The 56,447-nt window shown below is 58.1% G+C and carries 58 protein-coding genes and 1 pseudogene (1 of these 59 only partly in view); 54 read left to right on the forward strand and 5 right to left on the reverse strand.

From position 1 onward, the window contains the following. The 3 genes from WMO20_RS00490 to WMO20_RS00500 all read left to right on the forward strand — a co-directional run. A protein-coding gene (locus tag WMO20_RS00490) for a sodium-dependent transporter (protein WP_349185497.1) crosses the window boundary here: on the forward strand, positions 1-369 show its end. It extends 1,002 nt beyond the left edge of the window; 369 of the gene's 1,371 nt are visible here — the last part of the coding sequence; the start codon falls outside the window, past its left edge; its stop codon occupies positions 367-369. Positions 370-495: 126 nt separating this feature from the next. Then, complete coding sequence (locus WMO20_RS00495) at positions 496-1,218, forward strand: LytR/AlgR family response regulator transcription factor (RefSeq protein ID WP_349185498.1); 723 nt, start codon at positions 496-498, stop codon at positions 1,216-1,218. After that, on the forward strand, positions 1,211-2,503 hold the full coding sequence (locus WMO20_RS00500) for a sensor histidine kinase (protein ID WP_349185499.1): 1,293 nt from the start codon (positions 1,211-1,213) through the stop codon (positions 2,501-2,503). The genes WMO20_RS00495 and WMO20_RS00500 overlap by 8 nt, the downstream gene beginning before the upstream one ends. A gap of 701 nt (positions 2,504-3,204) precedes the next feature. Here WMO20_RS00500 and WMO20_RS00505 read toward each other — a convergent pair. From WMO20_RS00505 to WMO20_RS00515, 3 genes are read right to left on the reverse strand one after another with little or no spacing between them, the layout of a single operon-like run. Beyond that, the gene (locus WMO20_RS00505; protein ID WP_005926098.1) at positions 3,205-3,642 is read right to left on the reverse strand and encodes an aspartate carbamoyltransferase regulatory subunit; all 438 of its coding nucleotides are present in this window, start codon (positions 3,640-3,642) and stop codon (positions 3,205-3,207) included. A gap of 1 nt (position 3,643) precedes the next feature. Further along, positions 3,644-4,585 carry an aspartate carbamoyltransferase gene (pyrB, locus tag WMO20_RS00510; protein ID WP_349185500.1) on the reverse strand — a complete coding sequence of 314 codons (942 nt, stop codon included), beginning with the start codon at positions 4,583-4,585 and terminating at the stop codon, positions 3,644-3,646. A 17-nt stretch (positions 4,586-4,602) separates the two neighbouring features. Beyond that, a complete protein-coding gene (locus tag WMO20_RS00515; protein WP_112089835.1) occupies positions 4,603-5,358 on the reverse strand; it encodes a GntR family transcriptional regulator in 756 nt (251 codons plus the stop codon). Positions 5,359-5,533: 175 nt separating this feature from the next. Between WMO20_RS00515 and WMO20_RS00520 the strand changes: the two genes are divergently transcribed. From WMO20_RS00520 to WMO20_RS00570, 11 genes and pseudogenes are all read left to right on the forward strand, one after another. Continuing rightward, positions 5,534-6,076: a GNAT family N-acetyltransferase gene (locus tag WMO20_RS00520; RefSeq protein WP_349185501.1), complete on the forward strand. Its 543-nt coding sequence runs from the start codon at positions 5,534-5,536 to the stop codon at positions 6,074-6,076. 83 nt (positions 6,077-6,159) lie between these two features. Beyond that, complete coding sequence (locus WMO20_RS00525; protein ID WP_349185502.1) at positions 6,160-8,838, forward strand: ATP-dependent helicase; 2,679 nt, start codon at positions 6,160-6,162, stop codon at positions 8,836-8,838. A gap of 4 nt (positions 8,839-8,842) precedes the next feature. After that, the gene (thyX, locus tag WMO20_RS00530) at positions 8,843-9,622 is read left to right on the forward strand and encodes an FAD-dependent thymidylate synthase (protein ID WP_349185503.1); all 780 of its coding nucleotides are present in this window, start codon (positions 8,843-8,845) and stop codon (positions 9,620-9,622) included. Beyond that, positions 9,619-10,290: a dTMP kinase gene (locus WMO20_RS00535; protein ID WP_349185504.1), complete on the forward strand. Its 672-nt coding sequence runs from the start codon at positions 9,619-9,621 to the stop codon at positions 10,288-10,290. Before thyX ends, WMO20_RS00535 begins: the two co-directional genes overlap by 4 nt. A 35-nt stretch (positions 10,291-10,325) precedes the next feature. Beyond that, positions 10,326-11,138 (forward strand): hypothetical protein, encoded by an 813-nt coding sequence (locus WMO20_RS00540; RefSeq protein WP_349185505.1) that lies wholly within the window; start codon positions 10,326-10,328, stop codon positions 11,136-11,138. A 16-nt stretch (positions 11,139-11,154) separates the two neighbouring features. Next, positions 11,155-12,291: an endolytic transglycosylase MltG gene (gene mltG, locus WMO20_RS00545; RefSeq protein WP_349185506.1), complete on the forward strand. Its 1,137-nt coding sequence runs from the start codon at positions 11,155-11,157 to the stop codon at positions 12,289-12,291. Between the two features lie 82 nt (positions 12,292-12,373). Next, a complete protein-coding gene (locus WMO20_RS00550) occupies positions 12,374-13,597 on the forward strand; it encodes a peptidase U32 family protein (RefSeq protein ID WP_112120753.1) in 1,224 nt (407 codons plus the stop codon). Between the two features lie 111 nt (positions 13,598-13,708). Then, positions 13,709-14,392 (forward strand): annotated as a pseudogene (locus WMO20_RS00555) (heparan-alpha-glucosaminide N-acetyltransferase domain-containing protein). 206 nt (positions 14,393-14,598) lie between these two features. Further along, on the forward strand, positions 14,599-15,021 hold the full coding sequence (locus WMO20_RS00560; RefSeq protein ID WP_055184474.1) for a flavodoxin: 423 nt from the start codon (positions 14,599-14,601) through the stop codon (positions 15,019-15,021). 345 nt (positions 15,022-15,366) lie between these two features. After that, positions 15,367-15,726 carry a nitrous oxide-stimulated promoter family protein gene (locus WMO20_RS00565; protein WP_112089845.1) on the forward strand — a complete coding sequence of 120 codons (360 nt, stop codon included), beginning with the start codon at positions 15,367-15,369 and terminating at the stop codon, positions 15,724-15,726. A gap of 57 nt (positions 15,727-15,783) precedes the next feature. Next, positions 15,784-15,942: a hypothetical protein gene (locus tag WMO20_RS00570; protein WP_015538470.1), complete on the forward strand. Its 159-nt coding sequence runs from the start codon at positions 15,784-15,786 to the stop codon at positions 15,940-15,942. Between the two features lie 77 nt (positions 15,943-16,019). On the opposite strand, the gene WMO20_RS00575 is transcribed toward WMO20_RS00570, so the two are convergent. Continuing rightward, positions 16,020-16,634 carry an HAD family hydrolase gene (locus WMO20_RS00575; RefSeq protein WP_349185507.1) on the reverse strand — a complete coding sequence of 205 codons (615 nt, stop codon included), beginning with the start codon at positions 16,632-16,634 and terminating at the stop codon, positions 16,020-16,022. Positions 16,635-16,770: 136 nt separating this feature from the next. Here WMO20_RS00575 and WMO20_RS00580 point away from each other — a divergent pair, with 136 nt between their 5' ends. The 4 genes from WMO20_RS00580 (at position 16,771) to tsf (ending at position 21,053) form a co-directional block, all read left to right on the forward strand. Continuing rightward, the gene (locus tag WMO20_RS00580) at positions 16,771-17,064 is read left to right on the forward strand and encodes a PRC-barrel domain-containing protein (RefSeq protein ID WP_349185508.1); all 294 of its coding nucleotides are present in this window, start codon (positions 16,771-16,773) and stop codon (positions 17,062-17,064) included. Positions 17,065-17,219: 155 nt separating this feature from the next. Continuing rightward, entirely contained in the window at positions 17,220-19,157 is a 1,938-nt protein-coding gene (locus tag WMO20_RS00585; protein ID WP_349185509.1) for an LTA synthase family protein, read from the forward strand. Between the two features lie 201 nt (positions 19,158-19,358). Beyond that, entirely contained in the window at positions 19,359-20,081 is a 723-nt protein-coding gene (rpsB, locus tag WMO20_RS00590; RefSeq protein ID WP_015538473.1) for a 30S ribosomal protein S2, read from the forward strand. 48 nt (positions 20,082-20,129) lie between these two features. Next, complete coding sequence (gene tsf, locus WMO20_RS00595) at positions 20,130-21,053, forward strand: translation elongation factor Ts (RefSeq protein ID WP_349185510.1); 924 nt, start codon at positions 20,130-20,132, stop codon at positions 21,051-21,053. Between the two features lie 131 nt (positions 21,054-21,184). Here tsf and WMO20_RS00600 read toward each other — a convergent pair whose 3' ends face one another. Further along, entirely contained in the window at positions 21,185-23,137 is a 1,953-nt protein-coding gene (locus WMO20_RS00600; RefSeq protein WP_349185511.1) for a glycerophosphodiester phosphodiesterase family protein, read from the reverse strand. 472 nt (positions 23,138-23,609) lie between these two features. Here WMO20_RS00600 and WMO20_RS00605 point away from each other — a divergent pair, with 472 nt between their 5' ends. From WMO20_RS00605 to WMO20_RS00775, 36 genes are all read left to right on the forward strand, one after another. Further along, positions 23,610-24,929 (forward strand): carboxyl transferase domain-containing protein, encoded by a 1,320-nt coding sequence (locus WMO20_RS00605; protein ID WP_349185512.1) that lies wholly within the window; start codon positions 23,610-23,612, stop codon positions 24,927-24,929. 51 nt (positions 24,930-24,980) lie between these two features. Beyond that, positions 24,981-25,361: a biotin/lipoyl-containing protein gene (locus tag WMO20_RS00610; RefSeq protein ID WP_112089852.1), complete on the forward strand. Its 381-nt coding sequence runs from the start codon at positions 24,981-24,983 to the stop codon at positions 25,359-25,361. A 16-nt stretch (positions 25,362-25,377) separates the two neighbouring features. After that, entirely contained in the window at positions 25,378-26,781 is a 1,404-nt protein-coding gene (locus WMO20_RS00615) for an oxaloacetate decarboxylase subunit alpha (protein ID WP_270563681.1), read from the forward strand. Positions 26,782-26,977: 196 nt separating this feature from the next. After that, the gene (locus WMO20_RS00620) at positions 26,978-27,319 is read left to right on the forward strand and encodes a helix-turn-helix domain-containing protein (RefSeq protein ID WP_112089854.1); all 342 of its coding nucleotides are present in this window, start codon (positions 26,978-26,980) and stop codon (positions 27,317-27,319) included. Between the two features lie 278 nt (positions 27,320-27,597). Beyond that, entirely contained in the window at positions 27,598-28,476 is an 879-nt protein-coding gene (locus tag WMO20_RS00625) for a YicC/YloC family endoribonuclease (RefSeq protein WP_349185513.1), read from the forward strand. Positions 28,477-28,494: 18 nt separating this feature from the next. Continuing rightward, positions 28,495-28,773 (forward strand): DUF370 domain-containing protein, encoded by a 279-nt coding sequence (locus WMO20_RS00630; protein WP_112089856.1) that lies wholly within the window; start codon positions 28,495-28,497, stop codon positions 28,771-28,773. After that, entirely contained in the window at positions 28,763-29,335 is a 573-nt protein-coding gene (gene gmk, locus WMO20_RS00635; protein WP_055184458.1) for a guanylate kinase, read from the forward strand. Before WMO20_RS00630 ends, gmk begins: the two co-directional genes overlap by 11 nt. A 28-nt stretch (positions 29,336-29,363) precedes the next feature. Continuing rightward, positions 29,364-31,625, forward strand: coding sequence for a replication restart helicase PriA (priA, locus tag WMO20_RS00640; RefSeq protein ID WP_349185514.1), 2,262 nt, complete (start codon positions 29,364-29,366; stop codon positions 31,623-31,625). Positions 31,626-31,644: 19 nt separating this feature from the next. Continuing rightward, positions 31,645-32,181 carry a peptide deformylase gene (gene def, locus WMO20_RS00645; RefSeq protein ID WP_005926004.1) on the forward strand — a complete coding sequence of 179 codons (537 nt, stop codon included), beginning with the start codon at positions 31,645-31,647 and terminating at the stop codon, positions 32,179-32,181. Then, positions 32,181-33,101 carry a methionyl-tRNA formyltransferase gene (gene fmt, locus WMO20_RS00650; protein WP_349185515.1) on the forward strand — a complete coding sequence of 307 codons (921 nt, stop codon included), beginning with the start codon at positions 32,181-32,183 and terminating at the stop codon, positions 33,099-33,101. The genes def and fmt overlap by 1 nt, the downstream gene beginning before the upstream one ends. Further along, positions 33,101-34,432, forward strand: coding sequence for a 16S rRNA (cytosine(967)-C(5))-methyltransferase RsmB (rsmB, locus tag WMO20_RS00655; protein ID WP_349185516.1), 1,332 nt, complete (start codon positions 33,101-33,103; stop codon positions 34,430-34,432). Before fmt ends, rsmB begins: the two co-directional genes overlap by 1 nt. Positions 34,433-34,473: 41 nt before the next feature. Further along, positions 34,474-35,514 carry a dual-specificity RNA methyltransferase RlmN gene (gene rlmN / locus WMO20_RS00660; RefSeq protein WP_112089861.1) on the forward strand — a complete coding sequence of 347 codons (1,041 nt, stop codon included), beginning with the start codon at positions 34,474-34,476 and terminating at the stop codon, positions 35,512-35,514. A gap of 16 nt (positions 35,515-35,530) precedes the next feature. Next, positions 35,531-36,280 (forward strand): Stp1/IreP family PP2C-type Ser/Thr phosphatase, encoded by a 750-nt coding sequence (locus tag WMO20_RS00665; RefSeq protein ID WP_112089862.1) that lies wholly within the window; start codon positions 35,531-35,533, stop codon positions 36,278-36,280. After that, the gene (gene pknB, locus WMO20_RS00670; protein WP_349185517.1) at positions 36,273-38,156 is read left to right on the forward strand and encodes a Stk1 family PASTA domain-containing Ser/Thr kinase; all 1,884 of its coding nucleotides are present in this window, start codon (positions 36,273-36,275) and stop codon (positions 38,154-38,156) included. Before WMO20_RS00665 ends, pknB begins: the two co-directional genes overlap by 8 nt. Before the next feature lie 12 nt (positions 38,157-38,168). Beyond that, entirely contained in the window at positions 38,169-39,047 is an 879-nt protein-coding gene (gene rsgA / locus WMO20_RS00675; RefSeq protein ID WP_349185518.1) for a ribosome small subunit-dependent GTPase A, read from the forward strand. A gap of 18 nt (positions 39,048-39,065) precedes the next feature. Next, the gene (locus WMO20_RS00680) at positions 39,066-39,701 is read left to right on the forward strand and encodes a thiamine diphosphokinase (protein ID WP_349185519.1); all 636 of its coding nucleotides are present in this window, start codon (positions 39,066-39,068) and stop codon (positions 39,699-39,701) included. A 70-nt stretch (positions 39,702-39,771) separates the two neighbouring features. After that, positions 39,772-39,852, forward strand: a complete 81-nt coding sequence (gene spoVM, locus WMO20_RS14465; RefSeq protein ID WP_015538484.1) for a stage V sporulation protein SpoVM — start codon at positions 39,772-39,774, stop codon at positions 39,850-39,852. Between the two features lie 118 nt (positions 39,853-39,970). Further along, on the forward strand, positions 39,971-41,488 hold the full coding sequence (locus tag WMO20_RS00685; RefSeq protein WP_349185520.1) for a DUF3794 domain-containing protein: 1,518 nt from the start codon (positions 39,971-39,973) through the stop codon (positions 41,486-41,488). Positions 41,489-41,907: 419 nt separating this feature from the next. After that, entirely contained in the window at positions 41,908-43,923 is a 2,016-nt protein-coding gene (gene ligA, locus WMO20_RS00690; protein WP_349185521.1) for an NAD-dependent DNA ligase LigA, read from the forward strand. Positions 43,924-44,072: 149 nt separating this feature from the next. Next, positions 44,073-44,963, forward strand: coding sequence for an ATPase, T2SS/T4P/T4SS family (locus WMO20_RS00695; protein WP_349185522.1), 891 nt, complete (start codon positions 44,073-44,075; stop codon positions 44,961-44,963). Further along, positions 44,960-45,424, forward strand: a complete 465-nt coding sequence (gene spoIIIAB, locus WMO20_RS00700; protein WP_349185523.1) for a stage III sporulation protein SpoIIIAB — start codon at positions 44,960-44,962, stop codon at positions 45,422-45,424. The genes WMO20_RS00695 and spoIIIAB overlap by 4 nt, the downstream gene beginning before the upstream one ends. A 27-nt stretch (positions 45,425-45,451) precedes the next feature. Beyond that, a complete protein-coding gene (gene spoIIIAC, locus WMO20_RS00705; protein WP_005925971.1) occupies positions 45,452-45,646 on the forward strand; it encodes a stage III sporulation protein AC in 195 nt (64 codons plus the stop codon). Then, positions 45,643-46,026, forward strand: coding sequence for a stage III sporulation AC/AD family protein (locus WMO20_RS00710; protein WP_349185524.1), 384 nt, complete (start codon positions 45,643-45,645; stop codon positions 46,024-46,026). The genes spoIIIAC and WMO20_RS00710 overlap by 4 nt, the downstream gene beginning before the upstream one ends. Next, positions 46,023-47,081 carry a stage III sporulation protein AE gene (locus WMO20_RS00715; RefSeq protein ID WP_349185525.1) on the forward strand — a complete coding sequence of 353 codons (1,059 nt, stop codon included), beginning with the start codon at positions 46,023-46,025 and terminating at the stop codon, positions 47,079-47,081. The genes WMO20_RS00710 and WMO20_RS00715 overlap by 4 nt, the downstream gene beginning before the upstream one ends. 246 nt (positions 47,082-47,327) lie before the next feature. After that, positions 47,328-47,561, forward strand: a complete 234-nt coding sequence (locus WMO20_RS00720; RefSeq protein WP_349185526.1) for a hypothetical protein — start codon at positions 47,328-47,330, stop codon at positions 47,559-47,561. After that, complete coding sequence (locus WMO20_RS00725; protein ID WP_308562642.1) at positions 47,558-48,070, forward strand: SpoIIIAG-related protein; 513 nt, start codon at positions 47,558-47,560, stop codon at positions 48,068-48,070. The genes WMO20_RS00720 and WMO20_RS00725 overlap by 4 nt, the downstream gene beginning before the upstream one ends. A 61-nt stretch (positions 48,071-48,131) precedes the next feature. Further along, positions 48,132-48,755: a SpoIIIAH-like family protein gene (locus WMO20_RS00730; RefSeq protein WP_349185527.1), complete on the forward strand. Its 624-nt coding sequence runs from the start codon at positions 48,132-48,134 to the stop codon at positions 48,753-48,755. A 274-nt stretch (positions 48,756-49,029) separates the two neighbouring features. Next, positions 49,030-49,404, forward strand: a complete 375-nt coding sequence (locus WMO20_RS00735; protein ID WP_112089875.1) for an Asp23/Gls24 family envelope stress response protein — start codon at positions 49,030-49,032, stop codon at positions 49,402-49,404. An 83-nt stretch (positions 49,405-49,487) separates the two neighbouring features. After that, positions 49,488-49,934 carry a transcription antitermination factor NusB gene (nusB, locus tag WMO20_RS00740; RefSeq protein WP_055184420.1) on the forward strand — a complete coding sequence of 149 codons (447 nt, stop codon included), beginning with the start codon at positions 49,488-49,490 and terminating at the stop codon, positions 49,932-49,934. Further along, a complete protein-coding gene (locus tag WMO20_RS00745) occupies positions 49,931-50,872 on the forward strand; it encodes a glycoprotease (RefSeq protein WP_349185528.1) in 942 nt (313 codons plus the stop codon). Before nusB ends, WMO20_RS00745 begins: the two co-directional genes overlap by 4 nt. Then, complete coding sequence (gene xseA / locus WMO20_RS00750) at positions 50,860-52,083, forward strand: exodeoxyribonuclease VII large subunit (protein ID WP_349185529.1); 1,224 nt, start codon at positions 50,860-50,862, stop codon at positions 52,081-52,083. The genes WMO20_RS00745 and xseA overlap by 13 nt, the downstream gene beginning before the upstream one ends. Further along, positions 52,061-52,291, forward strand: a complete 231-nt coding sequence (gene xseB / locus WMO20_RS00755) for an exodeoxyribonuclease VII small subunit (protein WP_242983146.1) — start codon at positions 52,061-52,063, stop codon at positions 52,289-52,291. Before xseA ends, xseB begins: the two co-directional genes overlap by 23 nt. Next, positions 52,291-53,172: a polyprenyl synthetase family protein gene (locus tag WMO20_RS00760; RefSeq protein ID WP_112089880.1), complete on the forward strand. Its 882-nt coding sequence runs from the start codon at positions 52,291-52,293 to the stop codon at positions 53,170-53,172. The genes xseB and WMO20_RS00760 overlap by 1 nt, the downstream gene beginning before the upstream one ends. Before the next feature lie 18 nt (positions 53,173-53,190). Beyond that, positions 53,191-53,658, forward strand: coding sequence for a divergent PAP2 family protein (locus tag WMO20_RS00765; RefSeq protein WP_308562632.1), 468 nt, complete (start codon positions 53,191-53,193; stop codon positions 53,656-53,658). A gap of 105 nt (positions 53,659-53,763) precedes the next feature. Beyond that, complete coding sequence (gene dxs / locus WMO20_RS00770; RefSeq protein WP_308562629.1) at positions 53,764-55,644, forward strand: 1-deoxy-D-xylulose-5-phosphate synthase; 1,881 nt, start codon at positions 53,764-53,766, stop codon at positions 55,642-55,644. Next, positions 55,641-56,444 (forward strand): TlyA family RNA methyltransferase, encoded by an 804-nt coding sequence (locus tag WMO20_RS00775; RefSeq protein WP_112089883.1) that lies wholly within the window; start codon positions 55,641-55,643, stop codon positions 56,442-56,444. The genes dxs and WMO20_RS00775 overlap by 4 nt, the downstream gene beginning before the upstream one ends. The last annotated feature ends 3 nt before the right edge of the window (positions 56,445-56,447 follow it).

The following is a 56,447-nucleotide window of genomic DNA, read 5'->3' on the forward strand; positions in this document are numbered from 1 at the left end:
ATGGAACTGACCGGTTGCAGCCGCAAAAAGTCCAGTCTGGTGAACCTTGTGCTCATCATCCTGCTGTCCATGCCCTGTGTGCTGGGCTATAACCTGTGGGCATGGGATGGCTTTGCGGTGTTCGGCGGCGCTGTGCTGGATGTGGAGGATTTTCTGGTCAGCAACCTGTTCCTGCCGCTGGGCAGCTTGGTATATCTGCTGTTCTGCGTCACCCGCTACGGCTGGGGCTGGCAGAACTACAAAAAAGAGGTCAACACCGGCGAGGGTCTCAAGGTGCAGGACTGGATGCGCGGCTACCTGACCTATGTGCTGCCGCTTATCGTAGTGTTCATCTTTGCGTTTGGACTCTACGACAAATTCCTAGCATAAGACGTCTGCTCTGTCTTTGATTGACGAACGGGCGGAACAAGTGTAATATAAAAGCATATAGGGTGCTTCTCCCGGCGGGGGACACTGCTATATGCTTTTTTGTATTCAGAAGGAGGAAATACCCCCATGCACATTCTGGTCTGTGACGATGATGCGGTCTTTGCTGCGCAGATGGACGAGTATATCTCGGAATGGTTCCGCGCACGGGAGATCCAGGTGCAGAGCACTGTCTGCACCAGCGGCGAGCAGCTGCTGGCTACCCCGGAGCTGGAACGCTACCAGCTGGCGTTTCTGGATGTAGACCTGAAAACCACCGACGGTATTGCACTGGGGCGCCAATTGCGGCAGGTCGCGCCGGATATCGTGCTGGTGTACATCTCGGCTTATCTGGAATTTGCCCCGCAGGGCTACACGGTCAATGCCTACCGTTACCTACTCAAGCGGGATATTGCCGCTCAGCTGCCCAGCTGTCTGGAGGATATCTTTGCCGGCATGACCGACCCTAAAAAGACGCTGGAGGTACGCCACAACCGCACTACCAGCGAGATACCTCTCGACCAGATCTATTATCTGGAAAGTGATCTGCGGCAGATCAATGTCTACGGCGATATCCCGCACCAGCCCATCTGCACCTTTTACGGCAAAATTGCAGACCTGCCCGCCATGCTGTACGAAAACGGCTTTTTGCAGGTGGGGCGCAGTGATGTGGTCAACCTGCAATATGTGCGCTCCATCCGCAACTATAAGGTGGAGCTGCGCAGCGGGGTAGAACTGAACGCAAGCCGACAGGATTTTGCAGCTATCCGCAGCGCATGGCTGGAATGGAAGGGGCAGTTCGGCGATGAATGAAGAATTCTGGCGCTGGTATATGTACGGCCACTGGGTCTGCCTGACCCAATGGCTCGGCTTTATCATGGTGGAATATGCTTACCTTGGCAAGGGCAAGGTAAAGCACCCTCTGGTGTGGTCCGGTGTTATAACCATGCTTACGATGACCCTTTCGGTCGTGCACAACTATGGTTTTTTTACGCCGATGGCAGTGGCTCTCACACTTCTTTTTCTGTTCATCACCGTCATGCTATTTGGCGGCACGCCGGGGCAAAAGTTTACTGCCTGCCTGATCAACGGTACCATGTGCCTGTTGGTCGAAAACAGTATGCGGTATGTCATATCGTGGATCCTGAAGTGTGAACTGCAGCAGGTCATCCAACGCGCAGACTGTCTGATTATCATAGCGGTGGCAAATATGGTGGTGGGCGCAGCTGTGGCCTTTTTGGTAGGCAAGTGGCGCAGGCGCAATGCGCTGGAGCCCTTGCAGGCGCTGACCATGAGCTTTTTTCCGGGTGTGGTCGTGGTGCTGAACATCCTGCTCATGCTCACAGATAACAACAAAAGGGCCACCATGGCCACAATGGGGATGACAGTGGGGCTTACGGTGGCTGTCATGGTGCATCTGTGCATCGTGGCGATGTTCAATGATCAGGTCATGCAGCGGCGCAGCCTGTATTTTCAGGCCGAGCTGGAGCAGCAGCGGGCCTCGGCTCTGCTGGATTCCTACACCGCCCAGCGCCGTCTGACCCATGAGTTCACCAACCACATCAGTGCGCTGCGTGCCTTGCTGGAGCAGGGAGATGTGGCTGGTGCACAGAACTATATTGCCGGCGTAGATAAGGCTGTGGCGGCCAGCACCACCATTATGGATACCCACAACCCGCTGCTGGATTCCATCCTGACCCGCAAATACGAGGAAGCCACCCGGCAGGGCGTAAGCGTGTATTTTGACCTTTGTGATTTGCGGAATTTTCCCTTAAGCGGGGTGGATATGGTCACCGTGCTGGCAAATCTGCTGGATAACGCCATCTGTGCCGCAGCGCAGGCGTACCCACCGGAGGTGTATGTGCGGGTGCGCAAAACGGGGGAGGAATACCTTCTCTCGGTGCGCAACCGGGTGCAGCGGGACGTGGAGCTGCCGCCGGATGGGCAGCTGCCCCGCACCACCCGCAAAGAGCCCGGCCACGGCATGGGGCTTTCCAACGTGCGGGATGTTCTGCTGCGTCACGGTGCGGAGTATACCCTGAGCTGCCGGGACAATTGGTTCCGCTTTACCTGTGCGGTGCCCACCGACAATTCATGACATCTGCACCGTCAGAATATGACAGTTTTTGTGCAACACAAGCGTAACTCTGCTATACTAAAGCCAGTAAAGGAAGCCTTCCGTGCGGACATTGTCACGTTGCGGTGGGAGGGAAATACCCTTCTTTTTAAGAGCTTTGTTGCTGGATGGAAAAACAGTCTGCGGTGCGTGTAAGCGGGCTGTCTACCTTTGCTTTTTGGGTTGCGCATAGATGCGCAGACCTCTGCTGACGGGACTTTCTGCGGCGGGCCTTTTGGGGGTTGCAGTCGATAAAGTTACTCGATGCGTCGCAATTCCGGCTCTGCTTGCTGTATGGGAATGGCGTAGGCAGGTCGGGGTATCGTGCGCTGCAAAGAGTTCCGTCAGCTCTCTTTTGTGCAAAAAAGGACTGCTCTACATGGGTTTTGCCCAGTATAGCAGTCCTTTTTGTATACTCGACCCTCTCAGTCATCACAGCGCTCTGCCGATTTCCTCAAAGAAAAACTTTGACTCTATAAGCCAACGAATGAAAAAGCTTTCGATGATGGAATGCTTTTTTGGCGCGGCAGCTGCCGTTTTCCTTTGCGTCCCTCCTGTGAAAAAGCAGCTCAGCCAAGCCCGCAGGCTTGGCTGAGCTGCAAAATTAAAATGCAATTCCTTGAACTATGCGCAGAGCGAAGCGGAGCGCATTTGAAATCGTTTTGCTTCGGGCAAAAATGCAGTTACTCCGGCTTTACCTGCAGCTCCTGCTCGCAGTAGATACAGCGGTACTTGCCGTTGGAACTCAGCTCAAAGATCTGGTCGCACTCCTCTTCAATGCTGGAGATGCAGCGGGGGTTCTTGCACCGCACGATGTTCACCAGACGCTTGGGCGGCTTGGGCTGCTCCTTGCGGACAGCCTTGCCGTTCTCAATAATGGTCACGCTGATGTTCGGGTCCAGATAAGCCAGCACATCCAGGTTCAGCCACGAAGCGTCGCCCTCCACCTTGATGATATCCTTGCGGCCGCTGGCCGTTTTTTTGCTGCGTGCGTTCTGGATCAGCGCCACACTGGCAGTGCGGTTGCCCGCAATGCCCAGCAGATCCATCAGACCAACGGCAGTGCCTGCCTTGATGTGGTCGATGACAATACCGTTCTGAATCTCGTCAATATTCAACATATCAGTTCTCCTCCTTCGGTGCTTTGGGGTCTGCAAGCCCCAGCAGGGTCATGATCAGTGCCATGCGGACGTAAACGCCGTTCTGCACCTGCTCAAAATAAGCGGCGCGCGGGTCGTCGTCCACGTCCAGCGCGATCTCGTTCACACGGGGCAGGGGGTGCAGCACCGCCATGGTGGGCTTGGCCTGTGCCATCTTTTCGCGGGTCAGCACATAGCTGTTCTTCAGGCGGATATAGTCCTCCTCGTTGAAGAAGCGCTCCTTCTGCACGCGGGTCATATACAGGATATCCAGCTCCGGCATGGATTCCTCCAGACTGCGGGTCTCCTTGTAGGGGATGCCGTTGGCCTCCAGCACGTCGTTGATGATATAATCCGGCACCCGCAGTTCCTCCGGGCTGATCAGCACAAAGCGGACGTTCTTGCAGCGTGCCATGGTCTTGAGCAGGGAGTGGACGGTGCGGCCGAACTTCAGATCGCCGCACAGACCAATGGTCAGATCATCCAGCCTGCCCATGCGGCGGCGAATGGTCATCAGGTCGGTCAGGGTCTGGGTGGGGTGCTGGTGGCCGCCGTCACCGGCGTTGATCACCGGAATGCGGGAGTAGCGGGAAGCACGCAGCGGTGCGCCCTCCTTTGGGTGGCGCATGGCAACGATATCGGCATAGCAGGACACCACCCGGATGGTGTCGGCCACGCTCTCGCCCTTGGTGGCGCTGGACACGTTCTCGCTGGGAAAGCCCAGTACATGGCCGCCTAAGTTCAGCATGGCCGCTTCAAAGGACAGCCGGGTGCGGGTGGAGGGCTCGTAGAACAAGGTAGCCAGCTTTTTGTGGTTGGCCACCTCCTGATAGGCGGCGGGGTCGGCGCAGATATGGTCGGCAAGATCAAGCAGCTGTGTGATCTCCTGCTGGGTAAGATCCAAGGGGTCGATCAGATGACGCATAGATAGGATACCTCCGTTTAAAGCAGTTTGCGTAAAATGGAAAAATCAAAAAAGTTCGTGTAGTAGCTCAGCGAGCGCATCACCGGCTTACACAAACGATTGAAACATACTTCGTCCAGCAGCAGCATGGCCTCGCCCGGGGCAAGCCGCATGGCTGCGCGGATGGCTTCATCGCCGCAGCTGGCCTTCAGGTGCGCCACGTTGGAAGAGATCTGCTGGTGGCACTCCTGCTCTAAGATCTCAAAGATGTCGCCGGTCAGGTCGATGCGGGTGTAGTCCCGGTTGCCGAACAGGCTGCGGGGCAGGTAGTCGATGGAATAGATCACCGGGGTCGTATCGGCAAGGATACGCTTTTTGATGCAGATCACCTCGTCACCGACTTCCAGCGCCAGCGCGTGCGCCATCTCCTCGCCTGCACGAAGAAGCATCACCTGAATGCCGTCGGCATGGGGGTAGCTGCCAAAGCTGCGGATCAAAGGGTAGTACTCCAGCTTCTGGTCCAAGCGGCTGCGCAGTCCCAGCACAGCGCGGTTCACCACCGTGCCAATGCCGCGCACCCGTTCCACATAACCGGCGCGCTCCATCTCGCTCAGCGCGTCACGGATCACGGTGCGGCTCACCCCCAGCTCGGTGGCAAGGTCTACCTCGGCGGGCAGGCGGTCGGCTTGGGCATAGCGCCCGTTGGACAGCTCCTCCAGCAGGCTTGCAACAACGCGGTCGCTGATCACAGCGCCGCCCAAGCGGCTGGACGATGCCAGTGCGGGATCTTTCATGGATGGTTCCTCCGTTTCCGGGCGGCAAGCCGCCCCGAACTTCATACAAACGGGCAGGGAGGATCCCTCCACAGCCCCTTCTCTCCTATTATAGCATAATTTGACATTTAGAAAAGCGTCATTTATACTGGAATCTGCTGAAAAGTACGATTTTATTTTGGAGGGCATAGTACAGATGGACTATTTTCTGCAAAAAGTATGCGGCAAGCCCGCCCGGCAGGCTGTTACCCTGCGGCGCTGCACCCCCGCCGAGGCATCGGCGGTGTTCGCGCTGCAAAACGAAGTGCGCGCCGCCATGCCGCACCCGGAGCAGTTCGTGCCGGACACACTGGAAAACATCACCGGCTATCTGCGCACCGGGATATGTATCGGCGCATGGCAGCAACGGCGGCTGGGCGCGTACCTCATCCTGCGCCTGTGCGGGCAGAGCAGTGAAAACTACGCCGCCTTTCTGGGCGTGCCGCAAAGCCAGTGGCAGCACTGGGCGAACGCAGACAGCGCGGTAGTGCACCCGGACTGGCGGGGCAACGGCCTGCAGCGCGCCATGCTGGAAGCAGCCCTGCCGCTGCTGCCGCCGCAGATCACCCATCTGGGCGCTACCGTCAGCCCGGATAACAGCTACAGCCTGCGCAACGCACAGGCCGGCGGCTTCGTCATCCGCTGCCGCCGGGAGATGTACGGCGGCTACGACCGCTATCTGCTGGAAAAGCAGCTGTAACTCCATGCAGTTTTGGTGTACAACCTTTTCGAAATGTGTTATACTATACGGTATGAATAACAGCGAAGGAAACAGGTGAAACCATGGCAGCATCTCTCGGGCAGGAATTCTGCACCCTGCGTGATACTTACATTGAAAAGCAATTCGGCCGCCTGAACGATATGCAGCGGCAGGCTGTGTTTACCACGGATGGCCCGCTGCTCATCCTTGCCGGTGCCGGCAGCGGCAAGACCACCGTGCTGGTCAACCGCATTGCAAACCTCATCCGGTTCGGTTCGGCGCACGGCTCCAAAGAAACACCCCGCCCGGTGACCGAGGAGGACGTCAAAGCCCTGCGCACCGCCATCATGACCGGTACCGATGCCCCCAGCTGGCTGGACGGGATGCTGCGCCGCAACGCGGTGCGCAGCTGGAACGTGATGGCCATTACCTTTACCAACAAGGCGGCAGGGGAGTTGAAGGAGCGTCTGCGCCGGATGCTGGGCAGCGAGGAAGGGGACGAGGTGTTTGCCTCCACCTTCCACTCGGCCTGTGTGCGCATCCTGCGCCGCTGGGCAGAGGAGATCGGCTACCCCCGCAGCTTTACCATCTACGACACCGACGATGCCCAGCGCGTGATGAAAACGGTGTATAAAGAACTGAGCATCGATGATAAATTCCTGCCCATCAAGGCCGCCATCAACCAGATGAGCCGCTGGAAGGATCAGCTGGTCAGCCCGGAACAGGCCCTTGCAGACCACGCCAGAGACGTGAAGAGCACCCAGACCGCCCGCATCTACGCAGCCTACGAGAAAAAGCTGAAAGAGGCCGGTGCGTTCGATTTTGACGACCTCATCTACCAGACCGTGCAGCTGCTGGCCGACCACCCGGACGTGCGGGAGTTCTACCAGAACAAGTACCGCTACCTGCTGGTGGACGAGTATCAGGACACCAGCGTGGCGCAGTTCCGTCTGGTCAGTCTGCTCACCGGGCCGGAGCGCAACATCTGCGTGGTGGGCGATGACGACCAGAGCATCTACCGTTTCCGCGGCGCTACCATTGAAAATATCCTCAACTTTGAAAAGCTCTACCCCGGCACCAAGACCATCCGTCTGGAGCAGAACTACCGCTCCACCTCCAACATCCTCAACGCAGCCAACTGCGTCATCCAGCACAACACCGAGCGCAAGGGCAAGACCCTGTGGACGGACAACGGCGAGGGCGATAAGGTGCAGGTGTATACCGCCGAGAACGAGCAGGACGAGGCCAGCCATATCGCGGACGTTATCGGTCAGCACCTGAAGGCGGGCGGGAATCTGGCAGACCATGCCATCCTCTACCGCATGAACGCCCAGTCTGCCCCTATTGAAAGCTATTTCACCCGCGCGGGCATCCCGCATAAGATCGTGGGCGGGCAGCGCTTCAACGACCGCAAGGAGGTCAAGGACATCCACTCCTATATGTCCATCGTGGCCAACCCCCGGGACGATGTGCGGCTGCGCCGCATCATCAACGAGCCCGCCCGCAAGATCGGTGCCACCACCGTTGACGTCATTGCAGACCTTGCCGGGCAGCAGGGGGTCAGTATGCTGGATGTTATCAGCCATGCCGACCAGTACGCCAAGCTCTCCCGCGCGGTCATGCCGCTGCTCAAGTTCTGGCAGATCTATCAGCGCCTGCAGGATTCCCTTGCCACCCGCACGCTGGATGAGTTCGCTTCCGATGTCATTGAACTGACCGGCTACAAGGCCATGCTGGAAGCAGACGCCGCCAAGGGGCACGAGGATGCCGCCGACCGTCTGCAGAACCTTGGCCAGCTGGTAAACAACGTCAAAAACTACTGCGATCAGCACGGCGAGGAAGCCACACTGGAAGGCTATCTGGAGGATATCGCCCTCATCAGTGATATCGACAGCTACAACGAAAGCAGCGATCAGGTGGTGCTGATGACCATCCACTCTGCCAAGGGTCTGGAGTTCCCTTATGTGTTCCTCATCGGCATGGAGGAGGGCGTTTTCCCCAGCGAGATGAGCAAGTACTCCGAAGCAGATCTGGAAGAAGAGCGCCGTCTTGCTTACGTCGGTATCACCCGCGCCAAAAAGGAACTGTACATCTCCAACAGCGTTACGCGGATGCTGTACGGCCGCACCCAGCGCAACGAACCCAGCCGCTTTCTGCGGGAGATCGAGCCGGAATATATCGAGGAGACCCGCAGCCCGGTGCTGGAACAGCGTTCCCGCATGGGCGGTTGGGGCAGTAGTTACAGCGATACTGTGCCCGGCGGGGCATCCGGCTACTCCGGCCCCTCCGGTTACAGCCGCAGCAGCTACGGCGGCGGTTATGGCTCGGGTTACAGCTCGGGCAACCGCAGCGGCTACCTGAACCGGGAATATAACGCCGGTGAAAGCCGTGGCTTTGGCTCCTCTTACGGCGGAAGAAGCACCACTTCTTCCGGTTTTGGCAGTCACCATGGCAACAGCTCCACTCAGCCGACTACCAGAAGCGGCGGATTTGGTTCTGGATATTCCAGCGGAAATGCGACGAAAAATACTGTAAAGCAAACAGCCTTTACAGCAAATTCTGCCGTAAAATCGGTGGCTTTCGACGCAAAGCACTATGAACCGGGCGATATCGTGGAGCACAAGGTGTTCGGCCGCGGCACGGTGCTGAAGGTAAAGCCTGCTGCCGGGGATCAGATCGTGGAGATCAACTTTGAAAAAGTGGGCATCAAGAAAACGATGGCCAATTTTGCGCCCCTGACCAAGATTACGGAGGAAGAATGACCCTATGATGACTGTTCGTTTGATCGCCCACACCCCGGAACCGGAAAAGGTGGTGGCTGCTGCTGCAAAGCTCTGCTACTCCGACGCCCACATCACCGACCTTCTGGATGGGCTGGACGAGGAAAAAACTGCAAAATTCCTGACCATGCTCAGTGACCTTGGCCATGCCAGCCCCATCGAGCACGCCAGCTTTACCTTTGGCATCGAGGGGGTCAGCCGCACCCTGCTTGCCCAGATCACCCGGCACCGCATCGCGTCCTTCAGCGTGCAGAGCCAGCGCTATGTGCGTCTGGATGATTTCCGCTATGTGACGCCCCCGGAGATCGAAGCCATCCCGGAAGCAAAAGCCGCTTTCCTTGCCAGCATGGAAGAGGATGCAAAGCGCTACCTCGACCTTGCCCATAAGCTGGAGGAGGGGCACACCGCCCGCCTGATGGCCGAGGGGATGCCGGAAAAGCAGGCACGCGCCAAGGCTTCTAAACAGGCCAACGAGGACGCCCGCTTTGTGCTGCCCAACGCCTGCGAGACAAAAATGGTGGTCACTATGAACGCCCGCAGCCTGATGAACTTCTTCCAGCTGCGCTGCTGCAACCGTGCCCAGTGGGAGATCCGGGAACTGGCTGAAAAGATGTTCACGCTGGTTTACCCGGTAGCACCCCATATCTTTGCCAAGGCCGGCCCTGCCTGTCTGTGCGGCCCCTGCCCGGAGGGCAAGATGTGCTGCGGTAAGACCGCTGAGGTGCGCGCAAAATATGCTGCCATTAAAGAAGGTGCCGTCGTATGAGCAAAGGCAAACTGATCGTACTGGAAGGGCTGGATGGCAGCGGCAAGGCTACCCAGGCAAAGCTGCTGGCAGAGCATCTTGCCGCGCAGGGTGTACCTGTGCAGAAGATCACCTTCCCGGATTATGCAAGTGATTCCAGCGCGCTGGTCAAGATGTATCTGGCGGGGCAGTTCGGCCAGCACCCGGACGATGTAAACGCCTACGCGGCTTCCAGCTTTTACGCGGTGGACCGCTATGCCAGCTATAAAACCAGCTGGGGCAGCTTCTATGAGCAGGGCGGTGTGATCATCGCCGACCGGTACACCACCTCCAATGCGGTGCACCAGTGCTCGAAGCTTCCGCAGAAGCAGTGGGAGGAATATCTGCACTGGCTGTTCGATTACGAGTTCCGGCTGCTGGGTCTGCCCGTACCGGACAGGGTCATCTATTTGCAGGTAGACCCGGCGGTCAGCCAGCGGCTGATGACCCAGCGCTACCACGGCGACGAGAGCAAAAAGGACGTGCACGAAAAAGATACGGCTTATCTGGCGCGCAGCCGCGCCGCTGCTGAGTTCTGCGCCCGGCATCTTGGCTGGGACACCGTGCATTGCACCAGCGGGGACGCAATGCGCAGCATTGAAGAAATCCAGCAAGAGGTACAGCAGCTTGCCCGGAAAACACTGGGCTGAACGATAAAATATGATAAGAGGGGGCATCCTGAACGATGTATCGTCTGATGCAGCCGTCCGACGAGACGGCAGTGCTGGCTTTGTGGCAGAGCCAGCATCATGATACCGAAGATTTTGCAAAAATGGTACTGGAACGCTTTGCCGGTGTGCAGAACATTTATGTAGCCGATGAAAACGACACCATCGTGGCAGCTGCGCTGGCTGTGCCGGTCACTCTGCAGGGGCGGGTGGGCAATTACCTCTGCCTGTGCGGCGAGGGCAGCCTGCTGCTGGCGGGTCTGCTGGATACCCTGTGCGCCCAGCAAAAGCTGCGGGGCGCAGGCTTTACGGTGGCAGTCCCGGCAGATGCAGCACAGGCCGCTCTGCTGCAGGATAAGGGCTTTGCGCAGGCCTTTGCTCTGCGCTGCCTGCCCCGCGAGGTGAGCCGCAACCTGTGGAGCCAGGCGGAATTTGACACGGTGACGGCCAAAAAGCTGTGTGAGCTGCGGGAGCAATTCTGGAAGGATACCGTGCAGCTGAGCCCGGAACGCATGGCGGTGGTGTTGCAGGAGCTGTACGCCCGGGGCGCTACCATCGTGTCCAACGAACATGGCTACGGCATCTACTTCCGCAAGGAGGATACCCTGTATTTTGTGGAGATGATGGCCGACAGCGACCGCGCCGCCGAGATCCTGATGGAAGCCGCCCGCGAGAAGGAAGTCATTGTGGAAAAGGCAGTCATTACGGTAGGCGCTGCCCAGCCGCTGTTTCTGGGCGAGGGCACCCGGCAGGAATACGGCATGATCCGCTTTGACGCAGAGCCTTTTGACGTGAGCGAAAGCTATCTGCGTCTGATGCTGGAAAACTGAAAAAAGGAAGGTGCGTATGGCACACAACGATACACACGCAGCCCGCAAAAAGGGCGGTGCAGGCAAAATTCTGCTGGTGGTGCTTCTGCTGCTTCTACTGGCCGCGGGCGCAGCGGTGCTGTTTGCCCGCAGCGAGATCCACGGCAGCAGTAAGCCCGGCACGGCGGTCACCGTAAGCATTCAGCAGGGCAGCGGCGTAGCCACGATCGCCAACAAGCTGAAGGACGCAGGCGTCATCCGCTCTGCCTACCTGTTCCGCTGGTATGTGGGGGAAAAGGGTGCTGCCGCAAAGCTGCAATACGGCGATTTTGAGCTGACCACTGGCAGCTCCTACGATGCACTTATCAGCACCCTTTCCCAGTACGCCAAGGCAGAAACAGTGCGGGTGACTATCCCGGAGGGTACAACGGCTATTGCTATTGCCCAGAAGATGGAAGCCGCTGGTCTGTGCACCGCCGAGGAGTTTTTAAAGGAAGCCAACGAGGGCGATTTCAGCGCATATACCTTCTGGCAGTATGTCCCGGAGGATAAAGATGCTCCAAACCGCTTCATGAAGTGTGAGGGCTATCTTTTCCCGGAGACCTACGAGTTTTTGAAGGGCGATACGGTGCACAACTATGTGGCTACTTTCTACGCCCAGTTCGATGCGCAGTTCACTGAGGGAATGTACGCAGCCCTCAAGGAGCAGGGAATGACCCTGTCGGAGCTTGTCACTCTTTCCTCCTTTGTGCAGGAGGAAGCGGGCAACAGTCAGGACTCCAACGTGGCGCAGGTGTTCCGCAACCGTCTGGCGGAGGGCTCGCCCTATCCCCGGCTGCAAAGCAACACCTCCAGCCATATCCAGAGCGACGCCGACAACAACTATCTCTGGAACTGGGTCGCGCCCTACTACGGCGGCTGGGACGATATCCCGGAAAATATCCTTGCAGCCTACGACACTTACAGCTGCACCGGCCTGCCCGCTGGCCCCATCTCGAACCCCGGCCTTGCCGCCATCAAAGCGGCGCTGGAGCCGCAGCCCGATGAGGAAGCCAAGGACGCTTACTTCTTTGTGACCGACCTCAAGGGCAATTACTACTACGCCCACACGCTGGCAGAGCATAACGCAAACTGCAAAACTGCCGCAGCTGTGAACAAAAGCCTGAAAAACTGAGGAAAGGCCGCTGCACTAAAAAACACGGTGCAGCGGCCCCTTTCCCGTTAAAAACTGTGATACATAAGAGAGGAACCTACAAATGTTACAGATCCCGGAACTGCTTGCCCCGGCGGGCGATGCGGAACGTCTGCGTTATGCCATCAACTACGGTGCCGATGCCGTTTACTGCGGCCTGCCGGAGTTTGGTATGCGCTCTGCCCCGGCTAATTTCACCCCGGAGCAGCTGACGGAAAGCGTCATCTACGCCCATGCCCGCGGCCGCAAGGTCTACCTGACCATGAACACCCTGCCCACCAACGAGGAAGCCGACCGCCTGCCGGAGGCCATCAAGGAAGCCGCCAAGGCCGGTGTGGATGCTTTTATCGTGGCAGACCTTGGTGTGCTGGATGCCTGCAAGACCTTTGCCCCGGACATTGATGTGCATCTTTCCACCCAGACCGGCATCACCAACTGGGCAGCCGCCCGCGCCGCCTACAAAATGGGTGCAAAGCGGGTGGTGCTGGCGCGGGAGATGACCTTGCAGGATATTGCCATCCTGCGCGATAAGACCCCGCCGGAGCTTGAAATTGAAGCTTTTGTGCATGGTGCGATGTGCATGAGCGTGTCCGGCCGGTGCCTGCTGTCCAACTACATGGCAGGGCGTGACGCCAACCGCGGCCAGTGCGCCCAGCCCTGTCGCTGGAAGTACTACCTGAGCGAGGAGACCCGCCCCGGTCAGCTGTACGAGATCGGCGAAAACGAGAACGGCAGCTACATCCTTAACGCCAACGATATGTGCACCGCGCCCTTTATCGACCTGATCTGCAAGGCGGGCGTGGACAGCCTGAAGATCGAAGGCCGTGCCAAGACCTTCTACTATGTGGCCAGCGTTACCGCTGCCTACCGCAAGGCACTGGACGCCTATCTGGCCGACCCGGCAAACGATAACTTTGAACTGCCGCCGGAGGTGTACGCAGAGCTTACCCGTACCAGCCACCGGCACTACTCCCCCGGCTTCTATTTTGGCCGCGAACAGGCCAAACAGGCCACCGACAGCGCCACCTACATCCGCGAGTGGGAGTTCGTTGGCACGGTGGACAGCTGGGAAAACGGCATCGCCCACTGCCAGCAGCGCGGAAAGTGGAGCCTTGGAGATACGCTGGAGGCGCTGTGCCCGGACGGCCGCAGCATTGCACTTACCCCGGAATGGATCGAGAACGAAGCAGGGGAGCGGGTGGAAAGCACCCCGCACGCCATGGAAAAATACACCATGCCCACCCCGGAGCTGCCGCCCATGAGCCTGCTGCGCCGCAAAACGGTGTAAATGCTGCAAAACGTTTTTACACGAAAGAAGGAAAACGCTGTGAAGCAACATAACGCTTCTGCCCGCTACGCCCTTCTGGATGAACTGCGCGGGCTGGATCTGGTCAGCATGATGCTCTATCACGGCTGCTGGGATCTGGTCAATCTGTTCGGCATTCAGGCCGACTGGTATTACGGCCTGCCCGGGCATCTGTGGCAGCAGAGCATCTGTTGGGTGTTTATTCTGTTGTCCGGCTTTTGCGTGCAGCTGGGACATCATACCCTATGCCGGGGCGCACAGGTGTTTGGGGCAGGGGCGCTTGTCACGGCGGTCACGCTGCTTTTTATGCCGGAGGACAGGGTCGTTTTTGGTGTGCTGACCCTGCTGGGCAGCGCTATGCTGCTAACCGGCCTTTTGGAAAAGCCACTGCGGCGCATTCCACCCGCAGCAGGGTTCGCTATCTCCGCAGTGTTGTTTGCCCTGACCCGCAATGTTTCGGCAGGCTATCTGGGTCTTGGAAGCCTGCGCCTTTGACTGCCGCAGACACTGTATGCAAACTACGTTACAGCGTACTTTGGCTTTTATCCGTGGTGGTTCTATTCTACGGATTATTTCGCCCTTCTGCCGTGGCTGTTTCTGTTCTGGGCGGGGTACTTTCTCTACGGCGTTGTAGGGCGGCAGCGCATGGAGCCCTTGCACTGCTCGGTCTGCCCGCCGCTGGGCTGGCTTGGACGGCACTCGCTGCTGCTGTATCTGTTGCACCAGCCGGTCATCTACGGGGTGCTTCTGGCAGTGTTCCGCGTATTGGGCAGCTGAAACGCACGCTCTGTGTGCTTCAAAAAGGTGGCATTGTTGTGCCATGCAAACATTGCGCCAATACCTTGACAAGCGGGGCAGGGCTGTGGTATCCTGTTGATGGTTAGAAAATACTAACTACAAAAATGCGTCATGAAATATGGACGCATTTTTACAGAGCATGAAGTTATTCTAAACTAACTACACAGAGAAAGAGGTAGAGTTTTATGAGCAAAGTAGCAATCGTATTCTGGAGCGCAACCGGCAACACCGAGACTATGGCAAACTGCATCGCCGAGGGCGCAGGTGCCAACGGCACCCTCGTGCCCTGTGGTGAGATGACCCCCGCAAAGCTGGCAGAGTTTGACGTGGTGGCCTTTGGCTGCCCGGCTATGGGTGCAGAGCAGCTGGAAGAGAGCGAGTTCGAGCCTATGTTTGCTGCGCTGGAAGGCTCTCTAAACGGAAAAAAGATTGCACTGTTCGGCTCCTACGGCTGGGGCGATGGTCAGTGGATGCGCGACTGGGCACAGCGCGCACAGGACGACGGCGCACAGCTGTTCAGCGAGGAAGGCCTCATCTGCAACGAAACGCCCGATGATGATGTGCAGGCTGCCTGCCGTAAGCTGGGCGCAGATCTGGCTGCTTGGTAAGCTTTGCCGGGAAAGCACGCTCTTGACAAAAATGGTTTGCTGCGCTAAACTATAACTTGCCGTGTAACGGCATTTATATAGCGATAAAAGTTAGATGCTTCTAACATTCATTAAGGATGCAGTAGCCTTTGCACAGAGTATCGTAACAATGTAAAATTTGCGGCAGGGGAAAGCGGAAGAAATATCCGGCAGCCCCTGCCGTTTTTGGTAAAGGCGGTGTATATGGAAATGGCTGTGGCACTTGGCGTTACAGTAGGCTTTGCGTTTTTGCGCAGTGCAGTACGCCGTGCTGCGCGCCGGTCAGGCCGTAAAAGAGAATAAGAATGATCAGGAGGAACGGACCCGATGCAGCAGACCCCCAAAAACTTGGATAAAAAGCGTGCAGATGAAAAACTGCTTGTCAGCGAGATGATCGCACTCTACTGCCGCAAACAGCATGACACTCCCAAAGGCACTTTATGCCCGGAGTGCCGGCAGCTGCACGATTATGCGCTTGCGCGCATTGAAAAGTGTCCGTTTATGGAAACAAAGACCTTCTGTTCCGCCTGCAAGGTCCATTGCTATAAGCCGGAAATGCGGGAGAAAATTCGTGCAGTCATGCGCTGGGCTGGCCCGCGTATGCTGCCGGTGCATCCGGTGTTGTCTATCAGGCACGTGGCGGTCACGCTCAAGTCCAAGCGGGAAGCAAAAAAGGCAAACGGATAAAATCCATGTATAAACCCTTGCTCCACAGGGCAACCTATGGACAAAGAGGTGATAAGCATGGAAAACATCGGCGTGACCTGTGATGTCTGCGCGTGCTGCCACAATGTGGACGGCTGCAAATGTGATCTGCCGCAGATCAAGGTGACGGAGCAGTGCAGCTGCACCACCCAGCAGGTGGAGACCCCGCACTACTGCCAGAGCTACGAGGAAAAGTAAGTTCCTACCAACGCAAAGCAGCCCCTGCCGGAGAAAGCTTCTCCGGCAGGGGCTGCTGCGTTTTACGGTATCAATGCTCAGCGCAGCGTCACGTTACAGGTGGCAAGGCTGCGGATCAGCGTGCCTACGCTGTCCTTCATCTGGATACCGGCAAAGCCCAGCGCAAAGGCGGCCTGCACGTTTTCCAGTCTGTCATCGATAAATACGCACTCGCTGGCCTTCAGCTGATACTTCTTCAGCAGAGCTTTGTAGATCTGCGGGTCGGGCTTGTTCACCTGTACCTCACAGGAGGCTACGCCGCCGTCAAACTGAGCCAGCACGCCGCGCTCGGTCAGCAATTCCAGCACATCCTGCGGGATGTTGCTCAGGTAATACACGCAATAGCCGTGGTTTTTCAGCCGCCGCACCAGTTCCAGCATCCGCAGACGCGGGCGCAGAATGTGCATCCAGTCGTCCAATACGCCCTGCACCTCAAAGGCGCAGCCCTCGGCGCGGGCGTGCTCCAGCATCCGCTGATTGCCGTCATAGCGGGAAAGCTTGCCCGCGTCCAGCAGCTGCCACTCCTCGCTGCCAAAGGTCAAATCGTAGACCTTCTCCTCCATCTCGGCGTTGCACAGCCGGTCTACAAGGTACGCCTTGGGGTCAAAATCCACCAGCACACCGCCGATATCAAAAATAATGCTTTTATACATAACTGCTGCCTCGCTTGTATTGGATGTTTTTCTCAGATATTTTCCATAGTATACCACAACCGGGCGGGTGCTTTCCACCCCTTTGGCATAGAAAATGCCGCCCCGGCGTATGCTGTGGCAGAAAGGGGAGAGTGCCGTGACGATCCGGGAACTGTGCGAGAAAGAGGTCGTTCAGTTGGAGCAGGGGGTGTGCCTTGGCCGCGCGGATGATCTGGAACTTGACCCCGCAACGGCGCAGCTGCAAAGCCTGATCTTACTGGGCAGGCCGCGTCTGCTGGGGCTGCTGGGCCGGGATGAGAGCCTGACCATCCCATGGCAGGAGATCGAGACCATCGGCACGGACGCCATTCTGGTGCATACCGCCGTGCCAAAAGCACCGGCAGCACCGCACGGCTTCTGGCAGCAGCTGCGTGCTAAGCTGGGTCTGTGAAAAATAGGGGAATATTTTGAAAAATAAAACCGTAATTTTTGTAAAATCATGAATGGACATTTTCAGCAAAGTGACTATAATAAGCACGAAAGGCTTGTGCAAATAGCACAGCCACTCTGGAAATAGGGTTCGGGACGTGGAAAGGGATATCGACTATGAAAACATCCAAACCGCTGTTGACCCTGCGGATGCTCTTCCCGGCGGCAGTTTCTCTTATCGTGCTGCTGCTGGGCGAGTGGATCGCGCGTGGGTCGCTGACCGCTGATACCTTTATCAGCTTTATTTTTCCCCATTTCGGGGCATACCTGCTGGCATGGCTGCTACTGTTTCTGGTGTGGGAACTGCTGGACTGGGTGCTGCGCATCCCGCCGCTTGCTACGCTGGGCATGGCCGTTCTGGGCTGTGCGCCCTGCGCGGTAAACTTCTATACCATGCAGCTGCGGGGTGAGCCCTTTCTGCCGTGGGATCTGATGCAGGTGTCCGAAGCCGCCGGTGTGGCCTCTGCTGCCGGGCTCAAGCTGCAGACCAGCATGGTGGTCTCCATTGTGCTGGTGCTGGCGCTTACGGTGGCAAGCTTCTTTATTTATCGCGGTCGGCTGCGTCAGCGCTGGCTGCCAAGGCTTGCGGGCACCGGTGCTTCGGCGGCGGCGCTGTGTCTGCTGATCTTCGGCGTTTACTTACAGCCCGCAGTCACGCAGGTTTTGGGCATCACGCCGGATGCGTGGATGCAGGACCGCTACTATCGTTACTACGGTGTACTTACCGGTTTTATGACCAACCTCACCAATCTGGAGATCGACAAGCCCGAGGGCTACTCGGAGCAGGCGGTGGACGATATTCTGGATAACGTGGCCGAGAGTGAGAAATTCTCCACCGGCCCCATGTATGCAGACAGCTATGCCGCCACCACCCCCAAGGAGGAGCAGGCAAAGCAGCCTACCATTATTTATGTGATGGACGAGTCCTACTGGGATGTTTCGGAGTTAGAGCAGTACGGCATCACCTTTGATACCGATGTATCGCAGAATCTTCATGCTCTGCAGCAGACCAGCGCCTACGGCAGAGCCTACAGCCCCAGCTTTGGCGGCGGCACCTGTGATGTGGAATTTGAAGCCCTGACCGGCTACTCGGTGTCCTTCCTGCCCAGCGGCAGCAAGCCCTACCAGCAGCACGTCACAAAGCCCATGTTCGCCCTGCCCAATTACCTTAAACTCAAGGGCTATCAGACCGCTGCGGTGCACTGCTTCTGGGCAAAATACTGGAGCCGCGATAAGGCGTATCCCAACCTCGGATTCAGCGATTTTATCAGTCTGGAAGATATGCACGGCGTGACCAAGGTGCGCAAGCACTACTGGACCAGCGGCCTTGTGACCGATGACTCCATGGCCGACCAGATCATTCAGCAGTACGAGAAGATGAGCACTTCCTCTGATAAGCCCATCTTCCTGCACGCGGTCACCATGCAGAACCATACCAATTATAATAGGGATAACTACCCGGACGACGAGCGGGTACACGTTGTATCTCATCCGGTGGGGCTCAAGAGCAGCACTGTGGGCGCGCTGGAAGATTTTGCTACCGGCATCCGGGATGCAGACGCCATGCTGGGCAAGCTGACGGCGTATTTTTCTCAGGTGGACGAGCCGGTTATTCTGGTGTTCTGGGGCGACCACTATAACCCCATCGATTCCAACTACGATGTCTACACCACCACCGGCTATGCAAGCGGCTCCAGCACCGACCCCCGTCTGCACCAGACCACGCTGCTGATGTGGTCGAATTACAGCCAGCAGCAGGTGGACTTTGGCACCATTGCCGCCTACGATATCTCTCCGGTGATGATGGAACTGTTCGGGCTGGAGCAGCCGCTGTACTTCCAGTTCCTCAACCGGCAGCTCCGGGTTGCCAGCCGCAGCTGCACCCGTGGCACCACCATGAATCTGGACGGCACCACCACCCAGCAGCCCACGGAGTTCCAGCAGCGCTGGACAAACGAGCACTGGATGCTGCAATACGACCTGATGTTTGGCAAGGGATACGCCCTCAACCGCATGGGTGTTGCAGGCCTGAGCGGGATGAATACGGGCAAATAAGAGAAAAAACAAGGAATTCTTTATACAAAACAGAGAAAACTACTTGCAACCGCATTCTTTTTGTGCTATTATAACAAAGCATTACACACGCATCACTATGCCCTTTTGTGCCCTTTTGGGTTGAGGGCAGTCCGCCGGTACCCGATGTACTGTGCAGATCACGGTGTGCGGAGGCAAAACAATATCTGGAGGTATTTTATTATGGCAGTCGTTTCTATGAAGCAGCTTCTCGAGGCAGGTGTGCACTTCGGTCACCAGACCCGCCGCTGGAACCCCAAGATGGCTAAGTACATCTTCACCGAGCGCAATGGTATCTATATCATTGACCTGCAGAAGACCGTGAAGAAGCTGGACGAGGCTTACAACTACGTGAAGGAAGTTGCAGCTGAGGGCGGCGACATCCTGTTCGTCGGCACCAAGAAGCAGGCTCAGGAGTCCATCCGTGACGAGGCTCTGCGCTGCGGTATGCACTATGTCAACGCTCGCTGGCTGGGCGGCATGATGACCAACTTCCGCACCATCCGTAAGCGCATCGACCGTATGGATCAGCTGGCTAAGATGAAGGAGAACGGCACCTTCGAGCTGCTGCCCAAGAAGGAAGTGGCTAAGCTGGAGCTGGAGATGGAGAAGCTGGACAAGTACCTGGGCGGCGTCAAGAACATGAAGACCCTGCCGAAGGCTATGTTCATCGTCGATCCTCACAAGGAGCGCATCGCTGTTGCCGAGGCTCGCAAGCTGAACATCCCCATCGTTGCTATCGTTGATACCAACTGCAACCCCGATGAGATCGACTACGTGATCCCCGGCAACGACGACGCTATCCGCGCTGTCAAGCTGATCGCCGGCGCTATGGCTGACGCTGTGCTGGAAGGCAAGCAGGGCAACCAGGAGGCCGCTCCCGCCGAGGACGCAGCAAACGCCTGATTTCCCATTCCGCAACCAATCAAATAACGTGTAAGGGAGAAAACAAAAATGGCTATTTCTGCAAAGGACGTTATGGAACTGCGCAAGCAGACCGACTGCGGCATGATGGAGTGCAAGAAGGCTCTGACCGAGGCTGACGGCAACTTCGAGAAGGCAATCGAGATCCTGCGCGAGCGTGGTCTGGCTACCGCCGCTAAGAAGGCAAGCCGCGTTGCTGCCGAGGGTATGGTCTACGCTGACTACTGCCCCGCCTGCAAGGTCGGTGTTGTCATCGAGGTCAACGCTGAGACTGACTTCGTTGCCAAGAACGACAAGTTCGTCGACTTCGTCAAGGAGACCACCAAGGTCATCATGAAGCAGAACCCCGCTGATGTCGAGGCTCTGATGGCTTGCAAGACCGAGGCAGGTGAGACCGTTGACGAGGCTCTGAAGAACCTGATCCTGGTCATCAAGGAGAACATCAAGGTTCGCCGCTTCACCCGTTACGAGGGCGTCTGCTCTGCATACGTCCACGGCGGCGGCACTCACGGCATTCTGGTCAACTTCGAGACCACCAACGACATCGATGCTAAGGACGAGTTCGTTGCTTACGGCAAGGACATCGCCATGCAGGTCGCTGCTGCTAACCCCGGCTACGTCGACGAGGCTTCTGTCCCCGCCGAGGTCGTGGCTAAGGAGAAGGAGATCATGCTGGCTCAGATGGCTCAGGATCCCAAGACCGCTAACAAGCCTGAGGCTGTGAAGGAGAAGATGATCGAGGGCAAGATCAAGAAGTTCTTCAAGGAGAACTGCCTGGTCGATCAGGAGTTCGTCAAGGACGGCGACCTGACCGTTGCTCAGTACACCGCTAAGGTCGCTAAGGACCTGGGCGGCGAGATCAAGATCGTCAAGTTCGCCCGCTTTGTCAAGGGCGAGGGTCTGGAGAAGCGTGCTGACGACTTCGCATCTGAAGTTGCAAGCATGGTGAAGTAATTTAAACTTCCAAAGACAAAATAGGAGCCGCAGTACCTGTAACAGGGTGCTGCGGCTCCTTTTGATTTGCGTGAAAAGGCAAATACCGGGCAGCCCGCAGACTGCCCGGTATTGCTGTATAAATCTTCTGCTTATGCTTCGTCCAAAACCTCTTCGGGATCCTCAATGGCGTCCTCGATAGTCTCCTCAACCTCCATCGTTTCTTCAGCGTCCGGGGCGGCAAACAACTCCTGAATCTGATCCCGCAGCCAGAGCAGACGGTTATCCAAAGCCTTGTCCCGTGCCAGCAGCGGCGCAATGATCTCGGGTTTGTCAGTGATCAGGTCATCCACGCCCAGCTGCAGCAGCTTTTCGGCATCCTGCTGACGGTTGATGGTCCATGCGGAGATGGTCTTGCCGCGCAGATGGATCTGCTGCACCATACCAGCGGTGATAAAGGTGGATTCTACGCTGAAAAAGTCTGCGGCAGGCAGATCGTAGTAGGTGCCTACGCCCAGCGCCAGAATATACCCGGTGGTAATGTCCGGGTCCAGTTCCTTTACCTTGCACAGGGTCTCGTAGCTCTGGGAGGTGACCACGCAGTCTGAACCGTAGTCGTATGCGTGAATCAGCCGTACCGTTTCGGCTTCCAATGTCGGCGTAAAGGTGCTGGGCTTGATCTCAATGTTCAGTTCTGCCTTGCCCTTGCACAGCGCCAGAACCTCTTCCAGCGTGGGAATATAGGAACCCGTGAACTGCCGATGGAACCAGCGCCCGGCATCCAGCTGCTGTACCTGTGCATAGGGCAGGTCGTAGATATTGGCGCTGTAGCCGGTGCACCGGCGCAGGCTGGTGTCGTGGGTCACCACGGCCACGCCGTCGGCGGTCATCTGCACGTCCAGCTCAATGCGGGGGCTGCCGTGCTCCAGCGCGGCCTCGAAGGCAGCCATGGTGTTCTCCGGCGCACGGGAAGAATAGCCACGGTGATAGGTGATCACCGGGTCGGCAAGGCCCAGCACGCTTTGCAGCGGCCGCGTTTGCGGGAACAGCAGGTACACCGCTGCCACGCCGCAGGTGACCAGTGCGGCACAGGCCATCATCCCGGCCAGCACCGTCTGCTCACGGTGCAGGGCAGGGAGCACACCGGAAATGGTCGGCTGCGCTGCATCGGACTGCCGGGGCGCTTCGTACAGTACCTCTGTAAGGGTGCTCTGCGCCGCCGTCATGGCACAGTCCATAAGCAGGCAAAGGAACGGTAACTCGATCAGCAGCGCCGCGCGGGAAAGCGCCAGCAGGGCAGCAGTGCTGGCAAAGCCGACACCTAGGATGACGCAATAGAACAGCGCTGCCCCGCACAGCAGCATCAGCCCGGTGCGCACTGCGGCGGTCAGCATCCAGCGCAGTGCCAGCGCAAGCAGCTGCCCGGCACGGCTGCGCAAAACCCGCAGGCTCTCCGCGAACGCACAGCCAAAACTTTTGCGCTCCAGCAGAAATTTTGGCAGAACCACAAGCCCGTCCAGCAGCAGTGCCAGCACAAAAAGCACCGCCAGAGCAAATAGAAAACGATTGGAGGAACGCGCCTTCAGCAGCCCCCAGAGATATTCCGGCACGGCAAACTGGGTCAGATGGTTTGCTGCCAGAAAAAAGTTCGTCAGCGGGATCAGGGCAGCGCCATACAGCATCAGTGGGAGATTCTGCGGCAGAAACACCCGCACAAGGCTGCAAAAGGCATCCCGGAACACCGCCCACGCCCGCAGCGGCTCGCCGTGCCGTACCCGCGTCAATAGTTGCAGCATCGTGGCAACCTCGTACAGGTTCCAGAAGGCTGCCAGCACCGCCAGCACGGCGATGCACCCGATAATGGCAGGGGAGGCAAAGATGCGGGAAGCGGTCTTATTGTTGAGGTAGCGGATGGGCGCGAACCGCAGCGTCAGTGCCCAGATCCGCTGCAACGCCGGTACGAACAAGAGGTTTGTCAGTACCTTATAAAACAGCAGAAAAAACAGAAATACCCGCCCCTTTGGCGAAAGCAGGGAACGGGCGGCATCGTGCAGAGAGCGGTAGGCCTGCTCCTGCTGCCGGAGCTTTGCGGAAAATCGCTTCAAGATAGCTTCAACCTCTTTTTTCGTTTTTACTGGGCTTTTCTCGTGCACTGCATAGGTACAGTTTGGCAGACTGCCCGGCAAATATGATTTTTAATATTTTATCGCAAGTCAAGAAATTAGTACAACATCCAAACAGCATATTTGCGATATGCAATTCAACGCTGTTGCTGTTGCATTAAAAAGTTGAATTGCTATAATATAGTGTAACATAAACGCAACGGAAAGAAAACGCGGCAGGCGGGTGCAGTTTCGCCAAAAAAATCGGAAAAATTTCTACATCCGCAAAAAGGGCGTGCGATAGCAGTTGCCCAGATAAAACGCGCAAAACGATGAATCGTTAAAAATTTGGCTTTCCATAAGCGATGGATGTTGAATCACATGGATTTTTATAGAATCCCTTGCATTTTTTTGCCAGCTTCTGTATAATAAATATAATTTTGAAAGCTCACACAGACAACCAGGAGGTCTAATTATGGCTTCAAAGATCAATAAGGGAGAAATCCTCGCCAAGTTCTTCGATGACGGGGAGTATACTGCGCTGTTTGCTGATGGTGCAGTGAGCGCTGCCTGCGGTTATGCCGCAGGTCAGCAGGCTTACGCCGTTTATCAGAACGGCGAGGCTGTTACCGTAAAGGATGTTGAAAAGAACATCAAGGTTCTGGAAATGGCTGCACAGACCGGCTGCCCGGTGGTCACCTTCTATAACTCGGTTGGTGCAAAGCTGACCGAGGGCCTGGACGTGCTGACTGTCAGCGCAAAGCTGAATGCACAGATTGCAAAGGTCTCCGGCGTTGTTCCGCAGGTGGCCGTTGTTCTGGGCGTCTGCGGCGGCACCAGCGCTCTGAGCGCTGCCAACGCAGACGTCTGCATCATGGCCGAGGGCGCAGAGCTGTTCTTCACCGCTCCGTTCACCTCCGCTGCTAAGGGCGATAAGGTCGCCGATGCAGGCAGCGCCGCCGCTGCCGCCAAGGCAGGTGTGGCTTCCATCGTGGCTGCCGATGCCGCAGAGGCTGCTGAAAAGGCCGCTCACATCGTGGGTCTGCTGCCCGCCAACAACCTGACCGGCCCGGCGATCTTCGAGTTCGAGCAGCCCACCGCTGTTCTGGCTGCCGGTGCCGAGCCTGCAAAGGCTGCTGCCGCTGTGATCGATAAGGACAGCGCTGTGGAGCTGTACGCAGGCTTTGGTAAGTCTGTCTACACTGCATTTGCAACCATCGGCGGCAACGCCGTGGGCGTTGTGGCAACCGGCAAGCAGCTGTGCCACAACTGCGTAGCCAAGGCTTCCCGCTTTGTGCGCTTGTGCGATGCTTTCAGCGTGCCTGTGGTCACCATCGTGGACACCGAGGGCTTTGTGCCCAGCGTTACCGATGACGTGGCCGGCGGCATCCGTGAAGCTGCCCGTCTGGCCGCTACCTACGCCGATGCTACCACCGCAAAGGTGGCTGTGCTGGCCGGCAAGGCTGTGGGTCCTGTGTACACCGCTCTGGCTGCTGCCGACCTGCGCATCGCTGTGACCGGCTGCACCGTCAGCGCACTGGAGCCCAGCGCCGCTGTCAGCGTGCTGTACAAGGACGAGATCGATGCTTCCGACAACATCATTGCCGCCACCAAGGCCAAGGCTGCTGCCTACACCGCTGAGGTGTGCAGCGCTGCCAGCGCAGTGGCTGCCGGTGCTGCCGATATGAGCTGCGATGCCGCCAATGTGCGTGCCAGCGTTGTGGCTGCACTGGAGCTGCTGAGCACCAAGCGTGCCGCCCGCCTGCCCAAGAAGCATGGCAATATGGCTCTGTAAGCGTCCGAATGTAAGTTAATTGAGTTCGATTTTGAATTGGAGGATCCTTCCATGAAGTACTACAATATTACTGTCAATGGTGTTGCTTACAGCGTTTCCGTTGAGGAAACTGCCGCAGGCGCTGCTCCTGTTGCTGCTGCTCCCGTTGCAGCACCCGCCGCACCCAAGGCCGCTCCCGCTCCCGCAGCTGCTCCCAAGGCAGCCGCCGGTGCAGCCGGTGCAGTTGCCGTCAAGGCTCCCATGCCCGGCAACATTCTGGATGTCAAGGTCGCTGCCGGTGCTTCTGTCAAGGCCGGCGACGTGCTGGTCATCCTCGAGGCCATGAAGATGGAGAACGAGATCGTTGCTCCGCAGGATGGCACCGTGGCTTCCATCAACGTGAACAAGGGCGATACCGTCAACTCCGGTGACGTTCTGGTTTCCATGAACTAAGGAAGAGGTGACAACCATGGCAAAAAAGCCGATCAAGGTGACCGAGGTCGTCCTGCGTGATGCGCACCAGTCTTTGCTGGCCACCCGTATGACCATGGACGAGATGCGCCCCATCCTGCCCGAAATGGACAAGATCAACTACTTCTCTGTGGAGTGCTGGGGCGGCGCTACGTTCGACAGCTGCATCCGCTTCCTGGACGAGGATCCTTGGGAGCGCCTGCGCATCCTGCGCAAGGAGCTGCCCCACCAGAAGCTGCAGATGCTGTTCCGCGGTCAGAATATGCTGGGCTACCGTCCCTACGCAGATGACGCTGTGGAGTACTTTGTACAGAAGTCTGTTGCCAACGGCATCGACGTCATCCGCATCTTCGACGCTCTGAACGACCCCCGCAACCTGCAGACCGCCATCAAGTCTGCCAACAAGGAGGGTGCTCATGTGCAGGGCTGCATCAGCTACACCCTGAGCCCTGTGCACAACAACGAGTACTTTGCAGCCTACGCTAAGACTCTGGAAGAGATGGGCGCAAACTCCATCTGCATCAAGGATATGGCCGGTCTGCTCACTCCCTATACCTGCTATGATCTGGTCAGGAAGCTGAAGGAGACCGTCAGCATCCCTGTGGATATCCACAGCCACTACACTGCAGGTCTGGCTTCCATGTCCATCCTCAAGGGCATCGAAGCAGGTGCCGACATCGTCGATACCGCTATGAGCCCCCTGAGCCTTGGTACCAGCCATATGCCCACCGAGAGCTTGGTAGCTGCCCTGCAGGGCACCGACTACGACACCGGTCTGGATCTGAAGCAGCTGAATGTCGTGCGCGCTTATTTTGCAAAGCTGCGCGAGAAGTACATCGCCAACGGTCAGATCAGCCCCAAGAGCCTTGGCGTGGACGCCAACACCCTGCTGTATCAGGTGCCGGGCGGTATGTTCTCCAATATGCTCAAGCAGCTGAAGGATGCCGGCAAGGAGGATAAGCTGGACGAAGTGCTGGCCGAGATTCCCCGCGTCCGTGAGGATGCAGGTTATCCGCCGCTGGTCACCCCCACCAGCCAGATCGTTGGCACGCAGGCTGTGTTCAACGTCATCATGGGCGAGCGCTACAAGATGGTCACCAAGGAGTTCAAGGGTCTGGTCCACGGCGACTACGGCAAGACTCCCGCTCCCATCAAGCCCGAGTTCACCAAGAAAATCCTTGGTGACGAGCAGCCCATCACCTGCCGCTTTGCCGACACACTGGCTCCCGAAATGGACAAGCTGAAGGCCGAAGCTGCCAAGTGGGCAACGCAGGAAGAAGACGTGCTGACCTACGCCATGTTCCCGCAGGTCGCACCCAAGTTCTTCGATAAGCGCAATGCTAAAAAGCAGGGCGTGGACGGTGACCATGTGGATTACACCAACCAGTCCCATCCTGTCTGATAAATAAGTTTCTTTCAGGGCTGCTGCACAAAAAGCTGTGCGGCAGCCCTTTTTGTATATCCGGCAAAGGCACAAAACAGGCTGCGCCGGGCAATGCCGGAAAAACTTCTGCATACACATTGACTTGCTGCCCAATACATTTTATAATGAAAGAAATGATCCCGGCAATACAATAAATGATGTGGAGGAAAATGCTATGCGAAGCATCCCGGAACAGCGCATTGCTGAGTTTCAGGAGCAGGACTATCAACGGTATTTTGGCATTTCAAAACTGGAATTTGACCGGATGCTCAAGGCTCTGCAGGAGGCTTACCGTCAGGAGCACAAACGTAAGACCCGCTTTACCAAGATCTCCATGATGGACAAGCTTATTCTGACCTTGATCTATCGCTACGAATACCGCACGATGGAAAGCATTGCCAAGGAATACGAGGTCTCTCTGGATACCATTGCCGACAACATCCATTGGGTGGAGCGCACGCTGCTCAACGCAGATATCCTGCAAACCAGCGTGACCTGCGTTTATAAGACGAACTGATGTTATGACCCTGCGTGAAAACGCGGGGTTATAATTTTTCAGGGGGGGAAGCTTCTAAAAAGCGGTAACTGCCGCAGCCATGTTGTTTTGACTGCGGACGGATGCACAGCAGTAAAAAATGGAAATCGTGTTTTTTGCGAGGATGCAGTCTGCACCTTGAATTTTTCAGAAAAGAATAGTAAAATGATGCTATATGTATCGTAACATGGGCTTGTGTGCCCAAAGCGGATACCTATACAGAAAAAACGAAGTTAAACCGCAAAAGAATAGGAGCTAGTATGATCTTAAGCATGACCGGTTTCGGCAGGGGGACTGCCGTGCTCAATGGCCGTGAGATCACTGTGGAGCTGCGCAGCGTGAACTCCCGCTATTTCGAGTATTCCTCCCGCATCCCGCGCACCTGCAGTTCTCTGGACAGCCGCCTGAAAAAGCAGCTCAACCAGCGGATCTCCCGCGGCAAGGTGGAGCTTAGCATGACCGTGCAGAACGTGGACGCAGCGGATACCGTGGTCGCCGTCAATATGGAGCTTGCCCGCAGCTATCAGCAGGCGATGCGGGCCTTGTCTGAGCAGCTGGGGGTCAAAAATGATGTGTCCACCGCCGTTCTGACCCGTTTCCCGGATGTGCTGACCACCCGCCACGCCGATGTGGACGAGGAGCAGCTGTGGCAGGATGTGTCTGCCGTCGCCGCGCAGGCGCTGGATCGCTTTGTGGAGATGCGCGCCGCCGAGGGTGCCAAGATGAAGGCAGACGTGGAAAGCCGCCTTGCGTTTCTGGAACAGTGCGTCGGCAAGGTGGAAGCTTTGAGTGCAGGCCGGGTAGAGAACTACACCAACCGCCTGTACGAAAAACTCAAGGTCATCCTGCAGGATCGTGATATCGATGATGCCCGTGTGCTGACCGAGGCCGCCATCTTTGGCGATAAGACCGCCGTGGATGAGGAGACTGTCCGTCTGCGCAGCCACATTGCGCAGTACCGCGATATCCTGCAGCTGGACGAGCCCGTGGGCCGCAAGCTGGATTTCCTGACGCAGGAGCTGAACCGCGAGACCAACACCATTGGCTCCAAGTGTCAGGATCTGGATATCACACGCATCGTGGTGGATATGAAAGCGGAGATCGAAAAGATCCGCGAGCAGATCCAGAATCTGGAATAATATGTTGTGGAGGAGCCTATGAAACTCATCAACATCGGCTTTGGCAATATGGTCAGTGCGGGGCGCGTGGTGGCAGTCGTCAGCCCGGACTCTGCACCGGTCAAGCGTCTGGTGAAGGAAGCGCGTGAGCGCGGGATGCTGATCGATGCCTCTTATGGCCGCAGCACCCGGGCGGTGCTTATCATGGACTCCGATCATGTCGTGCTGTCCGCCCTTCAGCCCGAAACGGTGGCAAGCCGCGCCGCCGGGCAGGAGGGCAGAGCATCAATGGAGGAAGAAGCATCTCATGGCGAATGATAAATTTCTGTTTGTGGTTTCCGGCGCAGCCGGTACCGGCAAGGACAGCGTGGTCAAGGCTCTGCGCGAGGCACACCCCGAGATCGAAAAGACCGTCTCTGCCACCACCCGCACCCCGCGCCCCGGCGAGCAGGAGGGTGTGGACTACTACTACCGCACCCGGGAGCAGTTTCAGCAGCTGCTGGAGAATGATCAGGTGGTAGAGCACAACTTCTATAACGGCAACTACTACGGCACCCTGAAGTCTGAGGTGGAAAAGCGGCTGGAAGCCGGCAAGGTGGTCGTGCTGGTCATCGATGTGCACGGCGCTGCCAATATCCGCCGGATGTTCCCGGGCGCTACCACCGTGTTTCTGCTGCCGCCCTCTGTGGAGGAGTTGGAGCACCGTCTGCGCGGCCGCGGCACTGAGACCGAGGAAAGCATTCAGGAACGTCTTGCCACCGCCCGGCAGGAGCTGGCCGAGCAGGATAAGTTTACCGTAAAGCTGGTCAACAACCAGATCGAGCCCTGCGCCGCAGAGCTGTATCAGGTCATCTGTCAGCGTGCCGGGCTGCAAGGCTGAAAAATCAAGCGTTGAAGGAGTTGGACGAATGCCCAAAACGGTAGGCGTTGCCGTCAGCAATGCGACCTTCCATTTTGATAAGCTGTACACCTACGCCGTTCTGCCGGAGCACCAGAATGCGGTGCGTCTGGGCAGCATGGTGCTGGTGCCCTTTGGCAAGGGCAGCCGCGCCCGCATGGGCGTGGTGCTGGCCTGCGATGCCGAGCCGGAGCACTCCAAGCTGAAATATCTGTTCGATGTAGCCCCGGCCTCGGCCTGTCTGACACCGGAGTTGTTGCGGCTGGTGCATTTTTTAAAGGAGCGCACCTTTTGCACCTATTACGAGGCCGTCAAGGCGGTCATTCCGTATGGTGCGCAGTATAAGCCAGCCGTGGCGGCAGACGGTGTGACCCCGGTGCTGCAAAAGCAGCTTACCCGTCACACCGAAAACGCCTACAAGCTGGTGGGCACACTGCCGCAAAAGCCAAAACCTACGGCAAAGCAGCTGGCAGCGGTGGCATTGCTGAGCGGCGGCCCTCGCACCCTGAACGAGCTGGAGGATAAAGGCATCAGCCGCGCGGTGCTGGATAACCTGTGCACCAAGGGCGTGCTGGAATGCAGCAAGGTGAATAAGTCCATCGACCTGTACGCCTCCATTCCGCTGCGCAACGACCCTATCGCCCTCACGGAGCAGCAACAGGCCGCTTACGATACGTTGCTGCCCAAGTTAGAAGATACCGCACCCCATTCGGCGCTGCTGTATGGTGTGACCGGCAGCGGCAAGACGCTGGTGTTTTTAAAGCTGATTTCCCGCTGTCTGGAGCTTGGCCGCAAGGCGCTGGTGCTGGTGCCGGAGATCAGCCTGACCCCGCAGATGATCCTACGGCTCAAGGGGCAGTTCGGCCGCCGGGTGGCGGTGCAGCACTCCGCACTCAACCACACCGAACGCCTGCTGCAATGGCAGATGATCCAGGATGGCGGTGCAGATATCGTGGTTGGTACCCGCAGCGCAGTGTTTTCGCCGCTGGAAAACATCGGCCTTATCATCATTGATGAGGAGCAGGAGCACACCTACCGGTCGGAATCCGCGCCGCGCTACTCTGCCCACGAGGTTGCCCGGCAGCGCGCCGCCGAAAACGGTGCACTGCTGCTTCTGGCCAGCGCCACCCCCAGCACCGAGAGCTTTTACGCTGCGCAGAATGGCCGCACCCAGCTGGTGCGTCTGACCAAGCGCTACGGCGGCAACCCGCTGCCCAGTGTGCAGATCGTGGATATGCGGGCAGAGCTGGCTGCGGGCAACCCCCGGGAGATCAGCCTTGCGCTGGAAGACGCCATCCGCCGCAATCTGGACGCGGAAAAGCAGACAATCCTTCTGCTCAACCGCCGGGGCTACCAGACCATTGCCCAGTGCGAGGACTGCCGCGAGGTGCTCAAGTGTCCAAAGTGCAGCGTGCCCATGGTGTACCACAAATCAGCGCATAAGGTGCTGTGCCACTACTGCGGCTCCCAGCAGGAGCCGCCGCCCACCCTTTGCCCGGCCTGCGGCGGCAAGCTGCAGTACCGGGGCTTTGGCACCCAGAAGGCTGAGGAGGAGCTGGCAAAGCTCTTCCCGGAGGCACGGGTGCTGCGCATGGATCAGGACTCTACCGCCGCCAAGGATGCCCACGAAAAGCTGCTTGCCAAATTTGCAGCGCATGAATACGACATCATGGTGGGTACCCAGATGGTGGCAAAAGGGCTGGACTTCGAGGATGTGACCCTTGTGGGCGTTCTGGGCATTGATTCGCTGCTGTTTGCACAGGGTTTCCGGGCATACGAGAACGTGTTCAGCCTGATTACGCAGGTGGTGGGACGCAGCGGCCGCGCAAAAGAGCCCGGCTTTGCTATCATCCAGACCACCGACCCGGACAACCCGGTGCTCACCCTTGCCGCCGCACAGGATTACGATGCCTTCTACGAGCAGGAGATCGCTTACCGCAAGCTCGGTTTGTACCCGCCCTTCTGTGGGCTGTGCGTCATCGGCTTTGCCGGTGCAAAGGAGAACGAGGTGGCGCGTGCCGCTGCCCGGTTCTCGGCGCTTTTAGGGCAGCAGGCGGCCAAGCAGCCGGATCTGCCCCTGCGCATTCTGGGGCCTACGCCCGGCAGCATTGAAAAAATCAACGACACCTACCGCTATAAGCTCACCGTCAAGTGCCGCAACGACCGCCGCTTCCGCGACCTTGTGCGTGCTGCACTGGCACTGTATGAAAAAGAAAAACTGCCGTCCAAGGCGTCGGTCGTGGTAGATCTGCATTCGGACGGTGACATCTGATAAAACTGGAGGTACCATTATGGCTATCCGTAATATTGTTAAAGAAGGCGACCCCATCCTGAACAAGGTCTGCCGCCCTGTGACCAATTTTGACGACCGTCTGGCTACTCTGCTGGACGATATGCGCGAGACCATGATCGCCGCCGACGGCGTGGGTCTGGCCGGCCCGCAGGTAGGCATGATGCGCCGCCTGTTCGTGGTGTGGGACACCACCGATGCCCCGGAGGAGATCCCCGAGGATTACGAGTACAAGTTCATTGACTTCGTCAACCCTGAGATCCTTGCTGTTTCTGAGGAAGAGGAGACTGCCTACGAGGGCTGCCTGTCCTTCCCGGGACACAACGGCGCTGTGACCCGCCCCGTTGCCGTCAAGGTGCGTGCGCAGGATCGCAACGGCGAATGGTTCGAGCTGGAAGCTGACGGCCTGCTGGGTCGCTGCATCCAGCACGAGAACGACCATCTGGACGGCATCACCATCATGGAGTCCAGCGAGTACTTCTATGAGGATACCGAGGAAGGCAAAAAGGCCGCCCGCGAAGCGAAAGGAAACAACTGATGCGCATTTTGTTCATGGGCACGCCGGATATTGCTGCCGAGTGCCTGAAAGCCCTGTATGCCGCCGGGCACGATATCTGTGCCGTGTACACCCGGCGGGATAAGCCGGTCGGCCGCAAGCAGGTGCTCACCGCGCCGCCGGTCAAGGAGGTTGCACTGGCGCACGGCACACCTGTGTTCCAGCCCCGCACCCTGCGGGACGGCAGCGAGGATGAAAACATCCACGCCCTCGCCCCGGAGCTGATCGTGGTGGTGGCCTATGGCTGCATCCTGCCGAAGTCCGTGCTGGAAATGCCCCGCTATGGCTGCATCAACCTGCACGTTTCGCTGCTGCCGAAATATCGCGGCAGCGCCCCGGTACAGTGGTCGGTGCTGAACGGCGATGCCGAGACCGGCGTTTCCATCATGCAGATGGATGAGGGTCTGGATACCGGCGATGTGCTGTACTGCAAAAAAATTACCATCGACCCCGAGGAGACCAGCGGCGAATTGTTTGACCGCGTTACCGCTGTGGGCGCCGAAGCTCTGTGCGAGACTATTCCCCAGATCGCCGCAGGTACCCTGACGGCTGTGCCGCAAGACCACGAAAACGCCACCCTTGCCCCCATGCTGAACAAGGAGATGGCAGAGTTCCACCTGACTGACTCTGCCGCCCATATCCATAACTGGGTGCGCGGCATGAATCCTTGGCCGGGTGCGTGGTTTATCACTTCCGGCGGCAAAAAACTTAAGGTGATGTCCTGCCGCGTGGCTGCCGCCAACGGTGAAGCCCCCGGCACTGTGCTGGCCACAAAGCCCCTGACCGTAGCCTGCGGCGAGGGTGCTATCCAGCTGCTGGAAGTCGTGCCGGAGGGCAAAAAGCCCATGGATGGCACCGCCTTTGCAGCAGGTCTGCGCCTGAAAACGGGGGATAGCCTCTGATGGCCGCAAATCCGCGTGCGGCGGCAGTTGCCGCACTGGTACGGCAGGAGCAGGACGGCTTTTCCAATCTGGTGCTGGACGCAGAACTCAAGCGCCAGAAGCTGGAAGGCCGGGATAAGGCCTTTGCAAGTGCCATCTTCTACACCGTATTGGAGCACCGCGGCACGCTGGACTATATTCTGGAGCAGTTTCTGCCCAAGGGTCTGGCAAAGCTGGATGCACCCGTGCGGGAGATTCTGCGCGCTGCACTGGCACAGGCGCGCTATATGCAGGTGCCTGTCTCCGCTGCGGTGAACGAAGCGGTCAAGCTGACCCGCACCTTTAAAAAATCCAGCGCTTCCGGCCTTGTCAATGCTGTGCTGCGCAAGGCCTGCGGCTATGATTTAGACGCTGCCGTCTTTACAGACGAGATCCAGCGCCTGATGGTGCTTGGCTCTGCCGGGCGGGATGTGGCGGAATTCCTCCACAAAAACTACCCGGATGAAGCACTGGGCATCCTGACCCATCAGGCTGATAATGGGTTGACCAGCCTGCGCGCAAATCCTATTAAGGCCAGCGCTGCACAGCTGTGTGCGCTGCTCACAGAGCAGGGCGCAGCAGAGGTGCGGCAGGGCATCGTGCCCGGCAGTGTGCTGGCACGGTTTGCGGGCAGCCCGGCAGACAACGAGCTGTTCCGGCAGGGGTACTACCATGTGGAGGGGCAGGCCAGTCAGCTGGCAGCTCTTTGCGTGGGTGCAGCCCCCGGTGAGACGGTACTGGACCTGTGCGCTGCCCCCGGCGGCAAGACCATTCTGCTGGCCGAGCAGATGCAGGGCACGGGAGAACTGTACAGCTGTGATGCGGCAGAAAACCGTGTAGGGCTGATCCGCACCGCTGTGGATCGCATGGGCTTTGCCGGGGTGCACACCCTGTGCAACGATGCCACCAAGCCGAACCCTGCACTGCCCATGGCAGACCGCATCCTGACGGATGTGCCCTGCAGCGGCTTGGGCATTCTGGCAAAAAAGCCGGATCTCCGCTATAAAAAACTGGAAGCTGCCCGGCAGGCAGAACTGCTTGCCACACAGGCGGCAATTCTGGATACCGCTGCGGCGCTGCTCAAGGCGGGCGGGCGGCTGGTCTACTCCACCTGCACCATCGACCCGGCAGAAAATCAGCAGCAAATAGCAGCCTTTTTGCAGCGTCACCCGGAATTTGAGGTCTGCGCGCCGGATGTACCGCTGCCCGCCGGGATGACGGCAGGGGAGCACGGCTGCCTTTCGGTGCCCACCCGTACCGGCATGGACGGTTTTTTCCTGTGTGTGCTGCAAAAAGCCGCCGCAACGCAATAAGCACGACCTTTGTGGGTCGTATCCTCTTATAGGAGAACAGAATGGAACAAAAACGCTGTATTTCTTCCCTGACGCTGGCAGAATTGACTGCTGAACTGAAAGCGCTGGGACAGCCGGGTTTCCGGGCAAAGCAGATCTTCCACTGGGTGCACCAGAAACTGGTCACCGAGTTTTCTGCCATGACCGACCAGCCCAAGACCCTGCTGGCAAAGCTGGAAGAAACCTTTTATATCGCTGCACCGCAGATCGAACGCCGTCAGGAAGCTAAGGACGGTACTGTGAAGTATCTGCTGCGCATGGCAGACGGCAACTGCATCGAGACTGTTGTCATGCGTTACCACTACGGCAATACCGTGTGCGTGTCCACGCAGGTGGGCTGCCGCATGGGCTGCCGGTTCTGCGCTTCCACGCAGGCGGGGCGGGTGCGTAACCTTGAAGCAGGCGAGATCTGCTCCGAGATCTACACTGCCCAGAAGGATATCGGCGAGCGCATCTCGCATATCGTGCTCATGGGCATCGGCGAGCCGCTGGATAACTTTGACGAGGTGATGCGCTTTTTGGAGAACATCACCTCGCCCGAGGGCGTCAATATCGGGATGCGCAACATCAGCCTTTCCACCTGCGGCCTTGTGCCTAAGATCGACCAGCTGGCAGAGAAAAAACTGCAGCTTACCCTTTCCATCTCGCTGCACGCACCCACCAACCAGATCCGCAGCAGCATGATGCCGGTCAACGATGCCTACCCGGTGGAGCAGCTGATCCAGACCGTGCGCCGGTATCAGGAGACCACCGGCCGCCGGGTCAGCTTTGAATATTCCATGGTGCGCGGTGTCAATGATTCTGATATCTGCGCAAAGCAGCTGGCGGACCTGATCCGGGGCATGGGTGCTCATGTAAATCTGATCCCCATCAACCCGGTGGACGGCAGTCCGTACTCCGCTACGGATGCAGCCAATGTGCGCCGGTTCCAGCAAAAGCTTGAAAGCCTTGGCGTAAACGCCACGGTGCGCCGCCGCCTTGGCAGCGAGATCAGTGCCGCCTGCGGCCAGCTACGCCGCGACGAAATGAACGGCAAGGCATAAATAGAGGGAGAAACCTATGAAACTTGCAGGAAAAACGGATGTAGGACGCGTCCGGCAGGACAATCAGGATGACTACCGTGCCGGGGAGCTGCCCGGCGATGCAGCCTGGGCGCTGGTGTGCGATGGCATGGGCGGCGCACGCGGCGGGCGGGAAGCCTCGCAGTGTGCGTGCAGCGTCATCGAGCGCTGCTTTCAGGAGCAGTACAGCCAGTGCATCCCCGGCGAAGAGGAGACTTTTTTAAAGAAGGCACTGCTCAGCGCCAACCGCTATGTGTTCCAGAAGGCACTGCGGGAGGAGTCTCTGGCCGGTATGGGCACCACTGCCGTCTGCGCTCTGGTGCGCGGCGGCAAGGCCTATCTGAGCCACGCGGGCGATTCCCGCGCCTACCTGTACCGGGACGGTAAGCTGGCGCAGCTGACCCACGACCACTCCTATGTGCAGGAGCTGGTGGACTGCGGCACCATCACGCAGGAGCAGGCAGAGCATCACCCGCAGAAAAACATCATCACCCGGGCGCTGGGTGTGGATTACCGACTGGAGCCGGAGTTCACCACCGTGGCGCTGCAGGCAGGGGACGTTCTGCTGCTGTGCACGGATGGCCTGACCAATGCCGTGCCCACAGAGCAGCTGGAGCAGCTGCTGCGCAGCGGGTCTTTTTATGATCTGCCGGATGTTCTGATCCGCACCGCCAATGAAAACGGCGGCCCAGACAATATCACCGCCCTGCTGGTGGGGGTAGAGCCGATGGAGGTGCGCCATGGATAACCTGATCGGTAAAAGACTGGACGGCCTATACGAGGTGCAGGAACTGATCGGCTCCGGCGGCATGGCCAATGTGTATAAGGCGGTCATGCGGGGACAGAACGGCCCCGTGCCCGCCGGGACTGTGGTGGCCGTCAAGGTGCTGCGGCAGGAATATATGCACGACCCGGATCTTGTTCGCCGCTTTAAAAACGAATCCAAGGCCATCTCCCTGCTGAACCACCCCAATATCGTCAAGGTGTACGATGTTTCGGTCAACGACCATCTGCAATATATTGTCATGGAGTATGTGGACGGCATGACCCTGCGGGAGTACCTCAACGAGCGGGGCGGCAAACTCTCCAGCCGGGAGACTGTGCACTTCATCTCCCAGATCCTCAAGGCGCTGGAGCACGCCCACGCCAACGGCGTCGTGCACCGGGATATCAAGCCCCAGAATATTATGCTGCTGGATAACGGCCAGCTGCGCATGATGGACTTCGGCATTGCCCGTATTTCCCGGGCAGATAACCAGATGCTGGCCGGCAAGGCGATGGGCAGCGTGCATTATATCAGCCCGGAGCAGGCAAAAGGGGACGAGACCGACCGCACCAGCGACATTTACTCGGTAGGCGTCATGATGTACGAGATGCTCTCCGGTCATCTGCCCTTTGATGCCGATGATGTGGTGGAGGTCGCCATCAAGCAGATCTCGGACGAGCCCCGCTCGCTGCACGAGCTGGCACCGGAGGTGCCCTATGCGCTGGTGGAGATTACCGAAAAGGCTATGGCGAAGCTCCCCCAGAACCGTTACCCCTCGGCACGGGCGATGCTGGAAGCACTGGATACCTATGTGCAGAACCCCTCCGTGCTGTTTGAATATCATTATATTACAGAAGAAGCACCCGAAAAGGTGGTGAAACGTACTATGAATCAGAACCGCGCGATCCGTCAGAACGAACAGCCTGCCCCCCGCAAAAACGGCAAGGGTAAGCCGGGCAAAAAACGCCGCACCGTCTTTTTGCCTGCCCTGTTCGGCATCACCATTGCCTTTGCACTGGCCTGCATGGCACTGTGCTGGATGATCCTGAACGACTCCTCTAACCTGATGAACAACAAGGCCGATGTCACCCTTGGGGACTATATCGGCATGACCAAGGATCAGGCCATGGCCACGGATCAGATCGCATCCGGCCAGATCTCCCCGGAGTGGGAAGAAGAGTATAACAGCAACTATGCCGCCGGTTATATCTATAAGCAGTCGCCGGTGTCCGGCCGCACCGTCCGCGAGGGTCAGAGCGTGACGCTGACCGTCAGTCTGGGCACTCAGTATGTCACCGTGCCGGATCTGACCAACTATGTGCAGTCCGATGCAGAGCAGCAGCTCAAGGCACTGGGCGTTTCGGTGCTAGTCACGCAGGCTGTGGATACCTCAGTGGCCTCCGGTGCGGTCATCCGTACCGACCCTGCCGCCGGTACGCAGGTGGCAGCAGGCTCCACGGTCATCCTTTATATCAGCCGTCCGCAGGTGTCCACCACCACCAAGGTGCCCTCGCTTACCGGCATGAGCGTGGATGATGCCCGCACCCTGCTGGTGCAGAACCATCTGGGTCTTGGCAGCCAGAGCGAAGAATACAGCGACCAGCCCGCAGGCACGGTGCTCAGCCAGAACCCTGCAGCAGGTACCACCGCGAAGCTGAACAGCCGCGTAAACGTTGTGGTCAGCGCAGGCACTGCACCGGCGCAGGAACCGGAGCAGCCGGGCAGTGACGGTACTTCCGGCACTACTGGTGAAGGCTCTACCGGCGGCGAGAGCACCGGCGGCAGCAGCGAGCCGAGCTCCAGCAGCAGCTCCACAGGCGGCGGTATTCTGGACTGGTGGTCCTCGCTGCTGGGCTGACGGAGGATATGCATGAACGGTTATATCGTAAAAGGCATTGGCGGCTTTTACTATGTAAAAACGCCGGATGGCATCGTGGAGTGCAAGCCCCGCGGCATCTTCCGCAAGCAGAAGATCACCCCTGTGGCAGGAGATGAGGTAACGCTGGAGACCGAAAACGGTGCGGCGGTCATTGCACAGATCGCCCCCCGTAAAAACGTTTTTGTGCGCCCGCCGGTGGCAAATCTGGATGTGCTGTTTCTTGTGGCAAGCACTACCCAGCCCACCCCCAGCACGCTGGTGCTGGATAAGCTTTCCGCCATTGCGGTGGATAAGGGCGTACAGCCGGTGGTGGTGTGCACCAAAAGCGACCTTGCCGAAGCAGATTTTCTGGCAAACGCCTATGCAAAGTCCACTCTGCCGTTTATCCGCATCGACTACGAAGGCGGCGCAGGGCTGGACGAAGTAAAACAGTGGATCAACGGCAGGCTGTGCGCTTTCTGCGGCAACTCCGGAGTGGGAAAATCCACCCTGCTGAATGCACTGCTGCCGGACGCTGCCCGCGAGACCAGCGCCATCAGCCAGAAGCTGGGACGCGGCCGACACACCACCCGTGAGGTGACCATCTTTGAAGCCTACGGCGGACGCATTGCCGACACCCCGGGCTTTGCCAGCTTGGAAGCTAACCGTGCCGGGTTCATCCCCAAGGAGAATCTGGAACACGCCTTCCCGGAGTTCGGTCCTTATCTGGGTCAGTGCCAGTTTACCGGCTGCTCCCACCGCAGCGAAAAAGGCTGCGCTGTGCGGGCGGCGCTGGCAGAGGGCAAACTTTCCCAGACCCGGTACGACAGCTACTGCGCCATGTACGACGAAGTAAAGGATGTCAAGGACTGGCAGCGCCCGAAAGTGTAATACGGAAGGAAGAATATAATGTCCCGTTGTGTGATCCTTTCCGCCTGCCCGGTGCAGCCGGAGCTCAAGCGCCTGCTGCGCAGCGATGATTTTATCATTGCCTGCGATGCGGGCTATCGCAACTGTGTGCGGCTGGGCTGTAAACCGGATATCATTGTAGGCGACTTTGATTCCGCTCCCTGCCCGCAGCAGGATACGGACGATATCGTTGTGTTGCCCCACGTCAAGGACGACACCGATACCGAATATGCCGCAAAGCTTGCTGCACAGAAGGGCTTTGACGAGGTGCTTTTGCTGGGTGCACTGGGCGGCAGGCGGGTAGAGCACACCCTTGCCAACCTGTGCACCGGCCTTGGGCTGGAGCAGCGCGGCATCCGCGCCGCCTTGCAGGACGAGCGCTCCCGCATCACCTTTGTGCTGCCGGGCGAGAGCCGCAGCTATCCCAGGGAGGAGTTCTTCTACTTTTCAGCCTTCCCCATGGAAGGGCACGCCGAGGGCGTGTATGAAAAAGGCTCCTTCTACGAGCTGGAAGATGCTGTACTCACAGCAGGCTATCCGCTGGGCGTAAGCAACGAGTACGCCGAAGGTTCAAGTTGCATCACCATCAGCACCCGGCAGGGCGCGCTGGTGGTGGTGGAAACCATCGCGGATTGAACCATTCCCGGAACATTTTTGCCTGTCAGACGCTATAATGGGGTAAACATGAGCGAAAGGCGGGGTGGAGATGCAGGTAGTGGTCATTCGCAGCCCGAAAGCGCTGTGCGGCATTCTGCGCAAGCTGTTCGGCATCCGCAAAGAGAACTGAATCCATAAAAGACCGATGTGTGGCAGCTGCTGCACACCGGTCTTTTGCTGTCGGCATACCGCCGCCTGCCGCCGCATACACTCTTACGGAAACGGACAGGGAAAGGAGCACACTGCACATGGAACTGAAGATATTCCGGGACACGCTGCCGCAGGGCGGGGCGGGCTGTACCGTAAAGGCAGAACTTCCGCTGGAGACCGAGATCCGCATTTCGGACGATTTGCCGCCGGTGGGTAAGCTGGTCAAGTGCTTTGTCCACCCGGTGGTGCTGCAGCGGCAGCTGCAGCCGGGCAGGCTTACCTTAGAGGGCTATCTGCGATGCACAGTGTTTTACCAGAGCGAAGTGGAAAAAGGCTTGTGCCAGACCGAACAAAAGCTGCCCTTCACCCGGCAGCTGGAACTGCCGGAGCTGGCTTTTACCGCATGGACAGCCGTGGTGGAAGGGCAGACAGAGTACCTCAACACCCGCGCGGCAGACCCGCGCCGCATTGAGGTGCGAGGTGCCTATGGGCTGGTGGTCACGGTACACACACAGTGCAAGACCGAGGTCATTACGGCGCTGGCAGATGGCGGTATCGAGCAGCAGCTGCGCACACTGCAAGGCGTGCGCAGCGTGGCCGTGCTGGATAAGCTGGTGACCTTGGAGGGCGAGCTTGTCTTTGCAAAGCCCCCGGCGGCTGTACTGGACATTACCGGCAACGCCTGTGTAGGGGAGGTAAAGCTGCTTGCCGGCAAGGCTGTGGTTAAGGGGGAGTTGCGGGTGCAGTGCGCGTGGCGGGCAGAAGGGGACACTGCTCTGCAAAGTCAGGCGGCGGCGCTGCCCTTCCAGCAGGTGATAGATCTAGAAGGCATCACCGAGGACTGCCGCTGTCTGTGCGTGGCAGAGCCGGTGGGTTTTACCCTGTCGCAGGCAGAAAGCGCCGCTGCCCAGCTGACGGCAAACGTCATGCTGCATCTGCGGGCATGGCGCAGCTATCAGCTGCAAGTAGCGGTGGATGCTTTTTCCACCCGGTTTGAAACGGAGCTCACACCGCAGCCGCTTGTCACGGAGCAGCTGCTCTGCACCCTGAACGATACCGCCACCGCCACAGGCTCCGGCCCGCTGCCGGATGCAGGGGCGCAGCTGCGGGCCTGCTTTGTGCACTACGGTCCGCAGCAGACCGTCCAAAAAGGGGAGGGCTGGGTGCTTACCGCCAAAGCAGTGGTAACAGCCCTCGCAGAAAATACCCTCGGCGAGCTGGAAAGCTACGAGAAAACCTTGGAGGTCAATATCCCGCTGCCCATCACACCGCCGGAGGGAACTATGCTTGTGCCGGAATGCTGGCTCAGCACTGAGAACGTGCAATGCACCTGTGCGGGCGGTACGCTGGAAGCAACGATTACAGTCCGGGCAGAGGGCACGATCTTAGGCTGTGCCACAAGCCCGGTCATCGGCAGCATCACCCTTGGTGACTCGCTGCCCGACACCGACCCCGAGATCGCCTTGCGCATCTACTACGCGCAGGCGGGGGAGGAGGTGTTTGCGGTGGCCCGGCGGTTCCATGTAGCCCCGGCGCAGATCCTTGCGGCGAATCAGCTGGAGGAAGAGCTTGCCAGCCTGCCGCAGGCACAGCGGCTGCTGATCCCGGTCACCTGAACGTAAGGCTGTAAATAATCGAAAAAAACGCACCCTTTTCCCGGACGGCATAAGCTACCGCGCCGGGGAGGGGCGTTTTTTGTTCGTGCTGCGCAGAAAAAGCAATGCGAAGAGTTGCTAAAAAGATTGGAAAGAAAACTTATAAAATAAGACGTATTATCGCTGCAAAATATGAGCAATATACGATTAGTATCTTCGACAGGCGATTTTAAATCAACGCAAACCATGCACTGATATCGATTTCAATGCATGAGAACACTAGAAAATACGATTTGTATTTTACACTTTGCAGACCATCCATGGATGTGGTATACTGAAGTACAGTTTATAGAATCAGAATGTTTTCTGCCCGGGTCGATCTGCGCTCGGTAGATTGCATTGAGCACAGCAGGCAGAAAATAAAATCATATCGCGGGAGAGTGGAGTACTTGGAACTGGAACAGGCTAAAAAGCGCGTGGAAGAACTGCGCGCAGTCATTGAGAAAAACAACCGGCTTTACTACGATCAGGATGCGCCGGAGTTGGAAGATTTTGAATACGATGCCCTGACGCGGGAGTTGAAGGAACTGGAAGCGCAGTTCCCCCAGCTTGTCACAGCGGCATCGCCCACCCAGAAGGTGGGCGGCACCGCCAGCAGTAAACTGCCCAAGGTGACCCATGCCGTTAAGATGGAAAGTCTGCTGGATGCGTTTTCCTTTGATGAGCTGCGGGACTTTGACCGCCGCGTCCGCGAAGCCGGGGTAGAGCCGGAATATGTTGTGGAAATTAAGATCGACGGTCTTTCCTGCAGCTTGGAGTACGAGAATGGGCAGCTTGTCCGCGCCTCTACCCGCGGTGACGGCGTGGTGGGCGAGGATGTTACCGCAAACGTGCGTGCCATCCGCAGCATCCCCAAGACCCTTAAAGATGCACCGGAATTTTTGGAGGTGCGCGGCGAGGTGTATATGCCCCATGAGGCCTTTCAGCACCTGTGCGCCGAGCAGGAATTGCAGGGCGCTGCACCCTTCAAAAACCCCCGCAATGCAGCGGCCGGTTCTCTGCGGCAGAAGGATGCCCGTATCACCGGCAGCCGGGGACTTTCCATCTTTGTGTTCAACGTGCAGCAGATCCGTGGCAAGACCCTGACCAAGCACTCCGAAAGTCTGGATTACCTCAAGAGCCTTGGTCTGCCGGTCTCGCCGCGCTACCATGTGGTGCACGATATCGAGGACGCCATTGCCGAGATCGAGAACATCGGCCAGAACCGTGCCAAGCTGGATTTTGACATGGACGGTGCGGTTATCAAGGTGAACGATTTTGCCCAGCGGGAGTTGATGGGTTCTACCAACAAATTCCCGCGCTGGGCCATCGCCTTCAAGTACCCGCCGGAGGTCAAGGAGACCACCCTGCGCAGCATTGAGGTAGCTGTGGGACGCACCGGCGTGCTCACCCCCACTGCCTGCTTTGACCCGGTATTTCTGGCAGGCACCACGGTAGCCCGCGCCACCCTCCACAACGAGGACTTCATCCGGCAGTTCGGGCTGTGCATCGGGGATACCATTCAGGTGCGTAAGGCAGGCGATATCATCCCGGAGGTCATCGGGGTCACCCATCATGCGGAGGACGCTGAACCCTACACCATGCCCACGGTCTGCCCCTCCTGCGGTGCGCCGGTGGTGCATCTGGAGGACGAAGCCGCCCTGCGCTGTGTGAACCCGGAGTGCCCGGCACAGGCGCTGCGAAATATCATCCATTTTGCATCCCGGGACGCCATGGATATCGAGGGTCTGGGCGAGGCAGTGGCCACCCAATTGGTGGAAAAAGAGCTGGTGCATTCTGCAGCGGATATCTACACGCTGACCCGGGAACAGCTGCTGGAACTGGACAAATTCAAGGAGAAAAGCGCGGACAACTTGTTACAGGCCATTACGGCTTCCAAGCAGAACAATCTGGATAAGCTTTTATTCGGCTTTGGCATCCGCAACATTGGCGATAAGGCAGCCGCGCTGCTGGCAGAACATTTCGGCACGCTGCAAGCTATCCGGGAAGCCACCGCAGAGCAGATCAGCCAGATCGACGGTTTTGGCGGCGTGATGGCGCAGAGCGTGGTGGAATTCTTTGCTAAGGAAGGCACCACCGACCTTGTGCACCGCTTGGCAGATGCCGGGGTCAATATGCAGTGGAAGGGCGAGCCGAAGGGGGACAAGCTGGCGGGCAAAACGCTGGTGGTCACCGGTACGCTGGAGACCCTCTCCCGCAACGAAGCCGAAGCATTGATCGTGAAAAACGGCGGCAAAGCCAGCGGCTCTGTCTCCAAAAAAACAGCCTATGTGGTGGCCGGTGCGGCGGCGGGTTCAAAGCTGACCAAAGCGCAGGCGCTGGGCGTGCCGGTGCTGACCGAGCAGGAGTTCCTTGCCATGCTGCAAGATGCCCCGGCAGAACAGGAAACGACTTAAAGTGACCTTCCGAATGTCAAAATACAAATAATTTCAAAAGCTTCTGCAACGCTGTTGCAGGGGCTTTTTTGTTTGATTGTTCCCAGTTCTAAGAACGCGCAAAGCGCATACAATGCTAGCACAAAGCTTTCGTGGAAGGAGAAACCAAAGTGGACGAGTATTACCGGGCTGTCAAAGCCCTTCCCGCTTGGCTGGCAGCACTGCTGGCACAGCTGCCTGCACAAACGGCAGTGCGCGTGCAGGAGCTGCGGCTGCGTATAGGCTGTGCGGTCACGTTTACCGTACAAGGACGGCAATGCGCTGCTTCAGTTTTGCCTGGTTGTCCACCGGCATTGGCTGCAATGCGGCTGGATGCGCTGCAGATAGAGGAGATCTTCTACACCCTTTGCAACGGCTCGGTACACACCCATGAAAGGGAGCTTGCCGAGGGCTACCTGACCACTGCCGCCGGCAACCGTGTGGGCGTAGCGGGACAGTTCGTGCAGCGGGAAGGGCAGAGCATTGCGCTGCAAAAGGTCACCTCGCTCAACCTGCGAATCGCACGCAGCTGCGCCATCTGCCTGTCGCCCGAGCTGGACAAGCTGTTGGAGCAGCATTTTACCGGGCTGCTGGTGGTGGGAGAGCCCGGCAGCGGCAAGACCACCCTGCTGCGCACCATCGCCCGGACGCTGGCCGAGCGGCAGCGTCTGGTGGCAGTGGTGGACGAGCGGGGTGAACTTTTCCCGCCGGAGCAGCCCCTGCCGCCGTTGGAGCGCATTGGCGGGGTGGATAAAGCCCGTGCCGTCCAGATGGCGCTGCGCACACTGGCACCGCAAGTGATCCTGCTGGACGAGCTGGGCAGTCTGGAGGAAACGATGGCACTGGAACAGGGCTTTTTCAGCGGGGTGGACTTTATTGCCAGCATCCATGCGCCGGATGCCGCACAGGCGCAGTGCCGCCCACAGGTGCAGACCCTGCTGCAACGCGGGATGCTGCGGCAGCTGGTCGTCCTTGCCGGGCGGGAGACGCCGGGCTGCATCCGGGAGGTGCGTGCCGTATGAGCAGCTTTTTGCGCGGGTTTAGTCTGCTTTTGCTCCCGCTGTGCGGCTGGCTGGCGGGGGACGCAGTACAAGCCAAAACCACCCTGCATCTTGCCGCCTTGCAGCGCACCATCGCGTTATTACAGCGCATCCGGCAGGAGATACAGTACCGCCGGGCAGACCTGCAAAGCCTTTACCGGCAGCTTTGCCGCGAAGGTCTTTTGCCGCAAGTTCCCGGCGGCACATTGCAGCAGCTGCCTGCGCCGGAACGGCTCTCTGCGGCAGAACGCGCCTGCTTCACAGAATGTTTCGGTGGTCTTGGTCGTGCAGAGACCGCACAGGAATGCGAACGGCTGGATTACTATACGGCGCGGTTCGAGGACTATTTGCAGCAGGCACGCCGCGCAGCACAGCGGCAGGCCGGTCTGCCGCACCGTCTGGGACTGGCAGGCGGCATGATGCTGGCGCTGCTCTTTTTGTAAAGGCTGTATGGGACAAAGGAGAAACGGATGGATATCGAGCTTGTGTTTAAAATTGCGGCCATCGGCATCATAGTCGCGGTGCTCAATCAGCTGCTCATCCGCTCCGGGCGGGAGGATCAGGCCATGATGACCACGCTGGCCGGGCTTGTAGTGGTGCTCTCCATTCTCGTCAAGCAGATCAGTACCCTGTTTGCTACCATCCGGTCTTTGTTTGCGCTATGAGCGCGGCAGTTCCGGTACTGACGGCGCTGTTGCTGGCAGCCTTTGCAGGCATTCTATTGCAGCGGTACTCCCCGCCGTTTACACTGCTGCTTTCGCTGGGTGCTGCGGTGTGGCTGCTGCTCCGTCTGGCGCAGCCGCTGCGCGGGGTACTGCAAGCATTCGTGCAGCTGGGGCAGCGCACCAATACGCAAGCATTTTCCTGCCTTTTGCGCAGCGCTGGGATTTTGCTGCTGGCAGATTACGTCCGTACTCTCTGCGAGGAAGCCGGAGCGGATGCCCTTGCATGGTGCGCCGGGCTGGCGGGGCGGTGTCTTGTACTGGCGGCAGTATGGCCGCTGCTGGAACAGATATTCCAGACGATCTGGGGGCTGGTGGGATGAAAAAATGCAGCCTTATCATTTGCGTGGTAATACTGAGCATTCTGTGCAGCAAAACTGCTCTGAAAGCTACGGCTGCAGAAGTCGCACCGTGGCAGACTTATCTCGAAAAAGCACCTGTGCAGGCCGAGCAGTTTGCGGCAGACCCGCTGGGCACCCTGCTGCGTTTGTTTGCCGCCGAGCCGGTGCAATTGCTGCGGGATGCGCTGCAACAATATGCCGCTATTCTGCTTTTTTTATCGCTTGCAGCCGGGCTGGCATTTCTCTTGCAGGACACTGCCGACAAAGCACTGCTGGAACTGGCTGCTGCCGGTGGCTGTGGCGTTTTATTGTGGCAGGAACTGGACAAGCTTGCCGCCGCGCTGTGTACCCGGATGGCCGGGTGGAAAAGCTATCTGCTGGGCTTTTTGCCGGTATATAGCGGCGTACTGGCGACTGGCGGGGAGTGGAACGCCGGAGCGGCTGCAAACGGCTTTCTGCTCACGGTGCTGTGTTTTATCGCACAGGTGGTCACTCTCTGGCTGCAGCCGCTGCTGCGCAGCTACCTTGCCATCAGCATGGCCTGCGGCATCAGCTCCCGCAAAAGCCTGTCCGAGGGCTGCACCCTGACCGGGCGGTTGCTGCGGCAGGCTATCGGCTGGGCGGGCAAAGCGTTCGCTGCCCTGATGAGTATCCAGCGCGTGGTAACGGTGCAGCTGGATCGTTCTACCTCTCGTCTGGGGCAGCTGCTGACCGGCAGTGTGCCCATTGTGGGGCAGGCGCTGAGCAGCGCGGCAGACGCAGTGCTGGCCGGGATGCAGCTGCTCAAAAGCACCCTTGGCATTGCTGCATTGCTCAGCGTCGGGGCAGAGTTTGTGCCCTTGTATCTCGGGCTGCTGGTGCATCTGTTTTTTCTGTCCTGCTGCAGCTGGCTTGCCGGGATCGGCGGGCTGGAGCATTGCCATAAGCTGCTGCAATGCTTTGCTGAAGCCGTGCGCTGCATGGCGGCAGTTACGGCCTTGTTTTTCATGTTGTTTGTGGTGGGCATCGTGCTGCTGATGCTGACAGGGGGTGGTTAGATGCAGGCATTTCAGCGGGCTGCGGCAGTGTTCTGTATGGCGTGCATCGGGGCGGAGCTGGTCAGTCTTTTTGGCGGACAAGGCTGGGCTGGCCGGTGCATAAAAGCCGTAGCCGGGTTATATATTTTAGCAGTCCTTCTTGCGCAGCTGCCGCACCTGCAGGGCAGGGTCGCGGCCGCTTTTTCGGGCAATACAGCCCCGGCGGCTCTGTCTGCTATACAGTCGGATGTACTGGAAACGGAAATCTTGACCCAGACCAAAGCCCGGCTGGAGGAGTATTGCGCCGTACAGTGCCGTCAACAGTTCGGGCTGGATATTCGTGTGACAGTCACACTGGAAAAAGCTGGGCAGCAGGTCGTGGTAAAAAAGGCTGTTGCTGCTTTCCCGGCGGGCTGCACCGCCGCCCAAAAGCAGGCAGCGCTCAGCTTTTTGCAGCAGACGCTGGGTGCTCCCACGGCAGCGGAGGAGAGCACACCATGAAAAAGAACGAATTGCTTTCCGTTTTTCGCTCTCTGCAAAGCAGCAAGGGCCGCACTTCGCTGGCGGTGGCTGTCGGTGTGCTGGCAATGCTGCTGCTTTTGCTATCGGAACTTTTACCCGGTGGCGATACGCAGAAAGCGGCGGCATCCACCGCCCAAACAGCCACCGTCAGCCAGTATCAGACCCAGCTGGAGCAGCAGCTGGAAGGGCTTATCAGTCAATTGCAGGGAGCGGGGCGCACCACGGTCATGGTCACCCTGACCACCGGAGAGGAGACCGTCTATGCGGTGGACACCCAGACCGGGGAGCTGCAGCAGCAGGAGACCCATGTTCTTTTGCAGGATGGCTCTGCGCTTGCCGAGACAACCTATCTGCCGCAGGTCTGCGGGGTCGCCGTGCTGTGTGAGGGCGGGGGAGATGTCCGCATTGCAGCCCGCATCACCGAGCTGCTGCATTCGCTGCTGGATCTGCCCACGAACCGCATCTGTGTGGAACAGCGCAAGCGCTGAGCCGCTGCTTTGATCAAGTACCGAAATAGTTTTACCGAAAACCCAAAGGAGGAAGCGTTTTATGAGAGCACTTTCCAGAAACACCCGCAGGGTCACCGCCCTGACACTGGCGGCGGCACTGGTCATTGCCGTCTACTTAAACTGGCAGTATGCCCGGGCGGACATCACCCCGCAGACAGAGGACGACACCCTCATGGTCTCGGCAGAGCCGGTGGAAGCAGATGCCGAGACCACCATCACGGATGCGCTGCCCACAGAAGCAGAAGCGGCCTCCGGTGCCAGCAAAAACTACGGCGAAGCACAGCTTGTCAGCGTTGCAAACGACAGCGGCACCCGCTTTTTTGAACAGGCCCGTCTCAAGCGGGAAAAGGCACACGATGAAGCCATGGACACCCTGCAAAAGAGTCTGAAATCCTCCTCCCTGACAGCGGAGGATAAAAAGGAGTACACCGCACAAATGGCGGCAGGGCTGGAAGATCTGAACGCAGAAAATGAGATTGAGACACTGGTGCGCGCCAAGGGCTTTGCGGACTGCCTGTGCTTTTTACAAGCAGGGCGGGCAGACCTGACCGTGATGACGGCAGGCGAGCCGCTTACGGCGGCACAGGTGGCGCAGATCCGGGATGTAGTGATGAACAAAAGCAGTGTGACCGCCCAGAATATCACGGTGGTGGAGGTAAAGTAAGCACACTCTATTTATGCGGACACCCCGGCGGCGCAGGTGCAGTTTTTCTTGCAGGCAGAAAGCTGTATGCGCTGCCGGGATGCCATTCCGTGCTGATTTCCATCTTCTTTTCCAAACAAGTATTGAAATTGCCCCCGCATTGATGGTATAATAACTCTATCAAAAATGAATGCTGCGCGCCTTTATGCACCGCACAGGGGCGCGTTTGAACACAAAAGGCGGGCACGGCAGACCGGTTCCAACAATTTGAGACCGCCGCCGGAGCAGCCTTTGGATGGAGGACAGCACAATGGATTTACAGAACATGGATCTTCAGGGCGGCAGCCTTCAGATTTCGACCGAGGTCGTGGGCAAGATCGCCCGCTGCGCCGCACTGGAAGTGGATGGCGTTGCCGAGGTATCCTGCGGCGTGCAGAACAAAAAGCTGAAAAGCCTGCTGGAATCTGCCAGCATCCAGCCGCCTGTGGTGGTGGAGATGCGGGACGGCACAGCCAGCATCACCCTGCACCTGATGATGCAGTTCGGCGCACGGATCCCCTCTGTGGCTGAAAAGGTACAGGAGAACGTCAAGTCTGCTGTACAGAACATGACCAATGTGACGGTCAGCCGCGTGGATCTGGTCATTGCAGGCCTTACCGAAGCGCAGTAACAAATTCAGAAAAAAATCATATCAGAAACGATCCTCCTCCCGGCACGCCCGGCGGGGAGGGTTTGTATTGCGAAAGGAACATTATGGAAAATATTCTGCCCCGTAGAGAAGCCCGTGAAAACGCCTTTTTGCTGGCGTTTTCGCAGACCTTTGGTGACATTCCTCTTGCCGAGGCACTGTCCAACCATGCCGAGAACGATGAAGAGCATCCTGTGGATGCATTCAGCCGTCTGCTGCTGAATGCCTACTATGATCATTCCGCAGAGGTGGATGACGAGATCCGTGCCCATCTGCGCAACTGGACCATGGAGCGTCTGCCCCGCGTTAGCCTGACCGTGCTGCGTCTGGCTGTGGCTGAGATGCTGTTCGGCGGCGAGAACAAGCCCGGCGTTGCCATCAATGAGGCTGTGGAGCTGACCAAGAAGTACGGCGCGGGCGAGGACTACCAGTTTGTGAATGGCCTGCTGGGTGCTGTGGCACGCGACCACGGTCTGAGTGATGAAGCCGTCGCGGAGTCGGCTGAACAGTGAGCCGTTATACGCTCGGGGTCGATACAAGCAACTATGCAACCTCTCTGGCAGTTTTTGATACAGCCGGGGAGGTTGTTTGCGCAAAAAAGCGCTTTTTGCCGGTAAAAGCCGGACAGCTTGGCCTGCGGCAGAGCGATGCGCTGTTCCATCATACGGCAGCTCTGCCGGAGATGCTGCAGGAATTGGCGCAGGAATTCGACCTGACAAAAATAGATGCCGTAGGCGTTTCGCAAAAGCCGCGCCCGGTGGAGGGCAGCTATATGCCCTGTTTTCTGGCTGGTGTCAGCGCCGCAACTGCCTTTGCGGCGGCGCGGGACATTCCGCTGATCTACACCACCCATCAGCAGGGACACGCTGCGGCGGCGCTGTATGCCGCAAAGGGCGAGGCGCTGTTCTCCCAGAAGGTGCTGTTGTTCCATATCTCCGGCGGCACCACGGATCTTTTGCTGTGCGATCAGGTGCGTACCATCACCACCCTTGGCACCAGTACCGATCTGTACGCCGGTCAGGCGGTGGACCGCGTAGGCGTACGACTGGGCTTTGGCTTCCCCGCAGGTGCCGAGGTCTCGCGCCTTGCTGCGCAGTGCACCGAGGAGATCTGCCCAAAATCCAGCGTAAAGGGGCTGCAATGCAGCCTTTCCGGGCTGGAAAACCAATGCAACGCCCTGCTTGCTGCCGGAAAAGCACCGGAATACGTCTGCAAGTACTGCCTGCTCTGTGTGGCAGATACTGTTGTCCGCATGACGAAGGCCGCGCAGAAGGAATACCCCGGCTTGCCGGTGGTCTGTGCCGGCGGCGTGATGAGCAGCGATATCATCCGCACATGGGTGCAGCAGCGTCTGCCGCAGGTCTATTTTGTACCGGGGCAGTATTCCAGTGATAACGCCATCGGCGTATCCATTCTTGCTGCGCGGGAGGCCGGGCTATGGCTGATGTGATCTCGGTATCAGAGCTGAACCATTATGTCAAAACGCTTCTGGACGTCAACGACAGTCTGTTTGATCTTGCCCTGCGCGGCGAGATCGCAAACTTTGTGCAGAACGCCCGCAGCGGACACTGCTATTTTTCTCTGCGGGACGAAGCCTGCAGCGTAAAAGCAGTGATGTTTCGCACCGATGCCCGCCGTATGGCGTTTCGCCCGGAGGAAGGAATGCGGGTGGTGGTGCGCTGCCGTGCTACCCTTTACGAGCGGGACGGCGCGTTTCAGGTCTATGTGAACGAAATGTTCCCGGATGGTCTGGGCGCGGCACAGCTTGCGCTGGAGCAGCTGAAGGCTCGGTTGGAAAAGGAAGGTCTGTTCGACCCCGCACATAAAAAGCCGCTGCCTGCGTACCCCAAATGTATTGGTGTCGTCACCAGTAAAACCGGGGCGGCGCTGCAGGATATCCGCAACGTGATCAGCCGCCGCTGGCCGTCTGTCCGGCTGCTGCTGTGCCCGGTAACGGTGCAGGGCTTTGAAGCCGCCCGGCAGATCGCTGCCGCCATCCACACACTGGATCAGAGCGGGCGGGTGGACGAGATCATTGTGGCACGGGGCGGCGGCAGCAGGGAGGACCTGTGGGTGTTCAACGCTGAGGAGATCGCCCGGGCGGCGTTTCGCTGCAAAACGCCGCTGATCAGCGCTATCGGACACGAGATCGACTACACTCTTCTGGACTTTGTGGCCGACCAGCGTGCACCCACACCGTCCGCTGCCGCAGAGCTCGCAGTGCCGGATCGGGAAGAGCAACAGCGCATTTTAAAAAATATTGAAGAAAATATTCACAAAAATATACAAAAACGGCTCGCGTTGTGTTATAATGGTCTGGAACAATACAACTTTTTGTTGGAGCAGAACGCGCCGGATAAAATCTTACAGCAGTATTCAAGCCGTCTACAGCAGATGCAGCAGGCCATTCAGACGCGGCAAAAAGTGCGTATGAATGATAAAAACGTGCAGCTGCAGCACGCGGCTGCACTGGCGTCATCACTGGATCCGTACCGTGTGCTGGCTCGCGGCTATGCTCTGGTGACCGATGCAAAAGGCAAGGTCTGCACCATGGAGCAGCTGCAGCCGGAGCAGACCATCTGCGTGCGCAGCCGGCAATATCAGGCACGATGCTGTGTAGAAACGGTGGAGGAGATCAATGAGAGCACCCAAAAGCTTTGAAGAAGGAATGGATCGGCTGAACGCGATCCTTGCGCAGATGCAGCAGGAGGATACCTCGCTGGCAGATTCCGTCAAGCTGTATGCGGAAGCTGCCACCCTGATGCAGTACTGCCACGCGACACTGGAAAAAACGTCGCTGCAGATCGAGGAGATCAATGCAAGGCTCGCACAGACCGTAGAAGCACCACAGGAGCAGGAGGAAGAATAATGGAATACAAGGCGCAATATCAGGAATATCTGCTGCAGGCTACGGCTGCACTGGATGCTGCCAGTGCCCGTTTTCTGCCCGAGGAATCGGAGGTGTGCAGAGCAGCCCGCTATAGTCTGCTGGGCGGCGGAAAGCGCATCCGCGCAATTCTGACGCTCAGCGTCTGCGATATGCTGGGCGGTGAGATGCAGGCGGCCGCACAGTTTGCAGCAGCTGTGGAGATGCTGCATTGCTACTCGCTGATCCACGACGATCTGCCATGCATGGACAATGATGATCTGCGCAGGGGACGCCCTTCCTGCCACAAAGCCTTCAGCGAGTCAACGGCAATGCTTGCTGGTGATGTGCTGCTGACCGAGGCCTTTGAGGTGATCGCCAATGCGCCCGCTGCACCGCAGATCTGCGTAGCAGCCGCCCGTGCGCTGGGCGCAGGTGCCGGCAGCCGCGGCATGGTCTACGGACAGGAGCTGGATCTGAAATATGAAGCGCTGGCAGCCACCGAGGAACAGCTGCGCCTTATCCATCGCAACAAGACCGGTGCGCTGATCAACGCCGCCGTCCAGATGGGCGCTGCTGCGGCCGGTGCAGCACCGCAGCAGTGCGAGATACTGGCCTCCTACGCATACGGGCTGGGACTGGTGTTCCAGATCGTGGACGATGTGCTGGATGTTACCAGCACTCCAGAGCAGCTGGGCAAGCCCATTGGCAGCGACAGTGAAAACGGTAAGACCACCTTTGTCACTCTGTACGGAGTGGACGGTGCAATGGCGCTGGCGCAAAAGCTGAACGAGCAGATCTGTAGTGATCTGCAGCAGCATTTTGGTGCAAAGGCGGCTTTCCTGCAGCAGCTGGCACAGCAGCTTCTGGTGCGCAAAAACTAAAGAAAAAGGAATACGGATATGCAGCTTATTCAAAACATCTTATCGGCCAATCAGATCTTGACCGCATCGCTTCTCAGTTGGTTCGTTGCACAGGTATTAAAGACGATCATCAACTTTATTCTGCTGGGCAAGTTTCAGCTGGAGCGGATGTGGGGCGATGGCGGTATGCCCAGCGCACACAGTGCGACCGTCTGTGCTATGGCCATTGTTACCGGGCGCAGCGCTGGGGTCTCCTCGCCCATTTTTGCGGTGGCCTGCGTGGTGGCTATTATCACCATGCACGATGCTATGGGCGTCCGGCACGAGACCGGCGAGCAGGCAAAGGTGCTGAACCAGATGATCGCCCAGTGGATCGATGTGAGCGAGAAAAACGCTCCCTTTTTGCAGAATATGCATCTGAAGGAAATGGTCGGCCACACGCCGCTGCAGGTCGTGGCAGGCGTGCTGCTCGGCTCGCTGGTGGGCTTTTTGTTCCCAGTCGTGTGATGAAATGCGGCCTTCTGCAGAAGCTGCTTTGTATTTGCGACAGAGCAGCGCAGAATGGCTGCGGTAGAAAAAGCGAAAGAACAAACGCATAAAGGACGTGTGAATATGGAGTCGTTGCTGGACAAGATCGATCAGCCCAGCGATCTTAAAAAGCTGAATGCACAGCAGGTGGAGAAGCTTTGCGCGGAGATACGGCATTTTATGCTGGAGAATATCTCCAAGACCGGTGGACATCTGGCCTCTAATCTTGGCACTGTAGAGCTGACCGTGGCACTGCACCGAGTGCTGGAAACGCCGAAGGATAAGATCGTATTTGATGTGGGACATCAGTGCTACACCCACAAGCTGCTTACCGGACGCCGGAAGCAGTTTGACCATTTGCGGCAGCTGGATGGCATTTCCGGCTTCCCAAACCCCAACGAAAGTGTGCACGATGCCTTTATTGCCGGACATGGCAATACAGCACTTTCGCTGGCCATTGGCATGGCATGGGCAAAAAAGATCAAGCATGAGCCCGGACTTGTGGTGGCACTGATTGGTGATGGCGCCTTTACCGGCGGCATGGTGTACGAGGGCATGAACAACATCGGCGGGCTGGACAATCTGCTTGTGATCCTGAATGATAACAAGATGTCCATCTCCAAAAATGTAGGTGCGCTGGCGCGGTATTTGACCCATCTGCGCACGACTACGGCCTATTACGACGCCAAGGACAATGTGCGCAGCTTTCTGGACGGTGTGCCATTGATCGGTCCGCCGATGAAAAAATCGCTGATGGGCGCAAAAACACTGGTGCGCCGCGCTATGTACCACTCCACCATGTTTGAGGATATGGGCTTTGAGTACATCGGCCCGGTAGACGGTCATAATGTGGAAGAGCTGGAGCGCACTCTGCGCTCGATCTACCAGCGGCCGGGTCCGCACTTTTTGCACGTTGTGACCAAAAAGGGCAAGGGCTATCAGCCGGCAGAGATGAACCCGGGCAACTATCACGGTGTATCTGCCTTTGACCCGGATGGAATGCCGGACCCGGAGGTTGCGCCGAAGGAGTCCTTCTCCACAGTTTTTGGTAAGCTGCTGGTGCAGGAGGGAACACAAAACCCGAAGCTTTGTGCGATCACTGCTGCCATGAAGTACGGCACCGGACTGCAGTTCTTTGCTCACCGCCACCCGCAGCGCTTTTTTGATGTGGGTATGGCAGAGCAGCACGCTGTTACTTTTGCGGCAGGCCTTGCCAGTCAGGGAATGCTGCCGGTGGTGTGCATCTACTCCACCTTCCTGCAGCGCTCCTATGACCAGATCATCCATGATGTCAATCTGCTAAAGGAAAATGTGCTCTTTGCCATTGACCGTGCGGGCTTTGTTCCCGCAGACGGCGAGACCCATCAGGGCATCTACGATGCAGCCTTCCTCAGCCAGCTTAACATCCCGGTCTATGCGCCTTCCAACTACGAAGAACTGCAATACTGGCTGCACTATCTGCTGCAGGATACAATCTCTGGCCCTCGTGCCATCCGCTACCCCCGCGGCGGCGAGAACACAAAGCTGGCGCAGTATCCCTGCACAAAGCAGGAGTACGACTTTTTGCAGCAGCTACCCGGGGCAGAGATCCTTCTGGTCAGCTATGCAGACGAGCTGGAGGATCTGCTGGATGCTGCCGACCAATTGAACGCTGCATCGCAAAATGCGGATGTTCTAAAGCTTGTAAAGCTGTATCCCTTTACAGATAAACTTATCGATGCTGTGTCGAAATATAAAATCGTACTGTTTGCAGAGGAGTGCGTTGCTGCCGGCGGGATCGGTGAGCATCTGGCTTACGCTTTGCAGCAAAACGGCTGGAATGGCCGCTTTTTGCACTGTGCTGTCCGCACAGCCTGTCTGCCCCATGCAACCGTCCCGCAGATCAAGCAATGCACCGGTCTGGATGCTGCGGATATTGTGCAGGCAGTCCGGGCTGCCCTCACGAAAGGAGAAAACGAGCTGTGAAAATTCGGTTGGACCAATATCTTGTGCAGAACGGACTTGTGCAGAGCCGGGAGCGCGCCAAAGCTTTGATCATGGCCGGTGTGGTTTTTGTCAACCAGCAAAAGGTGGACAAGGCCGGCGAGATGATCAAGGAGGACGCAGTTGTCGAGGTGCGTGGCCACGATATCGGCTATGTCAGCCGCGGCGGCCTGAAGCTGGAAAAGGCTATGAAGTGCTTCCCGCTTACCCCTGACGGCAAAGTGTGCATGGACATCGGTGCGTCCACCGGCGGCTTTACCGACTGTATGCTGCAAAATGGCGCAGTGAAGGTGTATGCCGTGGATGTTGGCTACGGTCAGCTGGCATGGAGCCTGCGGACGGATGAACGCGTGGTAAACATGGAACGCACGAACATCCGCTATGTCACGCCGGAGGATCTGGCAGAGCCCATTGAGTTTTTCAGTGTGGATGTTTCCTTTATTTCTCTGCATCACATCTTCCCGGTGGCGCAGCGCATCACCACCCCGGACGCTATGGGCGTCTGTCTGGTGAAGCCGCAGTTTGAGGCAGGCCGGGAGAAGGTGGGCAAAAACGGCGTGGTACGCGACCCTGCGGTGCATCGTGAGGTACTGCACAATGCCATGTCTTATGCTGCTGAAAACGGCTTTGTGGTGCGCGGGCTGGATTACAGCCCGGTCAAGGGGCCGGAGGGGAATATCGAGTACCTGATGTTTGTGCAGAAGAGCGATCAGCCCGCAGTGCTGGATGATGAAGCTGCCGCACAGGTGGTGGCAGCAAGCCATACCACACTGGATCGCTGAGGC

This window comes from Faecalibacterium intestinale (genome assembly GCF_040096575.1).
Taxonomy (GTDB): Bacteria; Bacillota; Clostridia; order Oscillospirales; family Ruminococcaceae; genus Faecalibacterium; species Faecalibacterium intestinale.

Bases quoted from the DNA above. Each gene is read 5' to 3' on its own strand.
- WMO20_RS00495 (WP_349185498.1), top strand. From the start codon at position 496: ATGCACATTCTGGTCTGTGACGATGATGCGGTCTTTGCTGCGCAGATG.
- WMO20_RS00500 (WP_349185499.1), top strand. From the start codon at position 1,211: ATGAATGAAGAATTCTGGCGCTGGTATATGTACGGCCACTGGGTCTGC.
- WMO20_RS00505 (WP_005926098.1), bottom strand. From the start codon at position 3,642: ATGTTGAATATTGACGAGATTCAGAACGGTATTGTCATCGACCACATC.
- pyrB (WP_349185500.1), bottom strand. From the start codon at position 4,585: ATGCGTCATCTGATCGACCCCTTGGATCTTACCCAGCAGGAGATCACA.
- WMO20_RS00515 (WP_112089835.1), bottom strand. From the start codon at position 5,358: ATGAAAGATCCCGCACTGGCATCGTCCAGCCGCTTGGGCGGCGCTGTG.
- WMO20_RS00520 (WP_349185501.1), top strand. From the start codon at position 5,534: ATGGACTATTTTCTGCAAAAAGTATGCGGCAAGCCCGCCCGGCAGGCT.
- WMO20_RS00525 (WP_349185502.1), top strand. From the start codon at position 6,160: ATGGCAGCATCTCTCGGGCAGGAATTCTGCACCCTGCGTGATACTTAC.
- thyX (WP_349185503.1), top strand. From the start codon at position 8,843: ATGATGACTGTTCGTTTGATCGCCCACACCCCGGAACCGGAAAAGGTG.
- WMO20_RS00535 (WP_349185504.1), top strand. From the start codon at position 9,619: ATGAGCAAAGGCAAACTGATCGTACTGGAAGGGCTGGATGGCAGCGGC.
- WMO20_RS00540 (WP_349185505.1), top strand. From the start codon at position 10,326: ATGTATCGTCTGATGCAGCCGTCCGACGAGACGGCAGTGCTGGCTTTG.
- mltG (WP_349185506.1), top strand. From the start codon at position 11,155: ATGGCACACAACGATACACACGCAGCCCGCAAAAAGGGCGGTGCAGGC.
- WMO20_RS00550 (WP_112120753.1), top strand. From the start codon at position 12,374: ATGTTACAGATCCCGGAACTGCTTGCCCCGGCGGGCGATGCGGAACGT.
- WMO20_RS00560 (WP_055184474.1), top strand. From the start codon at position 14,599: ATGAGCAAAGTAGCAATCGTATTCTGGAGCGCAACCGGCAACACCGAG.
- WMO20_RS00565 (WP_112089845.1), top strand. From the start codon at position 15,367: ATGCAGCAGACCCCCAAAAACTTGGATAAAAAGCGTGCAGATGAAAAA.
- WMO20_RS00570 (WP_015538470.1), top strand. From the start codon at position 15,784: ATGGAAAACATCGGCGTGACCTGTGATGTCTGCGCGTGCTGCCACAAT.
- WMO20_RS00575 (WP_349185507.1), bottom strand. From the start codon at position 16,634: ATGTATAAAAGCATTATTTTTGATATCGGCGGTGTGCTGGTGGATTTT.
- WMO20_RS00585 (WP_349185509.1), top strand. From the start codon at position 17,220: ATGAAAACATCCAAACCGCTGTTGACCCTGCGGATGCTCTTCCCGGCG.
- rpsB (WP_015538473.1), top strand. From the start codon at position 19,359: ATGGCAGTCGTTTCTATGAAGCAGCTTCTCGAGGCAGGTGTGCACTTC.
- tsf (WP_349185510.1), top strand. From the start codon at position 20,130: ATGGCTATTTCTGCAAAGGACGTTATGGAACTGCGCAAGCAGACCGAC.
- WMO20_RS00605 (WP_349185512.1), top strand. From the start codon at position 23,610: ATGGCTTCAAAGATCAATAAGGGAGAAATCCTCGCCAAGTTCTTCGAT.
- WMO20_RS00610 (WP_112089852.1), top strand. From the start codon at position 24,981: ATGAAGTACTACAATATTACTGTCAATGGTGTTGCTTACAGCGTTTCC.
- WMO20_RS00615 (WP_270563681.1), top strand. From the start codon at position 25,378: ATGGCAAAAAAGCCGATCAAGGTGACCGAGGTCGTCCTGCGTGATGCG.
- WMO20_RS00620 (WP_112089854.1), top strand. From the start codon at position 26,978: ATGCGAAGCATCCCGGAACAGCGCATTGCTGAGTTTCAGGAGCAGGAC.
- WMO20_RS00625 (WP_349185513.1), top strand. From the start codon at position 27,598: ATGATCTTAAGCATGACCGGTTTCGGCAGGGGGACTGCCGTGCTCAAT.
- WMO20_RS00630 (WP_112089856.1), top strand. From the start codon at position 28,495: ATGAAACTCATCAACATCGGCTTTGGCAATATGGTCAGTGCGGGGCGC.
- gmk (WP_055184458.1), top strand. From the start codon at position 28,763: ATGGCGAATGATAAATTTCTGTTTGTGGTTTCCGGCGCAGCCGGTACC.
- priA (WP_349185514.1), top strand. From the start codon at position 29,364: ATGCCCAAAACGGTAGGCGTTGCCGTCAGCAATGCGACCTTCCATTTT.
- def (WP_005926004.1), top strand. From the start codon at position 31,645: ATGGCTATCCGTAATATTGTTAAAGAAGGCGACCCCATCCTGAACAAG.
- fmt (WP_349185515.1), top strand. From the start codon at position 32,181: ATGCGCATTTTGTTCATGGGCACGCCGGATATTGCTGCCGAGTGCCTG.
- rsmB (WP_349185516.1), top strand. From the start codon at position 33,101: ATGGCCGCAAATCCGCGTGCGGCGGCAGTTGCCGCACTGGTACGGCAG.
- rlmN (WP_112089861.1), top strand. From the start codon at position 34,474: ATGGAACAAAAACGCTGTATTTCTTCCCTGACGCTGGCAGAATTGACT.
- WMO20_RS00665 (WP_112089862.1), top strand. From the start codon at position 35,531: ATGAAACTTGCAGGAAAAACGGATGTAGGACGCGTCCGGCAGGACAAT.
- pknB (WP_349185517.1), top strand. From the start codon at position 36,273: ATGGATAACCTGATCGGTAAAAGACTGGACGGCCTATACGAGGTGCAG.
- rsgA (WP_349185518.1), top strand. From the start codon at position 38,169: ATGAACGGTTATATCGTAAAAGGCATTGGCGGCTTTTACTATGTAAAA.
- WMO20_RS00680 (WP_349185519.1), top strand. From the start codon at position 39,066: ATGTCCCGTTGTGTGATCCTTTCCGCCTGCCCGGTGCAGCCGGAGCTC.
- spoVM (WP_015538484.1), top strand. From the start codon at position 39,772: ATGCAGGTAGTGGTCATTCGCAGCCCGAAAGCGCTGTGCGGCATTCTG.
- WMO20_RS00685 (WP_349185520.1), top strand. From the start codon at position 39,971: ATGGAACTGAAGATATTCCGGGACACGCTGCCGCAGGGCGGGGCGGGC.
- spoIIIAB (WP_349185523.1), top strand. From the start codon at position 44,960: ATGAGCAGCTTTTTGCGCGGGTTTAGTCTGCTTTTGCTCCCGCTGTGC.
- spoIIIAC (WP_005925971.1), top strand. From the start codon at position 45,452: ATGGATATCGAGCTTGTGTTTAAAATTGCGGCCATCGGCATCATAGTC.
- WMO20_RS00710 (WP_349185524.1), top strand. From the start codon at position 45,643: ATGAGCGCGGCAGTTCCGGTACTGACGGCGCTGTTGCTGGCAGCCTTT.
- WMO20_RS00715 (WP_349185525.1), top strand. From the start codon at position 46,023: ATGAAAAAATGCAGCCTTATCATTTGCGTGGTAATACTGAGCATTCTG.
- WMO20_RS00725 (WP_308562642.1), top strand. From the start codon at position 47,558: ATGAAAAAGAACGAATTGCTTTCCGTTTTTCGCTCTCTGCAAAGCAGC.
- WMO20_RS00730 (WP_349185527.1), top strand. From the start codon at position 48,132: ATGAGAGCACTTTCCAGAAACACCCGCAGGGTCACCGCCCTGACACTG.
- WMO20_RS00735 (WP_112089875.1), top strand. From the start codon at position 49,030: ATGGAGGACAGCACAATGGATTTACAGAACATGGATCTTCAGGGCGGC.
- nusB (WP_055184420.1), top strand. From the start codon at position 49,488: ATGGAAAATATTCTGCCCCGTAGAGAAGCCCGTGAAAACGCCTTTTTG.
- xseA (WP_349185529.1), top strand. From the start codon at position 50,860: ATGGCTGATGTGATCTCGGTATCAGAGCTGAACCATTATGTCAAAACG.
- xseB (WP_242983146.1), top strand. From the start codon at position 52,061: ATGAGAGCACCCAAAAGCTTTGAAGAAGGAATGGATCGGCTGAACGCG.
- WMO20_RS00760 (WP_112089880.1), top strand. From the start codon at position 52,291: ATGGAATACAAGGCGCAATATCAGGAATATCTGCTGCAGGCTACGGCT.
- WMO20_RS00765 (WP_308562632.1), top strand. From the start codon at position 53,191: ATGCAGCTTATTCAAAACATCTTATCGGCCAATCAGATCTTGACCGCA.
- dxs (WP_308562629.1), top strand. From the start codon at position 53,764: ATGGAGTCGTTGCTGGACAAGATCGATCAGCCCAGCGATCTTAAAAAG.